The organism is Streptomyces sp. NBC_00258, from assembly GCF_036182465.1.
Classification (GTDB): Bacteria; Actinomycetota; Actinomycetes; order Streptomycetales; family Streptomycetaceae; genus Streptomyces.
The window spans coordinates 9,583,570-9,640,681 of sequence record NZ_CP108081.1 but is presented as its reverse complement, the minus strand read 5'-3'; the positions used below and the strand labels follow the sequence as shown (position 1 = coordinate 9,640,681).

The 57,112-nt window shown below is 70.1% G+C and carries 52 protein-coding genes and 1 tRNA gene (2 of these 53 running past the window's edge); 9 read left to right on the top strand and 44 right to left on the bottom strand.

What is annotated here, in order from left to right; translation table 11 throughout:
* A protein-coding gene (locus OG718_RS42940) for an aspartate carbamoyltransferase catalytic subunit (protein WP_143635379.1) crosses the window boundary here: on the bottom strand, nt 1-561 show its 5' portion. 417 nt of this gene lie to the left of the window's left edge; 561 of the gene's 978 nt are visible here — the first part of the coding sequence; its start codon is at nt 559-561; its stop codon lies off the left edge, out of view.
* Between the two features lie 135 nt (nt 562-696).
* Nucleotides 697-1,287, bottom strand: a complete 591-nt coding sequence (pyrR, locus tag OG718_RS42935) for a bifunctional pyr operon transcriptional regulator/uracil phosphoribosyltransferase PyrR (RefSeq protein ID WP_143635381.1) — start codon at nt 1,285-1,287, stop codon at nt 697-699.
* 243 nt (nt 1,288-1,530) lie between these two features.
* Here pyrR and bldD point away from each other — a divergent pair, with 243 nt between their 5' ends.
* Nucleotides 1,531-2,031 carry a transcriptional regulator BldD gene (gene bldD / locus OG718_RS42930; RefSeq protein ID WP_027751102.1) on the top strand — a complete coding sequence of 167 codons (501 nt, stop codon included), beginning with the start codon at nt 1,531-1,533 and terminating at the stop codon, nt 2,029-2,031.
* 229 nt (nt 2,032-2,260) lie between these two features.
* On the opposite strand, the gene nusB is transcribed toward bldD, so the two are convergent.
* The 14 genes from nusB to OG718_RS42860 form a co-directional block, all read right to left on the bottom strand.
* Nucleotides 2,261-2,695 carry a transcription antitermination factor NusB gene (gene nusB, locus OG718_RS42925; RefSeq protein ID WP_143635383.1) on the bottom strand — a complete coding sequence of 145 codons (435 nt, stop codon included), beginning with the start codon at nt 2,693-2,695 and terminating at the stop codon, nt 2,261-2,263.
* Between the two features lie 2 nt (nt 2,696-2,697).
* Nucleotides 2,698-3,264 carry an elongation factor P gene (gene efp, locus OG718_RS42920; RefSeq protein ID WP_055613844.1) on the bottom strand — a complete coding sequence of 189 codons (567 nt, stop codon included), beginning with the start codon at nt 3,262-3,264 and terminating at the stop codon, nt 2,698-2,700.
* 58 nt (nt 3,265-3,322) lie between these two features.
* A complete protein-coding gene (locus OG718_RS42915) occupies nt 3,323-4,429 on the bottom strand; it encodes an aminopeptidase P family protein (RefSeq protein WP_328846698.1) in 1,107 nt (368 codons plus the stop codon).
* A 188-nt stretch (nt 4,430-4,617) separates the two neighbouring features.
* Complete coding sequence (locus OG718_RS42910) at nt 4,618-5,532, bottom strand: Pro-rich N-terminal domain-containing protein (RefSeq protein ID WP_328846697.1); 915 nt, start codon at nt 5,530-5,532, stop codon at nt 4,618-4,620.
* Nucleotides 5,533-5,716: 184 nt separating this feature from the next.
* Nucleotides 5,717-6,808, bottom strand: a complete 1,092-nt coding sequence (gene aroB / locus OG718_RS42905) for a 3-dehydroquinate synthase (RefSeq protein ID WP_143635389.1) — start codon at nt 6,806-6,808, stop codon at nt 5,717-5,719.
* Nucleotides 6,805-7,287 carry a shikimate kinase gene (locus tag OG718_RS42900; RefSeq protein WP_143636023.1) on the bottom strand — a complete coding sequence of 161 codons (483 nt, stop codon included), beginning with the start codon at nt 7,285-7,287 and terminating at the stop codon, nt 6,805-6,807. The genes aroB and OG718_RS42900 overlap by 4 nt, the downstream gene beginning before the upstream one ends.
* A 29-nt stretch (nt 7,288-7,316) precedes the next feature.
* The gene (gene aroC / locus OG718_RS42895) at nt 7,317-8,501 is read right to left on the bottom strand and encodes a chorismate synthase (RefSeq protein ID WP_143635391.1); all 1,185 of its coding nucleotides are present in this window, start codon (nt 8,499-8,501) and stop codon (nt 7,317-7,319) included.
* Nucleotides 8,502-8,669: 168 nt separating this feature from the next.
* The gene (locus OG718_RS42890; protein ID WP_306940987.1) at nt 8,670-8,939 is read right to left on the bottom strand and encodes a hypothetical protein; all 270 of its coding nucleotides are present in this window, start codon (nt 8,937-8,939) and stop codon (nt 8,670-8,672) included.
* Nucleotides 8,940-9,008: 69 nt separating this feature from the next.
* A complete protein-coding gene (locus OG718_RS42885; protein ID WP_143635395.1) occupies nt 9,009-9,860 on the bottom strand; it encodes a shikimate dehydrogenase in 852 nt (283 codons plus the stop codon).
* Nucleotides 9,838-11,688, bottom strand: coding sequence for an endolytic transglycosylase MltG (mltG, locus tag OG718_RS42880; protein WP_328846696.1), 1,851 nt, complete (start codon nt 11,686-11,688; stop codon nt 9,838-9,840). The genes OG718_RS42885 and mltG overlap by 23 nt, the downstream gene beginning before the upstream one ends.
* A 121-nt stretch (nt 11,689-11,809) precedes the next feature.
* Nucleotides 11,810-12,274, bottom strand: a complete 465-nt coding sequence (gene ruvX, locus OG718_RS42875) for a Holliday junction resolvase RuvX (protein WP_306943765.1) — start codon at nt 12,272-12,274, stop codon at nt 11,810-11,812.
* A 17-nt stretch (nt 12,275-12,291) separates the two neighbouring features.
* Entirely contained in the window at nt 12,292-14,964 is a 2,673-nt protein-coding gene (gene alaS, locus OG718_RS42870) for an alanine--tRNA ligase (protein ID WP_328846695.1), read from the bottom strand.
* Nucleotides 14,964-15,314: a DUF6167 family protein gene (locus OG718_RS42865; RefSeq protein WP_143635400.1), complete on the bottom strand. Its 351-nt coding sequence runs from the start codon at nt 15,312-15,314 to the stop codon at nt 14,964-14,966. Before OG718_RS42865 ends, alaS begins: the two co-directional genes overlap by 1 nt.
* Nucleotides 15,315-15,321: 7 nt before the next feature.
* Nucleotides 15,322-15,789, bottom strand: coding sequence for a DUF948 domain-containing protein (locus tag OG718_RS42860; RefSeq protein ID WP_143635401.1), 468 nt, complete (start codon nt 15,787-15,789; stop codon nt 15,322-15,324).
* A gap of 135 nt (nt 15,790-15,924) precedes the next feature.
* Between OG718_RS42860 and OG718_RS42855 the strand changes: the two genes are divergently transcribed.
* Entirely contained in the window at nt 15,925-18,102 is a 2,178-nt protein-coding gene (locus OG718_RS42855; protein WP_328846694.1) for an ATP-binding protein, read from the top strand.
* Nucleotides 18,103-18,135: 33 nt separating this feature from the next.
* Here the strand turns inward: OG718_RS42855 and rpsD are convergent, their stop codons facing one another.
* The 5 genes from rpsD to OG718_RS42830 all read right to left on the bottom strand — a co-directional run bounded on the left by rpsD (nt 18,136) and on the right by OG718_RS42830 (nt 23,577).
* Nucleotides 18,136-18,750: a 30S ribosomal protein S4 gene (rpsD, locus tag OG718_RS42850; RefSeq protein WP_055614429.1), complete on the bottom strand. Its 615-nt coding sequence runs from the start codon at nt 18,748-18,750 to the stop codon at nt 18,136-18,138.
* Nucleotides 18,751-19,095: 345 nt separating this feature from the next.
* Entirely contained in the window at nt 19,096-20,448 is a 1,353-nt protein-coding gene (locus tag OG718_RS42845; RefSeq protein WP_143635403.1) for a replication-associated recombination protein A, read from the bottom strand.
* A 70-nt stretch (nt 20,449-20,518) separates the two neighbouring features.
* Nucleotides 20,519-21,166, bottom strand: coding sequence for a vitamin K epoxide reductase family protein (locus tag OG718_RS42840; RefSeq protein WP_186001105.1), 648 nt, complete (start codon nt 21,164-21,166; stop codon nt 20,519-20,521).
* Between the two features lie 420 nt (nt 21,167-21,586).
* Entirely contained in the window at nt 21,587-22,849 is a 1,263-nt protein-coding gene (gene hisS / locus OG718_RS42835) for a histidine--tRNA ligase (protein WP_143635406.1), read from the bottom strand.
* An 11-nt stretch (nt 22,850-22,860) separates the two neighbouring features.
* The gene (locus OG718_RS42830; RefSeq protein WP_143635408.1) at nt 22,861-23,577 is read right to left on the bottom strand and encodes an MBL fold metallo-hydrolase; all 717 of its coding nucleotides are present in this window, start codon (nt 23,575-23,577) and stop codon (nt 22,861-22,863) included.
* 169 nt (nt 23,578-23,746) lie between these two features.
* On the opposite strand from OG718_RS42830, the gene OG718_RS42825 reads away from it, so the two are divergent.
* Entirely contained in the window at nt 23,747-24,586 is an 840-nt protein-coding gene (locus OG718_RS42825; protein WP_328846693.1) for a peptidylprolyl isomerase, read from the top strand.
* Nucleotides 24,587-24,721: 135 nt separating this feature from the next.
* Nucleotides 24,722-25,951 carry a DUF349 domain-containing protein gene (locus tag OG718_RS42820; RefSeq protein ID WP_143635412.1) on the top strand — a complete coding sequence of 410 codons (1,230 nt, stop codon included), beginning with the start codon at nt 24,722-24,724 and terminating at the stop codon, nt 25,949-25,951.
* Nucleotides 25,952-26,069: 118 nt separating this feature from the next.
* Here OG718_RS42820 and OG718_RS42815 read toward each other — a convergent pair whose 3' ends face one another.
* The 16 genes from OG718_RS42815 to pgsA form a co-directional block, all read right to left on the bottom strand.
* A complete protein-coding gene (locus OG718_RS42815) occupies nt 26,070-28,598 on the bottom strand; it encodes a RelA/SpoT family protein (RefSeq protein WP_306940979.1) in 2,529 nt (842 codons plus the stop codon).
* 204 nt (nt 28,599-28,802) lie between these two features.
* On the bottom strand, nt 28,803-29,342 hold the full coding sequence (locus tag OG718_RS42810; RefSeq protein ID WP_143635415.1) for an adenine phosphoribosyltransferase: 540 nt from the start codon (nt 29,340-29,342) through the stop codon (nt 28,803-28,805).
* Nucleotides 29,339-30,469 carry a protein translocase subunit SecF gene (gene secF, locus OG718_RS42805; RefSeq protein WP_143635416.1) on the bottom strand — a complete coding sequence of 377 codons (1,131 nt, stop codon included), beginning with the start codon at nt 30,467-30,469 and terminating at the stop codon, nt 29,339-29,341. The genes OG718_RS42810 and secF overlap by 4 nt, the downstream gene beginning before the upstream one ends.
* 1 nt (nt 30,470) lies before the next feature.
* Entirely contained in the window at nt 30,471-32,240 is a 1,770-nt protein-coding gene (gene secD, locus OG718_RS42800) for a protein translocase subunit SecD (protein ID WP_143635418.1), read from the bottom strand.
* 141 nt (nt 32,241-32,381) lie between these two features.
* A complete protein-coding gene (gene yajC, locus OG718_RS42795) occupies nt 32,382-32,888 on the bottom strand; it encodes a preprotein translocase subunit YajC (RefSeq protein ID WP_143635420.1) in 507 nt (168 codons plus the stop codon).
* 163 nt (nt 32,889-33,051) lie between these two features.
* Entirely contained in the window at nt 33,052-34,122 is a 1,071-nt protein-coding gene (gene ruvB, locus OG718_RS42790; RefSeq protein ID WP_143635422.1) for a Holliday junction branch migration DNA helicase RuvB, read from the bottom strand.
* Nucleotides 34,123-34,258: 136 nt separating this feature from the next.
* Nucleotides 34,259-34,867, bottom strand: coding sequence for a Holliday junction branch migration protein RuvA (gene ruvA, locus OG718_RS42785; RefSeq protein WP_143635423.1), 609 nt, complete (start codon nt 34,865-34,867; stop codon nt 34,259-34,261).
* Nucleotides 34,864-35,469 carry a crossover junction endodeoxyribonuclease RuvC gene (gene ruvC, locus OG718_RS42780; RefSeq protein ID WP_143635425.1) on the bottom strand — a complete coding sequence of 202 codons (606 nt, stop codon included), beginning with the start codon at nt 35,467-35,469 and terminating at the stop codon, nt 34,864-34,866. Before ruvC ends, ruvA begins: the two co-directional genes overlap by 4 nt.
* Nucleotides 35,470-35,631: 162 nt before the next feature.
* Entirely contained in the window at nt 35,632-36,384 is a 753-nt protein-coding gene (locus tag OG718_RS42775; protein ID WP_055614442.1) for a YebC/PmpR family DNA-binding transcriptional regulator, read from the bottom strand.
* A gap of 51 nt (nt 36,385-36,435) precedes the next feature.
* Nucleotides 36,436-37,041 carry a pyridoxal 5'-phosphate synthase glutaminase subunit PdxT gene (gene pdxT, locus OG718_RS42770; RefSeq protein WP_143635428.1) on the bottom strand — a complete coding sequence of 202 codons (606 nt, stop codon included), beginning with the start codon at nt 37,039-37,041 and terminating at the stop codon, nt 36,436-36,438.
* Nucleotides 37,042-37,047: 6 nt separating this feature from the next.
* The gene (gene pdxS / locus OG718_RS42765) at nt 37,048-37,896 is read right to left on the bottom strand and encodes a pyridoxal 5'-phosphate synthase lyase subunit PdxS (RefSeq protein ID WP_246575212.1); all 849 of its coding nucleotides are present in this window, start codon (nt 37,894-37,896) and stop codon (nt 37,048-37,050) included.
* Nucleotides 37,897-38,201: 305 nt separating this feature from the next.
* Complete coding sequence (locus OG718_RS42760) at nt 38,202-38,747, bottom strand: hypothetical protein (protein WP_055614445.1); 546 nt, start codon at nt 38,745-38,747, stop codon at nt 38,202-38,204.
* Nucleotides 38,748-39,075: 328 nt separating this feature from the next.
* Nucleotides 39,076-39,414, bottom strand: coding sequence for a hypothetical protein (locus OG718_RS42755; RefSeq protein ID WP_328846692.1), 339 nt, complete (start codon nt 39,412-39,414; stop codon nt 39,076-39,078).
* Nucleotides 39,415-39,435: 21 nt separating this feature from the next.
* On the bottom strand, nt 39,436-40,605 hold the full coding sequence (locus tag OG718_RS42750) for a glycosyltransferase family 4 protein (RefSeq protein WP_328846691.1): 1,170 nt from the start codon (nt 40,603-40,605) through the stop codon (nt 39,436-39,438).
* The gene (locus OG718_RS42745; protein ID WP_143635435.1) at nt 40,602-41,528 is read right to left on the bottom strand and encodes a phosphatidylinositol mannoside acyltransferase; all 927 of its coding nucleotides are present in this window, start codon (nt 41,526-41,528) and stop codon (nt 40,602-40,604) included. Before OG718_RS42745 ends, OG718_RS42750 begins: the two co-directional genes overlap by 4 nt.
* Nucleotides 41,525-42,292, bottom strand: a complete 768-nt coding sequence (gene pgsA / locus OG718_RS42740; RefSeq protein WP_143636029.1) for a phosphatidylinositol phosphate synthase — start codon at nt 42,290-42,292, stop codon at nt 41,525-41,527. The genes OG718_RS42745 and pgsA overlap by 4 nt, the downstream gene beginning before the upstream one ends.
* 217 nt (nt 42,293-42,509) lie before the next feature.
* Between pgsA and OG718_RS42735 the strand changes: the two genes are divergently transcribed.
* Nucleotides 42,510-44,708, top strand: coding sequence for an elongation factor G-like protein EF-G2 (locus OG718_RS42735; RefSeq protein ID WP_143635437.1), 2,199 nt, complete (start codon nt 42,510-42,512; stop codon nt 44,706-44,708).
* A 168-nt stretch (nt 44,709-44,876) separates the two neighbouring features.
* A complete protein-coding gene (locus tag OG718_RS42730; RefSeq protein WP_143635439.1) occupies nt 44,877-46,544 on the top strand; it encodes a cytochrome d ubiquinol oxidase subunit II in 1,668 nt (555 codons plus the stop codon).
* 130 nt (nt 46,545-46,674) lie between these two features.
* On the opposite strand, the gene OG718_RS42725 is transcribed toward OG718_RS42730, so the two are convergent.
* Nucleotides 46,675-47,235: an HIT family protein gene (locus tag OG718_RS42725; RefSeq protein ID WP_143635441.1), complete on the bottom strand. Its 561-nt coding sequence runs from the start codon at nt 47,233-47,235 to the stop codon at nt 46,675-46,677.
* A 67-nt stretch (nt 47,236-47,302) separates the two neighbouring features.
* Between OG718_RS42725 and OG718_RS42720 the strand changes: the two genes are divergently transcribed.
* Nucleotides 47,303-48,016, top strand: coding sequence for a potassium channel family protein (locus tag OG718_RS42720; RefSeq protein WP_328846690.1), 714 nt, complete (start codon nt 47,303-47,305; stop codon nt 48,014-48,016).
* 138 nt (nt 48,017-48,154) lie between these two features.
* On the opposite strand, the gene thrS is transcribed toward OG718_RS42720, so the two are convergent.
* The 3 genes from thrS to OG718_RS42705 all read right to left on the bottom strand — a co-directional run bounded on the left by thrS (nt 48,155) and on the right by OG718_RS42705 (nt 52,051).
* The gene (gene thrS / locus OG718_RS42715) at nt 48,155-50,131 is read right to left on the bottom strand and encodes a threonine--tRNA ligase (RefSeq protein WP_143635445.1); all 1,977 of its coding nucleotides are present in this window, start codon (nt 50,129-50,131) and stop codon (nt 48,155-48,157) included.
* A 133-nt stretch (nt 50,132-50,264) separates the two neighbouring features.
* The gene (locus OG718_RS42710) at nt 50,265-51,488 is read right to left on the bottom strand and encodes a hypothetical protein (protein WP_143635447.1); all 1,224 of its coding nucleotides are present in this window, start codon (nt 51,486-51,488) and stop codon (nt 50,265-50,267) included.
* Nucleotides 51,485-52,051, bottom strand: a complete 567-nt coding sequence (locus tag OG718_RS42705) for a DUF4365 domain-containing protein (RefSeq protein WP_143635449.1) — start codon at nt 52,049-52,051, stop codon at nt 51,485-51,487. The genes OG718_RS42710 and OG718_RS42705 overlap by 4 nt, the downstream gene beginning before the upstream one ends.
* Before the next feature lie 168 nt (nt 52,052-52,219).
* Between OG718_RS42705 and OG718_RS42700 the strand changes: the two genes are divergently transcribed.
* Nucleotides 52,220-52,945 carry a 3'-5' exonuclease gene (locus OG718_RS42700; protein WP_143635451.1) on the top strand — a complete coding sequence of 242 codons (726 nt, stop codon included), beginning with the start codon at nt 52,220-52,222 and terminating at the stop codon, nt 52,943-52,945.
* Between the two features lie 63 nt (nt 52,946-53,008).
* Here OG718_RS42700 and OG718_RS42695 read toward each other — a convergent pair.
* Together OG718_RS42695 and OG718_RS42690 are read right to left on the bottom strand one after the other, a co-directional pair.
* Nucleotides 53,009-53,080 (bottom strand) — tRNA-Val (locus OG718_RS42695).
* A 49-nt stretch (nt 53,081-53,129) separates the two neighbouring features.
* Nucleotides 53,130-53,591 (bottom strand): SRPBCC family protein, encoded by a 462-nt coding sequence (locus tag OG718_RS42690; protein WP_328847925.1) that lies wholly within the window; start codon nt 53,589-53,591, stop codon nt 53,130-53,132.
* Nucleotides 53,592-53,733: 142 nt separating this feature from the next.
* On the opposite strand from OG718_RS42690, the gene OG718_RS42685 reads away from it, so the two are divergent.
* Nucleotides 53,734-56,193, top strand: coding sequence for an SCO7613 C-terminal domain-containing membrane protein (locus OG718_RS42685; protein ID WP_328846689.1), 2,460 nt, complete (start codon nt 53,734-53,736; stop codon nt 56,191-56,193).
* Nucleotides 56,194-56,291: 98 nt separating this feature from the next.
* On the opposite strand, the gene OG718_RS42680 is transcribed toward OG718_RS42685, so the two are convergent.
* Nucleotides 56,292-57,112, bottom strand: the 3' portion of a protein-coding gene (locus tag OG718_RS42680) for an exo-rhamnogalacturonan lyase family protein (protein WP_328846688.1). The gene runs 1,927 nt beyond the window's last position; the window shows 821 of its 2,748 coding nt (coding positions 1,928-2,748); the start codon falls outside the window, past its right edge — the gene reads right to left on this strand; the stop codon is at nt 56,292-56,294.

The window sequence follows — 57,112 nt, the reverse complement described above, 5'->3', positions numbered from 1 at the left end:
GGTGTGCAGCAGGTCGACGTTCGAGCGGGCGACCCGGCTGTGCAGGATGTCGCCGACGAGCGTGATGCGCTTGCCTGCCAGGTCCTGACCGAGGCCCGCGTCCCGGCCGACGAGCCGGCGGCGCATGGTGAAGGCGTCGAGCAGGGCCTGCGTGGGGTGCTGGTGGGTGCCGTCTCCCGCGTTGATGACGGCGGCGTCGATCCAGCCGGAGGTGGCGAGCCGGTACGGGGCTCCGGAGGCGCCGTGCCGGATGACGACGGCGTCGACGCCCATGGCTTCGAGGGTCTGCGCGGTGTCCTTCAGGGACTCGCCCTTGGAGACGCTTGATCCCTTGGCGGTGAAGTTGATCACGTCCGCGGAGAGACGCTTCTCCGCGGCCTCGAACGAGATCCTCGTCCGGGTGGAGTCCTCGAAGAAGAGGTTGACGACGGTCCGGCCGCGCAGGGTCGGCAGTTTCTTGATCGGCCGGTCGGCGACCCGGGCCATCTCCTCGGCGGTGTCGAGGATCAGGACGGCGTCGTCGCGGGTGAGGTCGGCGGCCGAGATGAGATGACGCTGCATCTGTCAGGCTCCGTAAGGCAGTTCAGGTCGGGAAGCGGGGGCCCGGGAGGTGTCCCTCGGAAGGGCACAGCCGGCCGGGCGCGGGCGCGCGGAGGCGCACTCGGGTCGTACGGGCGGACGTACGGCTGAGTGCAGCTACCGCTCGCCGGGCCGGGCGGTCTGCTTCACACCGAGCAGCACGGTGTCGCGACCGTCCTCCTCGGCGAGCTGGACCTTGACCGTCTCCCGCAACGACGTGGGGAGGTTCTTGCCGACGTAGTCGGCGCGGATCGGGAGTTCGCGGTGACCTCTGTCGACGAGGACCGCGAGCTGTACCGCACGGGGACGCCCTATGTCGTTCAGCGCGTCGAGGGCTGCCCGGATGGTGCGGCCGGAGAAGAGCACGTCGTCGACGAGGACGACCAGGCGGCCGTCGATGCCGTCACCGGGGATGTCCGTACGGGCCAGCGCCCGCGGCGGGTGCATGCGCAGGTCGTCGCGGTACATGGTGATGTCGAGGGAACCGACCGGGATCTTGCGGTCGGTGATCTCTTCGAGCTTGGCGGCCAGCCGCTGGGCGAGGAAGACGCCTCTGGTCGGGATGCCGAGAAGCACCACGTCGTCGGCGCCCTTGGCGCGTTCGACGATCTCGTGGGCGATGCGGGTCAGCACCCGCGCGATGTCGGGGGCTTCCAGAACGGGCCGTGCGTCGGCCTCGTACTGCTGCTTGTCCTGCTCTGAGTCCATACGAAACGGACCTCCTTCTCCGCCTCACGGGACGGATCATTAAAGGACGTCGGAATTGCGCCAACCACGGTACCAGCCCGGCAACGCCCCTGATCACCCCCTTGGCACCAGCCGTACCGGGCTCCCACGGAAGGGTCGGTCCGGACCATTCGGCTTGACGAGGCAGAGTCACGCTGCGTAACCTCACAGTGAGTCACCAGCCGCGCGGCCGAGCCGCACGTCGACACAGTGCCGGGGAGCTATATGTCCAGCGAATACGCCAAACAGCTCGGGGCCAAGCTCCGCGCCATCCGCACCCAGCAGGGCCTTTCCCTCCACGGCGTCGAGGAGAAGTCCCAGGGCCGCTGGAAGGCGGTCGTGGTCGGTTCCTATGAGCGCGGCGACCGCGCCGTGACCGTACAGCGTCTCGCCGAGCTGGCGGACTTCTACGGCGTGCCGGTGCAGGAGCTGCTGCCGGGCACCACTCCGGGCGGAGCCGCCGAGCCGCCGCCGAAGCTGGTCCTGGACCTGGAGCGGCTGGCCCACGTGCCGGCCGAGAAGGCGGGCCCCCTGCAGCGCTACGCGGCGACGATCCAGTCCCAGCGCGGCGACTACAACGGCAAGGTGCTGTCGATCCGCCAGGACGACCTGCGCACGCTCGCCGTCATCTACGACCAGTCCCCCTCGGTCCTCACCGAGCAGCTGATCAGCTGGGGCGTCCTGGACGCCGACGCGCGCCGCGCGGTCTCCCACGAGGACGCCTGACCCGTACGGGGACTGAGAAGAAACGTGCCGCCGGGGTGGCCGGAACCAGACGGTTCCGGCCACCCCGGCGGCTTTCTGCGGGCCTCGGGGACGCCGGAGGTACGGGAACGCCGGAGGGGCCCCAGCGAGATCGCTGGGGCCCCTCCGGCGTTCCTCAGGGGCGCGGGGAACTGCGCGACAAGCCCAGGACGGCCCGCACGCTACAACGAAACGCGCGGCCCCCTCACGTTCAGACCTCGTCGCGCCGAAGCGACGACTTGAGCTCCTTGAACCGGCCGAGCAGACCGTTCACAAAGGCGGGCGACTCGTCCGTGGAGAACTCCTTGGCGAGCTGCACGGCCTCGTCGAGCACCACGGCATCCGGGGTCTCGTCGACCCAGATCAGCTCATAGGCGCCCAGCCGCAGGATGTTGCGGTCGACGACCGGCATCCTGTCGAGCGTCCAGCTCACCGCGTACTGCGAGATCAGCTCGTCGATGCGCTTCGCGTACTTCGCGTAGCCCTCGACGAGCTGCATGGTGTACTCGCTCACCGGCGGCTGCCGGGTGTCGGTCCGGGAGTGCCGGATCCAGTCACCCAGGACCGTCTGGACGTCCACGCCACGCTGATCACCCTCGAAGAGGATCTGGAAGGCGCGCTTGCGGGCCGTATTGCGGGCAGCCACGGTTAGCTGTTCACCCGGCCGAGGTAGTCGCTCGAACGGGTGTCGACCTTGATCTTCTCACCGGTGGTGATGAAGAGCGGGACCTGGATCTGGTAACCGGTCTCCAGGGTGGCGGGCTTGGTGCCGCCGGTGGAGCGGTCGCCCTGGACGCCCGGCTCGGTCTCCTGGATGACCAGCTCGACGGCGGCCGGCAGCTCGACGAAGAGCACCTCGCCCTCGTGCTGGGCGACGGTGGCGGTGAAGCCCTCGATCAGGAAGTTCGCGGCGTCGCCGACGGCCTTGCGGTCGACCATGAGCTGGTCGTAGGTCTCCATGTCCATGAAGACGAAGTACTCGCCGTCCATGTACGAGAACTGCATGTCACGCTTGTCGACAGTGGCCGTCTCGACCTTGACGCCGGCGTTGAACGTCTTGTCGACGACCTTGCCGGAAAGCACGTTCTTCAGCTTGGTGCGCACGAAGGCCGGGCCCTTGCCGGGCTTGACGTGCTGGAACTCGACGACGGACCAGAGCTGGCCGCCTTCGAGCTTGAGCACCAGGCCGTTCTTGAGGTCGTTCGTGGAAGCCACGGTTGCGGAATCTCCTGGACTGACGTGGACGACCCCGGAACACGCGCACAGCGGGAAGCTAGAGCGCGAGCAGCTCCTTGGTCGTGATGGTGAGTAGCTCGGGTCCGCCGTCCGCCTCGGGGCGCACGACGAGCGTGTCATCGATCCGGACACCGCCCCGGCCCGGGATGTGGACCCCCGGTTCGACGGTGACCGGCACGCAAGCGTCCAGTTTACCCATGGCCGCGGGGGCCAGCTGCGGGTCCTCGTCGATTTCGAGCCCCACACCGTGTCCGGTCAGCGGAGGAAGGCCGTCCGTATACCCCGCGGAGTCGAGAACCTGGCGGGCCGCACGGTCCACGTCACGGTAGGCGGCGCCGGGCACGAGGGCCTCGCGGCCGGCCCGCTGGGATGCGAAGACGAGGTCGTACAGCTCGATCTGCCAGTCGGCGGGCGAGGTCCCGATGACGAAGGTACGGCCGATCTCGCAGCGGTATCCGCGGTAGGTCGCGCCGAGGCAGACGGAGAGGAAATCTCCTTCTTCGACCCGGCGGTCGGTGGGACGGTGGCCGCGGCGACCGGAGTTCGGGCCCGTACCGACCGAGGTCGTGAAGGCCGGGCCGTCGGCGCCGTGGTCGACCAGGCGGCGTTCGAGTTCCAGGGCGAGATGGCGTTCGGTGCGGCCGACGAGGATGGATTCCAGGAGCTCGCTCAGTGCCTGGTCGGCGATCTCCGCGCCGATGCGCAGACAGGAGATCTCCTCCTCGTCCTTGATCACACGCAGCTGCTCGACGGCTGCGCCGAGGTCGCCGAGGCGGAGCCGGGGAGCAACCGAGCCGATCGCCCGGTGCCGGGTCACGGTCAGGTGGTGTTCCTCGACGGCGAGGGAGTCGGCGCCCTGGGCCGCGGCGAGGTCCGCCGCGGCGACGGCGGGGTCGCCGCCGGGGCTCGCCAGCGTGTGCACCCGGAGAGCCTCGTCGGGCCTGCCCTCGTCGAGCGGGGTTTGGGGGGGACCGCCGTACACGAGCAGGTCCTCGGTCTTTCCCAGCAGGAGAACGGCGCCGTGAGGGGCCACGCCCGCGAGGTAGCGGACGTTGGCGGGGCGGGAGATCAGCGCGGTTGCGCTGCCGCTCGCCGTGCAGCGCTCTCTCAGCCGGTCGCGGCGGGCCGCGTACGCCTCTGACATGACCCGAGCGTATGAGCTCCGCGGGGTTGGCGCCGGTTGGGGGAGGCCGAGTGGGGGTTCCGGACGGGGGGCGGGGTGCGGCAGGAGGTTGTGTGCCGGGTGCGGGTGGGTGGGGGCTTGTCGCGCAGTTCCCCGCGCCCCTGAGGTGGGAGGGGCTCGGCCCCTCTCCAGAGTTCCCTATCAGTCCTCTACCACTGCGGCGGGCTTGCGATCGACCTTGCCAGTACGTCGTCCAGGACTCGGGCCGTCTGGGGGACGTCCAGTTGGGAGTTGTCGATGATCGGGAGGCCCGAGCCGTACCAGCCCGCCATGCGGCCGTGGATGCGGGCGACCTCCTCGTCGGTGAGGCGGCGGTTTCCGGAGCGCTCGGCGTTGCGCTCCAGGACTATCTCCAGGCCCGGCAGGAGGACGACCGGCAGCAGGCCGGGACCGACGTGCCGCTTCCAGCCGCCGAGGCCGACGACGGGCCGGTCGGGGAAGACCGCGTCGTCGAGGATGCAGGAGATGTTGTTGGCCAGGAAGTTGCGGGCCGCGAAGCCGCAGGTGCGGCGGGCGAGACGATACTGCGCCTCCGAGTGGTCGTTCCACCCCGACTGCGGGTCGGCGAAGCCCGAGCGCACCCATTCGCGTACGTCGTCCAGGCTGATGTGCGCCGTGGGCACCCTGCGGTGGTCCGCCCAGTACTTGGCGACGCTCGTCTTGCCCGCGCCGGCGGGTCCGATGAGCAGGACGGCGAGGGTGGTCGACGTCGGATCGGGCGTGCCGGCGGCGGGAGGCGGGCTCGGCATCGGGACGGGACCGCCCGGCGGCAGCTGTACGTGGCCCGTGGTGTCCGGCGTCGGCGGCGGTGGAGCGTGGTGCGGGACCGTGTGATGCGGGGCGGGTGCGTGGCCCGGTGGATGGGGGGCGGGGGGCCCGCTGGGCGCTCCGGCGAAGCCGGGCGGCGGGCCCACGGGCGCGGGCCCCTGGGGCGCAGGCGCGGGGCCCGGGTGCGCGCCCGGGTGGTGCGGTCCCGAGTGTTGTGCGGCCGGCGACCAGCCGGCGGCCGGTCCGTGCCCCGGCTGGTGGGGCGGCGGCAGCGGAGACCCCACTGCGTGCTGCATCCGGTGCCACTCCGTCTCGTGTCTTTGGCTCACTCGCCGCAGGCAATTTGGCGCTGGGAGCGGGGCACCCGCCCCACTCCCTACCGAACGGTACCGTCCCCGGCCGCCGTTTGGTGAACGGCGGGGGCCGGTCCGAAGTGCCCCTCCGCACAAGGCAAATCAGACCAAGTGTCGCCGGAGGGGGCTATTCGCCCACTTCGCCGTAGGCGGCGAGGAGCACCGCCGGGTCGGGCCCTTCCAGGACGGTGGGCTTGCCCAGGCCGTCGAGGACGATGAAGCGGAGGAGGTTGCCGCGGGACTTCTTGTCGACCTTCATGGTCTCCAGGAGCTTGGGCCACTGGTCGTAGCGGTAGCTCAGCGGCAGCCCGACCGACTCCAGGATCGTGCGGTGCCGGTCCGCGGTCGCGTCGTCGAGGCGCCCCGCCAGTCGGCCGAGCTCGGCCGCGAAGTGCATGCCCACCGCGACCGCCGCGCCGTGCCGCCACTCGTAGCGCTCGTTCTTCTCGATGGCGTGGGCGAGCGTGTGCCCGTAGTTGAGGATCTCGCGCAGCCCGGACTCCTTCAGATCGGACGAGACGACCTCGGCCTTGACCTTGATGGAGCGCTCGATGAGCTCGGCGGTGTGCGGTCCCGCGGGCGTGCGGGCGCCCTGCGGGTCGGCCTCGATGAGTTCGAGGATCGCCGGGTCGGCGATGAAGCCTGCCTTGATGATCTCGGCGAGCCCGGACACGAAGTCGTTGACCGGCAGCGATTCGAGGGCGGCCAGGTCGCACAGCACACCGGCGGGCGGGTGGAAGGCGCCGACGAGGTTCTTTCCCTCGGCGGTGTTGATGCCCGTCTTTCCGCCGACCGCCGCGTCCACCATGGCCAGCACGGTGGTGGGGATGGCGATCCAGCGCACTCCGCGCAGCCAGGTCGCCGCCACGAACCCGGCGAGGTCGGTGGTCGCCCCGCCGCCCACGCCGACGATCACGTCGGTGCGGGTGAAGCCGGACTGTCCGAGCGCCTTCCAGCAGTACGCGGCGACCTCGGCGGTCTTGGCCTCCTCCGCGTTGGGCACCTGGATGGCGACGGCCTCGAAGCCCTGCCCGGCCAGGTCGGCCCGCAGCGCCTCGCCGGTCTCGGCGAGCGCCTCGGGGTGGATCACAGCGACCCGCTTGGCCCGCTCCCCGACCAACGTGCCCAACTCACCGAGCAGTTGGCGGCCGACCAGCACCTCGTACGGCTCGCTGCCCGCCGTGCCGCCGACGTGGATCCGCGTCACTGCCTCGCTCATGCTTCCTTCAACTCCAGTGCGTCGAGGACCGCTTGGGCGACCTCTTCGGGGGTACGGCCGTCGGTGGCCACCACGGCGGTCGCGACCTCGGTGTAGAGGTGGCGGCGGGCCTCCATCAGCTCGCGCCACTGCCGGCGCGGGTTGACGGCGAGCAGCGGCCGTGCGGTGTTCAGACCCGTGCGCTTGACCGCTTCCTCGACATCCATCGAGAGGTACACGACGGGCTGTCCGGCCAGCAGTGCCCGGGTGTCGGCGTCGAGGATCGCGCCGCCGCCGAGTGCCAGCACGCCGTCGTACCCGGCCAGGGCCCGGTGCACCGCCTGCTTCTCGATCGCGCGGAAGGCGGGCTCGCCGTCGTCGACGAAGATGTCCGCGATGGTGCGGCCCTGCTCGGCCACGATGTCGCCGTCGGTGTCCCGGTACGCGCAGCCGAGCCGCTCCGCGACCAGCTCGCCCACCGTGGACTTGCCGACCCCCATCGGGCCGACCAGGATCACGCGCGGAGCGCTCACCGCACGACCAGGTTCTGGAGGTACGACTCGACGTTGCGCCGTGTCTCGGGCACGGAGTCCCCGCCGAACTTCTCCGCCACCGCGTCCGCGAGAACCAGCGCCACCATGGCTTCGGCGACGATGCCCGCGGCCGGGACCGCGCACACGTCCGAGCGCTGGTGGTGCGCCTTGGTCGCCTCACCGGTCGCCACGTCGATGGTGGCCAGCGCGCGCGGCACCGTCGCGATGGGCTTCATGGCGGCCCGTACGCGCAGGAGTTCGCCGGTCGTCAGGCCACCCTCGGTGCCGCCGGAGCGTCCCGAGGTCCGCCTGATGCCCTCGTCGGTCCGCACGATCTCGTCGTGCGCCTTGGAGCCCGGCACCCGTGCCAGATCGAAGCCGTCGCCGACCTCGACACCCTTGATGGCCTGGATGCCCATGAGCGCGGCCGCGAGCCGGGCGTCGAGCCGCCGGTCCCAGTGCACGTGCGAGCCGAGGCCCACCGGCACGTCGTACGCGAGGACCTCGACCACGCCGCCGAGCGTGTCGCCGTCCTTGTGGGCCTGGTCGATCTCCGCGACCATCGCCTTCGACGCGTCGGCGTCGAGGCAGCGCACGGGATCGGCGTCGAGCCTCTCCACATCGGCCGGGGTCGGGTAGACGCCGTACGGAGCCTTCGCGGCGGCCAGCTCGACGACGTGCGAGACGACCTCGATGCCCGCCGTCTCCTTCAGGTACGAACGCGCCACCGCGCCCAGCGCCACCCGGGCCGCCGTCTCACGCGCCGAGGCACGCTCCAGGATCGGCCGGGCCTCGTCGAAGCCGTACTTCTGCATACCGGCGAGATCGGCGTGACCGGGCCGGGGCCGGGTCAGCGGCGCGTTGCGGGCCAGTTCGGCGAGGATCTGCGGGTCGACGGGGTCGGCCGCCATGACCTGCTCCCACTTGGGCCACTCGGTGTTGCCCACCATGATCGCGACCGGAGAGCCCAGGGTGAGGCCGTGCCGTACGCCGCCCAGGAAGGTGATCTCGTCGCGCTCGAACTTCATGCGCGCGCCGCGTCCATACCCGAGGCGCCGCCTGGCCAGGTGGTCCGCCACCATCTCCGTGGTGATCGGCACGCCGGCGGGAAGTCCCTCCAGCGTCGCGACAAGTGCGGGACCGTGGGACTCCCCCGCGGTCAGCCAGCGCAACCTGCTCAACGGTGCTCCTCATGCTCGCGCCCTGGTACTGCGTACTGCCTTTGCGTACGCGCGTCCTCGCGTACGGCGACGGCGCGACCGGGTGCGCGGCCCTGGCCCGCCGGTAACGATCCTCCCACGTCCGCGCCGCCTGCCCCGCCGCAGGTCCATCAGGCGGACGCGGCCGGGTCACGCCGTGGCGTCGTCCTGGCGGGTCGGGGGCGCGTAGGAGCCCAGGTAGTCGGCGCCACGGCCCTGCCCGTACTGCGCCGCCGCGTGGACGGGCCGCCCCGCGCGCACCGCTCGCCGGTAAGCGAGCTTGTGCTTCAGCTTGTAGGCCCAGGTCGCGAGAACGACGGCCACCACGAGACAGAGCACGGCGATCTGCACCCAGTCCGGCAGAAAGCGCAGCACCACATCGAAGATCTCAGACTTCCACGACGCCAGCGTCACATGCATGGATCAGCCCCCCGGCTCCCCCGAGTTCCGCCCCCTGCGGAACCGAAGGCCGAATCGTATAGGCCGGTCCTACCTGCTCGCGAGCGCCTTCTCGCCTGCTGTCCGCATGGCGTCCAGCGGGGCCGGCACCCGCCCGGTCATCTGCTCGACCTGGAGCACCGCCTGGTGCACCAGCAGGTCGAGGCCGCTGACGACGGCTCCCCCGTACGCCGACCAGCGCGCCGCGAGCGCGGTGGGCCACGGGTCGTACAGCACGTCGAAGAGCGTGGCGGGCCGCTCGGGGACCACGAAGGAGAGGCCATCGGTCGTACCCGCCGGCGTGGTCGCGATGACGAGCGGCGCGCGCAGGGCATGCTCCGCGTCCGCCCAATCCTCCGTACGCACCTCTACGTCGAGCCGCTCGCCCCACTGCCGCATCTCGGCGGCGCGCGCCTGGCTGCGGACGTATGCGACGACCTCGCCGGTGCAGATCCGCGCAAGGGCGGCCAGCGCGGAGGAGGCGGTGGCTCCCGCGCCGAGGATCGCGGCGGAGTCCACCTGCTCGATCCCCCGCTCACGCAGGGCGGCGACCATCCCGGGGACGTCGGTGTTGTCGCCGAGGCGCCGCCCGTCCTCGGTGAACACCACCGTGTTCACGGCCTCGACGGCGGACGCGGTCTCACTGATCTCGTCGAGCAGTGGAATGACCGCCCGCTTCAGCGGCATGGTCAGCGACAGCCCGGCCCATTCGGGACCGAGTTTCCCGACGAATCCCGGAAGAGCCGCCTCGTCGACCTCGAAACGGTCGTACGACCAGTCGTCGAGGCCCAGTTCCTCGTACGCGGCACGGTGCAGCACCGGGGAGAGGGAATGAGCGATCGGGGAACCGAGTACGGCGGCTCGACGCTTCCGGTCTCCGTCAGTCCTTGTTGCGCCGTTCATTGAATTCCTTAACCAGTTTCTCGTGCTCGCTCAAGGTCTTGGTGAAGTCCGTCTTCTTCCCGTCGATGGAGATGAAGAACATCCACGCACCGCCGTCCGGACCCACCGACGCCTTCAGCGCGTCCTGACCCGGATTTCCGATCGGCCCGGGCGGAAGACCCTTGTAGAAGTACGTGTTGTACGGGTCGTCGTAGTTGCGGATCTCGCTCGTCGCAATGTCGATCTTGCTCTGACCCTTGAGGTAGTTGTACGTCGAGTCGAACTCGAGCTTCTGGTTGGTGACGTCGTTCGTCGACTTCAGTCGGTTGTAGACGACGGCGGCCATCTTCTTGAAGTCGTCGTGCGTGATTCCTTCGGCCTGGACGAGGCTCGCAACCGTGATGACCTGCAACGGGTCGTTCAGGTTGAGTTCCTTGGCCTTCTTCTCCAGGTCGTACTTGGCGTACTCCTGCTTGGCCTGCGACACCATTTCCTTCAGGACCGCCTCGGGCTTCATTCCCTTGGCGGCGGGGTAGGTCGCCGGATAGAGGAATCCTTCCAGCGGGTCCTTGATGTCGCTGTCGTTGTCCGCCCAGTCCGGAAGTCCGAGACTCTTGTACTTCTTCTCGGCGACATCCGCGGTGGTGCCCTTGGAAAGCCCCAGCTGTTTGTCGATCGCCGCGTAGACCGTGACGTTCCGCTGGCCTTCCCTGACGACCAGGTTGTTCTGGCTCTTGGGGTCGAGCATCAGCGCGACAGCGCTTTCTGCGGACATCTCCTTCTTGAGCAGATAGGAGCCCGCCTGGATCTTGCCCCCGTCCGGATTCTTCCCCTGGGCCGACACGAAGGCGTCGACACTCTTGACCACTCCCGCGGCCTTGAGCTTCTGGCCGATCACCGATCCGAAGGAGCCCTTGGGGATCACGACGGTCACCTGGTCGCTCGTGCCGTCACCCGCGTAGTCCGGCGCCGAGCCGAAACGATCCTGGTAGAACTGGTAGCCGAAATAGCCGACGCCGCCGACCAATCCGGTGAGGACGAGCGTCACGACCAGGCAGGCAGAGCCGCTCCGGCTCTTCTTCTCGCCTTTGCCCTTGCTTCCCTTGTCGCCTTTTCCGGCCTTGCCGCGCCGACGGCCTTTGGCGTCGTCCTCGAAGTCGTCGTCATCGTCGTCGTCATTGCCACCCGCGAAGAACGCGTGCTCACCCTGGTCGGGGCCCGGATCCCAGTCGGTCTGCGGCGGTTCCGGCTCGACTCCACGGCGGCTCGGCGGCTCCGGCGGCGGATACGCGTCGGGGGTCCCGTAGTAGTCGGGCTGCTGACCGCCGTACGCGGCGGCCTGGCCGCCGTAGGGATCGTTCGGATCGACGCCGTACGGGACCTGGGGCTGCTGCTGGTTCTGCTGGTGCTGTTGTGGGTGCTGCTGGCCCGTGTTGTTCCAGCCACCGTTGTACTGCTGGCCGTTGTCGTACTGCTGACCGTTGTACTGCCGGCCGTCGCCGTACTGCTGGCCGCCGTTGTACTGCTGACCGCCCTGGTCGTGGTACCCCTGGCCACCCTGGCCGTTGTTGTACTGCTGCGGAGCCTGACCGCCGTACTGCTGATCCTGGACGTACTGCTGCTGGTGACCCTGGGAGTAGTACTGCTGCTGGCCCTGGTCGTAGCCAGCCTGCTGGGCGGCTCCCCAGTCGCCGTACTGCTGCTGCGGCTCCTGCGGGTGGTGCTGCGGCTGGCCGCCGTAGGGGGACTGGGCCGCGTCGGCCTCCTGTCCTCCCCATCCGCCGTCCCCGTACAACGGGTCCTCCGGATGCCACGGTTCGGAGCCTGGGCCCCGGCCATACTCAGTCATCGATCCCCTAGAGCCGCGAGGCGGCGGTCGCGGTGGCTGTGGCTCGGCTCCCGTCCGCCTCTCTCCTGTGCGGAGGTTATTCGAACACCACCGCATCGCGCGGAACGTTACCGTACCGCGATCAGATGACCACTTCGACGCCCTCGCCCGGAGATGTACCTGACGCCCGTTCGGACTCCAGTGCCTGCTGGAGGATGATCACGGCCGCTGCCTGGTCAATGACCGATCTGCCCTTCTTGGACTTCACGCCCGAGGCGCGCAGTCCCTGACTGGCCGTCACTGTGGTCATCCTCTCGTCCACGAGCCGCACCGGAACGGGTGCGATCCCCCGGGCGAGCTCCTGTGCGAAGGCGCGGACCTTGACGGCCGCCGGGCCCTCGCCCCCCTTGAGGGAGCGAGGGAGTCCGACGACGACCTCGATCGGTTCGTACTCCTCGACGAGCTGCTTCAAGCGCCGGTGGGCGGCGGGGACATCGCGTCCCGGCACGGTCTCCACCGGAGTGGCGAGGATCCCGTCGGGGTCGCACGAGGCGACCCCGATCCGGGCGTCCCCGACGTCGATGGCGAGACGGCGGCCGCGGCGCATGACCCGCTCGCCCTCGCTCACTTGGCGGTCTCGGCCACGAGGCGCTCGACGGCGTCGACGGCGTCACCGATGGCGGCCGGGTTCTGGCCGCCGCCCTGGGCGACGTCCGGCTTGCCGCCACCGCCGCCACCGAGGGTCTTGGCGGCCGTACGCACCAGGTCACCGGCCTTGAGGCCGCGCTCGCGAGCGGCTTCGTTGGTGGCGATGACCGTCAGCGGCTTGCCGTTGACCGTCGTGAACAGGGCCACCACGGCGGCCCGACCGCCCTGGATGCGGCCACGGACGTCGAGGACCAGCCTGCGCAGGTCGTCGGCGCTCGTGCCGTCCGGTACCTGGCCGGTGACAAGTGCGATGCCCTGCACGTCCTTGGCGGATCCGGCGAGACCGGCGGCGGCCTGCAGCACCTTCTCGGCGCGGAACTTCTCGATCTCCTTCTCGGCGTCCTTCAGCTTGCCGAGCATGGCGGAGACCTTCTCCGGGAGCTCCTCCGGACGTCCCTTGATCAGCTCCTGGAGCTGGGCGACGACCGTGTGCTCGCGGGCGAGGAAGTTGTAGGCGTCGACGCCCACCAGGGCCTCGATACGGCGTACACCGGAACCGATCGACGACTCGCCGAGCAGCTTCACCAGGCCCAGCTGGGCGGTGTTGTGCACGTGCGTACCGCCGCACAGCTCCTTGGAGAAGTCGCCGATGGTCACGACCCGGACGCGCTCGCCGTACTTCTCGCCGAACTCGGCGATGGCGCCCTGCTTCTTGGCCTCGTCGATGCTCAGGATCTCGGCGTGGACGTCCAGGTCACGGGCGAGCACCTCGTTGATCTTCTGCTCGACGTCCGTCATCACGGCCGTGGGCACGGCGGCCGGGGAGCCGAAGTCGAAGCGGAAACGGCCGGGCTGGTTCTCGGAACCGGCCTGGGCGGCCGTCGGGCCGAGGGCGTCGCGCAGGGCCTGGTGCGTGAGGTGCGTGGCCGAGTGGGCGCGGGCGATGGCCGTGCGGCGGCGTACGTCGATGACGGCTTGGGCCTTGGCACCGACGGTCACCTCGCCGACCTGGACGACACCCTTGTGGACGTACACCCCCGGGACCGGCTTCTGGCAGTCACGGATCTCGACGATGGCACCGGTGTCGATCTTGATGCGGCCGGTGTCGCCGATCTGGCCGCCGCCCTCGGCGTAGAACGGGGTGCGGTCGAGGACGATCTCGACCTCGTCGCCCTCGGTGGCGGCCGGCGAGGAGACACCGTCGACGAGGATGCCGACGACGGTGGACTCGCCCTCGGTGTCCGAGTAGCCGATGAAGTCGGTCTCGCCGGCGGCGTCGGCGATCTCGCGGTAGGCGCCCATGTCGGCGTGGCCGGTCTTCTTGGACTTGGCGTCGGCCTTGGCGCGCTCCCGCTGCTCCTTCATCAGGCGCCGGAAGCCGTCCTCGTCCACGGAGAGGCCCTGTTCGGCGGCCATCTCCAGGGTGAGGTCGATCGGGAAGCCCCAGGTGTCGTGGAGCAGGAAGGCCTTGTCGCCGGCGAGGACCTGGCCGCCGGCGGCCTTGGTCTCCGTGACGGCGGTGTCGAGGATGTTCGTGCCGGCCTTCAGCGTCTTGACGAAGGCGTTCTCCTCGGCGACGGCCACGGTCTCGATGCGCTTGCGGTCGGTGACGAGTTCCGGGTACTGCTGGCCCATCATCTCGATGACGGTGTCGACGAGGTCCTTGACCACCGGACCCGTGGCGCCCAGCAGACGCATGTTGCGGATGGCGCGGCGCATGATGCGGCGCAGCACATAGCCGCGGCCCTCGTTGCCCGGGGTGACACCGTCACCGATGAGCATCACGGACGTCCGCATGTGGTCGGTGACCACGCGCAGGGAGACGTCGGAGTCCTTGCCGCTGCCGTACTCGACGCCGGTCAGCTCGGTGGCCTTCTTGATGACGGCCATGGAGGTGTCGATCTCGTACAGGTTCTGCACGTCCTGCAGAATCATGGCGAGGCGTTCCAGGCCGAGGCCGGTGTCGATGTTCTGGCTCGGCAGGTCGCCGAGGATCTCGAAGTCCTCCTTCGAGGTGCCCTCGCCGCGCTCGTACTGCATGAAGACCAGGTTCCAGATCTCCACGTACCGCTCGTCGTTGACGGCCGGGCCGCCCTCGACGCCGAACTCGGGGCCGCGGTCGTAGTTGATCTCGGAACACGGGCCGCAGGGGCCCGGGACGCCCATGGACCAGTAGTTGTCCTTCTTTCCGAGGCGCTGGATGCGCTCCTTGGGCACGCCGACGACCTCGTGCCAGATGCGCTCGGCCTCGTCGTCCTCCAGGTACACGGTGATCCAGAGCTTCTCCGGCTCCAGGCCGTAACCGCCCTTGTCCTGGGGGCTGGTGAGCAGCTCCCAGGCGTACTTGATGGCGCCTTCCTTGAAGTAGTCGCCGAAGGAGAAGTTGCCGCACATCTGGAAGAACGTGCCGTGCCGGGTGGTCTTGCCGACCTCTTCGATGTCCGGTGTACGGACGCACTTCTGGACGCTGGTGGCGCGGGCGAACGGCGGCTTGACCTCACCCAGGAAGTAGGGCTTGAAGGGCACCATGCCGGCCGGGACCAGGAGCAGAGTCGGGTCGTCCGCGATGAGCGACGCCGAAGGGACGACGGTGTGACCGCGCTCCTCGAAGAAGCTCAACCAGCGGCGACGAATCTCGGCCGACTCCATCAGTGGTCCTCATTCCGGTTGTACGAGTACGTCGACCTCTCGACATACGTCGGGTTCTTGCTGTACTTCGGGTCGTTGCTGTTCTCGATGGCGGCGACGCGACGCGGGGAGGGCAGTTCGGGATCCGCGTTCAGCCCGAGCACCTCGCCGAGTTCCGCCTCCCGCTGGACCATGCCGTCGCGGACGTCGAGTGCGAAGTCCTTGATGCGGTGGCCCGCTTCGACCGCCTTGTTGGCTGCCTGGGCCGCGAGGCTCTCGGGCGTCAGCTGCCTGAGCTTGCGGTTGACCTTGGTGGTGGCCCACACACCGGCGGCTGCGCCCGCGGTGAACCAGAACGTACGGCGGAACATCGCTGCGTCAGTCCTTCTTCCGCTTTCCCCGTCGCGCCGACGGGACGGTGCGGCCCACGATCACGGTGCGTCGCGCGGGCTTGGCGGGCGCGTCCTCGCGGCGGCCGCCGATGGCCCGGCGCACGCCGTAGCCGAACGCCGCGACCTTCACGAGCGGGCCGCCGAAGGTGGAGGCGACGGTCGTGGAGAGCGCCGACGCGTTCGACGTGACCTCCTGGACGTCCGACGCGATGGCGTCCACCCGGTCGATCTGGGTCTGTGCGGAGCGCACGGCCGAGGAGGCGTCTGCCAGCAGCGGGACGGCCTGGTCGGTCACGTCCGCGACGAGCTTGGTGGTCGCCCTGAGCGTCTGGGCCAGCCTCGCGAGTGCCACCGCGAGGAAGGAGACCAGGATCGCCCAGAAGACGGCCACCAGGATCCCGGCCACCTCTCCACCGGACACTGCGCACCCGCTCCCTGGATCGTGCCTCAACATCGAAAACATCGAAAAGTCGTCCCCCGAGCCTATCGCGCCGGGGCTGCCGCTCCGTACCGGATTACCGCCCGCCGGAGCCGGAGTTGCACGAAGCGATTGTACGGAGTGCTTACGGATGAGTACGCTCCGTTCCCCATGCGACGTTCTCAGCGTTCCGGTGCGGGGGCCGGCGGTCACCGGGCCGGGAATCTGCCCCTGGAGCTCAACGCGTTCGTGGGCCGCGCGGCCGAACTCACGCAATTGGGTGCGGCCCTCGGCGCGGCACGCCTGGTCACCGTGACGGGGCTCGGCGGGGTCGGCAAGTCACGGCTCGCGGCGCGCGCGGCGGCCAGAACCCGGCCGCGCGACGGGGTGTGGCGCGTGGAGCTGGCCGCGGTGCGGGAGGCGGAGCTCGTCGAGTACGCGGTCGTCGAGGCCCTCGGCCTGACGGATCACACGTCCCGGCCGCCGCGTCAGGTGCTGCTCGACCATCTGGCCAAGCGTCAACTCCTGCTCGTACTGGACGGGTTCGAGCATCTGGTGGACGCGTGTGCCTCGCTGGTCGGTGAATTGCTGCGGCGGGCGCCGGGGCTGCGGGTGCTCGCCGTGGGGCGCAGGCCGCTGGCGGTGGAGGGCGAGCAGCTGTTCCCGCTGGCGCCGCTGACCGAGCGGGAGGCGGCCGAGCTGTTCGCGGACCGGGCGGCCGGGAGCACACCGGGTTTCACCCTCCATGACGGCAACCGCGCGGACGTGCACGAACTGTGCCGACGGCTCGACGGCATCCCCCTCGCGGTCGAGCTGGCGGCGGGACGGCTGCGGACCCTCTCCCCCGCGCAGCTGCTGATGCGGCTCGACGACCGATTCCGGCTGCTGACGGGCGGCGGGCGCGACGCGCTCCCCCGCCATCAGACGCTGCGGACGGCGATCGGCTGGAGTCATGAGCTGTGCACGCCGGAGGAGCGGCTGCTGTGGTCGAGGCTCTCGGTGTTCGCCGGGCAGTTCGACCTGGAGGCCGTGGAGTACGTGTGCGGGGGCGACGGCCTGCATCCCGACAACATCCTCGACGTGCTGGGCGAGTTGCTCGCGCAGTCGGTGGTCACACGCGAGGAGAGCCCGGCGGGTGTGCGCTACCGCATGCTGGACACGGTCCGGGCGTACGGCGCCGACTGGCTGGCGGCGACGGGCGACACGGCTCGGCTGCGGCGGCGCCATCGCGACTGGTACATGGGGCTCGCCACCTGGTGCGAGCTGGACTGGTTCTCGCCCCGGCAGCGCGAGGTGGCCGCGCGCGTCGAGGCGGAGCTGCCGAATCTGCGCCGCGCGCTGGAGCAGTGTCTGTCCGAGCCGGGTGGCGGCCATCTCGGCCAGTACCTCGCGGGCACGCTCTGGTTCTACTGGGTCGGCTGCGGCCGCCTGTCGGAGGGTCGGCACTGGCTGGAGCGGACCGTTCTCCTCGACACCGAGCACGAGCGCTCGCGGCTGAAGGCGCTGTGGGTGCTCGGCTATGTGGCGATCCTCCAGGGCGACACGGTGTCGGCGCTCGCCGCGCTCGCCGAGTGCCGGGAGAAGGCGGAGCACAGCGGCAACCCCCTGGCGCTGGCCTACGCCGAGCACCGCACCGGCTGTCTTGCCCTGGTCACCGACGACATGGCGCGTGCGGAGACACTGCTGCGTTCGGCGCTCGACCGCTATCACGAGATCGGCGAGCTCAACAGCAACGTCCTGATGGGCCAGGTCGAGCTGGCGATGACGCTGGCCTTCCAGGGCGATCTGCCGGGCGCGGTCCGGCTGTGCGAGGACGTGCGCCGGGTCTGTGTGGACCACGGCGAGCGCTGGACCCTCGCGTACGCGCTGTACGTCCTGGCGTACGCGGCCTGGACCGGGGGCGATCTGCCGGGCGCCCGGCGGTTGCTGGTCGAGTGCCTGGACATCAACCACGTCTTCAACGACCTGCTCGGCACGGTCCTGGCGATGGAGCTGCTCGCGCTGATCACGGCGGCGGAGGGCGACGCCGCCGAGGCCGCGGTCCTCCAGGGCTCCGCGTCCCGGATGTGGCCGTCGGTGGGCCTGCCTCTGTTCGGCTCCGCCTACTACAACGCCCCGCACGAACAGTGCGAGGCGACGGCCCGGGAACGGCTGGGCGACGAGCGGTACGAGGAGTGCGTACGCGCCGGTGCGCGGCTCGGCCGGCAGGCGGCCGTGGGGCGGGCACTCGGGCACACCCGGCCTCAGCTGCTCGGTGCGCTGCCGCCGCCGCGCGGGCTGCCGGAGCCTTTGGACATGCGAAAGCCCGAAGCCTCACCCACCCGGAAGGGTGGGGAGACGACGGGCTGACGCACAGGTGGTGCTACATCCGGCTGAGGGTGATCAGCGGGCGTAGTACTCGACGACGAGCTGCTCGTCGCAGATCACCGGGATCTCCTTGCGGTTCGGCTCGCGGTCCAGGCGGAACGCCAGGGCGCCGAGGTTCACCTGGAGGTAGCGCGGGGTCTCACCGTCGGGGGCGAAGCCACCGGCACGGGCGACCTCGAACAGCGTCTTGCTGCGGCTGCGCTCGCGGACCATCACGACGTCGTCGGGCTTGACGCGGAAGGACGGCTTGTCGACCTTGCCACCGTTGACCTCGATGTGGCCGTGAACGACCATCTGGCGGGCCTGGTAGATCGTGCGGGCGATGCCCGAACGCAGAACCAGGGCGTCGAGACGACGCTCCAGCTCGATGACCAGGGCCTCACCGGTCTTGCCCTGCGTCTTGGCGGCACGCTCGTAGGCGCGGACGAGCTGGCGCTCGGACACGTCGTACTGCGCGCGCAGACGCTGCTTCTCGAGCAGACGGACCTTGTAGTCCGAGTTCTGCTTACGGCCACGGCCGTGCTCGCCCGGCGGGTAGGGGCGGGCCTCGAAGTACTTGACGGCCTTCGGGGTCAGCGCGATGCCGAGGGCACGCGACTTCTTGACCTTGGGGCGGGACTGGTTCGGCATGAACCAAACACCTCATGTTTCTGATGCGAATACGGCTTCACCAGGGTTAGGGGAGGTCGCAATCCGCAGCCAGGGAAACCCTGCGGGTCCGGTCGGTCGGACCTGCGGGGCAGCCGCTCCCTGTGCTGGGCACATACGTGCAGCACGCGAGTGGCCCACCGACCGGTTCCCGGGAATACGGGAGGGTGATGGGCTGCCCGCGACACCTTCGACGGTGCGCGACGCTCCTGGAATCCCCGCCTTGCGGTGAGGGCTCCGGCTGGATGTCCCGTTCTGGTGATGCCGACTTCCTCGTTAAAGGAGGCCGGACACGGGACGCAGCGCTTCGAGGAGTCTACAGGGTGGTCAGGACCGCCCTCGACCGAGGTGCTTCCTGGTCCACTCCACCGCGTCCGCGTAGCGCGCCTCTGCTCCGTGGCGGGTGGGGCTGTAGTACTCGCGGTCCTTGAGCTCCTCCGGCGCGTACTGCTGGGCGGCGATTCCCTCGGGCAGGTCGTGCGGATACACGTACCCCTGCGCGTGGCCGAGCTTGGCCGCGCCCTTGTAGTGCCCGTCGCGCAGATGCATCGGCACGGGGCCCGCGTGGCCCTTGCGTACGTCTTCCATGGCTGCGCCGATCGCCATCGTCGCCGCGTTCGACTTCGGGGCCAGGGCGAGGGCGATGGTGGCGTGGCTGAGGGTGAGCGCGGCCTCGGGGAAGCCGATCATGGCGACGGCCTGGGCGGCGGCGACGGCTGTCGGCAGCGCGTTCGGATCAGCAAGGCCGATGTCCTCGCTGGCGGAGATCATCAGGCGGCGGGCGATGAACCGTGGGTCCTCGCCGGCTTCGATCATCCGGGCGAGGTAGTGCAGCGCGGCGTCCACGTCCGAGCCGCGGATGGACTTGATCAGGGCGCTCGCCACGTCGTAGTGCTGGTCGCCGTCGCGGTCGTACTTCACGGCGGCCCGGTCGACCGTCTCCTCCAGGGTCTGGAGGGTGATCTCCGGCTCGCCCTTGTCGAGCGCGGACCCGGCCGCGGCCTCCAGCGCGGTCAGGGCGCGGCGGGCGTCTCCGCCGGCGATCCGGAGCAGGTGCTCCTCGGTGTCCTCGGGGAGGGTGACTGCCTCCTTGAGGCCGCGCTCGTCGGCGAGGGCCCGGCGGAGCAGTCCGCGCAGGTCGTCGTCCGTGAGCGGTTCGAGGGTCAGGAGCAGCGAGCGGGACAGCAGCGGGGAGATCACCGAGAAGTACGGGTTCTCGGTGGTCGCGGCGATCAGCGTCACCCAGCGGTTCTCGACGGCCGGGAGCAGGGTGTCCTGCTGGGCCTTGCTGAAGCGGTGGATCTCGTCGAGGAAGAGGACGGTCTCCTTGCCGAAGCCTCCGGTGGCGCGGCGGGCGCCCTCGATGACCGCGCGGACCTCCTTGACGCCCGCGGTGATCGCGGAGAGCTCCACGAAGCGCTTGTCAGTGGCCTTGGAGACTACGTACGCGAGAGTCGTCTTGCCGGTGCCGGGCGGTCCCCAGAGGATGACCGAGGACTGGCCCGCCGGGCCTCCGCCGTCGCCGACCAGTCTGCGCAGGGGTGAGCCCGGCTTCAGCAGATGCTGCTGGCCCACCACCTCGTCGAGGATGCGCGGGCGCATCCGTACGGCCAGGGGACTGCTGGACGGGTCCTTCTCCTGGCGTTCTTCGGCTGCGGCGGTGAACAGGTCGGGCTCCACGTCCAAAACCCTATGTCACGCCACTGACAACGCCGTCGGCCCCGTGGAATTCACCGGTTCCGCCGGTCCGTCAGCTGGTCCAGAAGTCCCACCAGCGCGTCAGGATCAGCATGCCGATGATCCCGATGTGCATGACCGGCAGCACCCAGGCGAACTCGCCGAGGAAGCCCTTCACCCAGCCCGGCGCGGGCAGGAAGCCGTTGCGGACGTTGTGCGAGGTCACGGCCCAGAACATGATGATCGTCGCGACCCAGGCGAGGGAGCACCACAGGCACAGCGAGTTGATGTTGTACAGCGACTGGTACTGCAGCCAGGTGCAGAAGCCGACGCCGAACAGCGTGCCTGCGTTGAAGGTCAGCCAGTACCAGCGCGGGAAGGTGGCGCGACCGAGCAGGCTCATGCCGACGCAGATCACGATGCCGTACGCGACGAGGCCCATCATCGGGTTGGGGAACCCGAAGGCGGAGGCCTGGTCGCTCTTCATGATGTTGCCGCAGGAGACGACCGGGTTCAGGCTGCAGCCCGGGGTGAAGTTCGGGTCCTCCAGCAGCTTGAACTTGTCGATGGTGATGACCCAGGAGGCCAGCAGTCCGGCCGCGCCCGTGATCACCAGCAGAACGGCGAGGAAACGACCGCCGCCCACGGACTGTGGGGCCTCGGCACGTTCCTGGTCGTGGGAGTCGGTGCTGATGCCTTCCCTGACTGTCGTCTTGCTCATCACGCCGTTTCCGTAGCTTGAGGGGGCCTTCCGGGCACGGTCATTGTGCCGCACACGCGCGCGTGTCCACCGTTCGATGGACATAAGGAAGTACGCGCGGTGGTCCCGGAACGTTCGCTTCGGCGGGACGCTCGACGGCATGACAGCACAGGCATAGCCGCTCCAGGACCACCCATCCGTGACCCCCGCGCATCGCCACCATCTGCCAGGACGAATCGACGCTCACCGAGTTGACGGTGTACCAGGGGCTCCGCCCCCGAACCCCCGCTCCTCAAACGCCGGAGAGGCTGAATTTCAGCCCGTCCGGCGTTTGAGGACGAGGCCGTTCAGGCCGATGAGCGGGGGTCTGGGGGCGCAGCCCCCAGGGACGGGACGGGTAGGGGCGGCGGGGGCGAGCAAAAACCGGCCCAGTCCGCCCGCTCAGCTCAGCCGGGACTCCAGTTCCGCCACGATCTCGTTCACGCCGACGGGCGCCTGCTCGCCGGACTCCATGTCCTTGAGCTGGACGACGCCTTCGGCGAGGTCACGCTCACCCGCGACGACGGTGTAGCGCGCACCACTCCGGTTGGCGTTCTTCATGGCCCCCTTGAGCCCCTTGCCCCCGTAGGAGAAGTCGGCCGCGACCCCGTTCCTGCGCAACTCGGTCACCACCCGGAAGAGCACCCGCCGAGCCTCGTCCCCGAGAGGCACCGCGAACACACTGGTGGAAGCGGGAAGTTCGAGGGACACCCCCTCGGCCTCCAGCGCGAGGACCGTACGGTCGACGCCGAGCGCCCACCCGACGGACGGCAGCGCGGGACCGCCGATCATCTCGGACAGGCCGTCGTAGCGACCGCCGCCACCGACCGCGGACTGCGAACCGAGACCGTCGTGCACGAACTCGAAGGTGGTGCGGGTGTAGTAGTCCAGTCCCCGGACCAGCTTCGGATCGTCCTCGAAGGAGACACCGGCGGCCGTGATCAGCTCGCGCACCTCCTCGTGGTACGCCTTGCACGCGTCGCAGAGATAGTCCCGCAGGAGCGGAGCGCCCACGAGCTGCTTCTGGACGTCGTCGCGCTTGTCGTCGAGGACACGGAGAGGGTTGATCTCGGCCCGCCGGAGCGTCTCCTCGTCCAGGTCCAGCCCCCGCAGGAAGTCCTGGAGTGCGGCACGGTAGACGGGACGGCACTCCTGGTCGCCCAGCGAGTTGAGGAGGATCCGGAAGTTCCGCAGCCCGAGCGAGCGGTACGCCTGGTCGGCCAGGATGATCAACTCGGCGTCCAGGGCCGGGTCCTCGGCTCCGATCGCCTCGGCGCCGACCTGCGAGAAGTGGCGGTAACGGCCCTTCTGGGGGCGCTCGTAGCGGTAGTACGAGCCCGAGTACCAGAGCTTGACGGGGAGGTTGCCCACCTTGTGCAGGTTGGCTTCGAGGGCGGCGCGCAGCACGGAGGCCGTGCCCTCGGGGCGCAGCGCCAGCTGGTCGCCGCCCTTGGTCTCGAAGGCGTACATCTCCTTGGTCACGATGTCGGTGGACTCACCGACCCCGCGCGCGAACAGTTCGACGTTCTCGAATCCGGGCGTCTCGATGTATCCGTAACCGGAGTTCCGCAGTGGCGCGGCGATCGCCTCGCGCACCGCGAGGAACGTCGCGCTGTCCGGCGGAGTCAGGTCGTACGTGCCCTTGGGGGCCTTGAAGGTGCTCACGGGAATTCTCGTCACATTCCTCGTCGAGGAGCGGAGGTCGGGTCCGCTCCCGGGCCGGCCGCCGCCACCTGCCGCAAGTACGGGTTGGTGGCGCGCTCCTGGCCGATGGTCGTCTGGGGGCCGTGGCCGGACAGCACCACGGTCGAGTCGTCGAGCGGCAGGCACACACGGGCCAGCGAGTCGAGAATCTCGGTGTGGGAGCCGCCGGGCAGGTCGGTGCGTCCGATGGAGCCGGCGAAGAGCAGATCCCCGGAGAAGAACACGGACGGGATCTCCGTGTTCTCGGGCATCCGGAACGTCACCGACCCCTTCGTATGGCCGGGCGCGTGCGCGACGGAGAAGTCGAGGCCGGCTAGTTTCAGCGCGGCGCCGTCCGTCAGTTCCTTCACGTCGTCCGGCTCCCCGACGGTCAGCTCGCCCATCAGCGGCATCCCGATGGAGCGGCCGAGCGCCCGCTCCGGGTCGCTCATCATGTACCGGTCCTCGGGGTGGATCCACGCGGGCACGTCGTGCGCGCCGCACACCGGGACGACCGAGGCGACATGGTCGATGTGGCCGTGCGTGAGGACGACCGCGACGGGCTTGAGCCGATGCTTCTTCAGCGTGTCCTCGACTCCCTGGGCGGCCTGATGGCCCGGGTCGATGATCACGCACTCCTCGCCTGCGGCGGGGGCGACCAGATAACAGTTGGTGCCCCAGGCCCCGGCGGGGAACCCGGCAATGAGCACGTTCGTCCTTCGGTATGTCTTACGGGGAATGGCCTGGCTGTGGATCAGAGCCTACCGGCGCTGCCGGAACCACAGCGAACCCATATACGGTACGGGTCACACGCAGGCGGTCGGCTCGACAGACGCACGCGTCCCACCTGACGTACGAGACGCATGAGGAGATAACCCGGTGGTCACCCAGGAACAGCGGCGGCGTCAGCTCGCCCGGGAGAAGTTCTTGCGGCAACAGCAGCGGCGCACGTCCGCTCGACGCAAGGCCCACGCTCGCAACGCGGTGATCGCGTCGGTCCTCGGCGTGGTCGTCGTGGGCAGCGTGGTGTCGTACGCGACCGGGGTCTTCAAGAACGACGACAACAAGTCGGACGCGGCCGCCGAGGCCAGCCCGAGCCCCTCCGCGCCCAGCAAGGCACCGGATCCCTGCGAGAAGGCCGCCGCGGGCAAGGTGAAGTCGCTGAGCTACAAGAAGGAGCCGGCGGTGACGATCGACAAGTCGGCGGACTACACGATGAAGCTGCAGACGACCTGCGGCACGATAGACATCGACATGCCGGCCTCGAAGGCCCCGCGCACCGTGAACTCGTTCAACTTCCTGGTGGGCAAGGGCTATCTGGACCACACCAAGTGCCACCGCCTCACCACGAACGGCATCTTCGTGCTCCAGTGCGGCGACCCGAAGGGCACCGGCATGGGCGGCCCCGGCTACACGATTCCTGACGAGAACCTCAAGGACAAGCGCCTCAAGGGCGACGTGTATCCGGCGGGCACGGTGGCGATGGCCAACCAGTACAACGCGCAGACGAAGGAAGGCCGCAACTCCGGCGGCAGCCAGTTCTTCCTCGTGTACCAGGACAGTCCGTTGCCGGCCAACTACACACCGTTCGGGACTATTTCCGAATCGGGCATGAAGGTCATGGAGAAAATCGCCAAGGCCGGCGAGAGCACTGGCCAGGGCGACGGCGCACCCAATGCGACCGTCGTGATCGACAAGGCGACCGTGACGAAATCCTGACCTCCAGCAGCGAAATTTCGGTCGCGCGGGATGCGGACAGCCGCCCCGCCGGTCGCCTATGTTGGCCGTGACGAAACTGTGGACGATGCCCGGGGGTAAAGCAGCCCCACGCAGGCATCATGTGGAGGAGGCGCTGTGAGCAGCGACCCGTGGGGCCGCGTCGACGAGACGGGGACCGTGTACGTGCGTACGGCCGACGGCGAGCAGGTCGTCGGTTCCTGGCAGGCCGGTTCTCCCGACGAGGCACTGGCCTACTTCGAGCGCAAGTACGAGGGCCTGGTCGTCGAGATCGGCCTCCTCGAGCGACGAGTGAAGACCACCGACCTGTCGGCGAAGGACGCCCAGATCGCCATCGACCACATTCGCGAGCAGGTGGACGCCCACCACGCGGTCGGGGATCTGGACGCGCTGAAGGTGCGGCTGGACAAGCTCGTAGAGACGGTCGAGGCACGCCGCGAGGAGCGCAAGGCGCAGCGGGCGAAGCAGTCCGACGAGGCCCGGCACTCCAAGGAGGCGCTGGTCGCCGAGGCGGAGGAGCTGGCCCAGTCCGACCAGTGGCGGGCCGCCGGTGAGCGGCTGCGGGCGCTCGTGGACACGTGGAAGGGTCTGCCCCGGCTCGACCGGAAGTCCGACGACGAGCTGTGGCACCGCTTCTCGCACGCGCGCTCGGCGTTCTCCAAGCGCCGCAAGGCGCACTTCGCGTCGCTGGACGCGCAGCGCGAGGAGGCCCGCAAGACCAAGGAGAAGCTGGTCGCGGAGGCCGAGTCGCTGTCCGGCTCGACGGACTGGGGTCCGACGGCCGCCCGCTACCGCGAGCTGATGGCGGACTGGAAGGCCGCGGGCCGCGCCCAGCGCGAGCACGAGGACGACCTGTGGAACCGCTTCCGCGGTGCCCAGGACGTGTTCTTCGCGGCGCGCAGCTCGGTCTTCGCCGAGCGGGACGCGGAGCAGACGGAGAACCTGAAGCTCAAGGAGGAGCTGGCCGAGGAGGCCGAGAAGCTCCTCCCGGTGCAGGACCTGAAGGCGGCGCGGGCCGCCTTCCGCTCGATCAACGAGCGGTGGGAGGCCATCGGCCATGTGCCGCGCGACGCCCGCCCGAAGGTCGAGGGCCGGATGCACACGGTGGAGCGGGCCCTCCAGGAGTCCGAGGAGACCGAGTGGCGCCGGACGAACCCGGAGGCACGCGCGCGTGCCGAGGGCCTGACCGGGCAGCTCCAGGCGGCCGTGGACAAGCTGCAGGGCCAGATCGAGTCGGCGCGGTCCTCCGGCAACAACGCACGGGCCGACAAGCTCCAGAAGGAGCTCGACGGCCGCCAGGCGCTCCTTGAGCAGGCGCTGAAGGGTCTGCAGGAGTTCGGCGGCTGAGACCACCGGGGCGGGGCCGCTGAGCCCCTCCATGGTTTTCCGCTTCTACGTAGAGGGGGCTTCCGTACGTTTCGTACGGAAGCCCCCTCTACGTAGTGGCCGATTGAGGCCGGACCGTCTACGGCCTGCGCGCCGATGTCACCCGGTACACGTCGTACACGCCCTCGACTCCCCTGACCGCCTTCAGGACGTGGCCCAGGTGCTTCGGATCGCCCATCTCGAAGGTGAAGCGGGAGGTGGCCACCCGGTCGCGGGACGTCTGGACGGCCGCCGACAGGATGTTGACGTGCTGGTCGGACAGGATCCTCGTGACGTCCGACAGGAGCCGTGAGCGGTCCAGGGCCTCGACCTGGATGGCGACGAGGAAGACCGACGACTGGGTGGGGGCCCACTCGACCTCGAGGATGCGCTCGGGCTCACGGGACAACGAGTCGACGTTGACGCAGTCGTTGCGGTGGACCGACACCCCGCTGCCGCGCGTCACGAAGCCCATGATGGGGTCGCCGGGAACAGGCGTACAACAGCGGGCCAGCTTGACCCACACGTCGTCGACGCCCTTGACGACGACACCCGGGTCGGCGTTCGACCGGCGTTTGCGACCGCGGCCGCGGGCCGGCGGGACGCTCTCGTCGATCTCCTCGGTGGCCGCCTCCTCGCCGCCGAGCGCCTGGACGAGCTTCTGTACGACACCCTGCGCGGCCACATGGCCCTCGCCGATCGCCGCGTACAGGGACGAGATGTCGGGGTAGCGCATCTCGTGCGCGAGCGTGACCAGGGAGTCGCCGGTGAGGATGCGCTGGATCGGCAGGTTCTGCTTGCGCATGGCGCGCGCGATGGCGTCCTTGCCCTGCTCGATCGCCTCGTCGCGGCGCTCCTTGGAGAACCAGGCGCGGATCTTGTTGCGGGCCCGCGGGGACTTGACGAAGCCCAGCCAGTCGCGTGACGGGCCCGCGCCGGCCGCCTTCGAGGTGAAGACCTCGACCAGGTCGCCGTTGTCCAGGGTGGATTCGAGCGGTACGAGGCGTCCGTTGACCCTCGCTCCTATAGTCCGGTGGCCGACCTCCGTGTGGACCGCGTACGCGAAGTCCACCGGCGTCGCCCCGGCCGGGAGCGCTATGACGTCGCCCTTCGGCGTGAAGACGAAGACCTCGTTGCGGGACAGGTCGAAGCGCAGGGACTCCAGGAACTCGCTGGGGTCCTCGGTCTCCTTCTGCCAGTCGAGCAACTGGCGCAGCCACGCCATGTCGTTGACGGCGTCCTTGTCCTTGCCGAGGCCCCTGGGCGCGTCCGTGCGCACCTTGGAGGCGCCGGCGGAGGGCTCCTGCTTGTACTTCCAGTGCGCGGCGATGCCGTACTCGGCGCGGCGGTGCATGTCGAACGTACGGATCTGGAGTTCGACCGGCTTGCCGTTCGGACCGATCACCGTCGTGTGCAGCGACTGGTACATGTTGAACTTGGGCATCGCGATGTAGTCCTTGAACCGCCCCGGAACCGGGTTCCAGCGGGCGTGGACGGTGCCCAGTGCCGCATAGCAGTCGCGGACCGTGTCGACGAGGACGCGGATGCCCACCAGGTCGTAGATCTCCGCGAAGTCACGGCCGCGGACGATCATCTTCTGGTAGACGCTGTAGTAGTGCTTCGGGCGGCCGGTTACGGTCGCCTTGATGCGGGCCGCGCGCAGGTCGGACTGGACCTCGTCGGTCACTATGGCGAGGTACTCGTCGCGCTTGGGGGCGCGCTCGGCGACCAGACGCACGATCTCGTCGTACATCTTGGGGTAGAGGATCGCGAAGGCGAGGTCCTCCAGCTCCCACTTGATGGTGTTCATGCCCAGGCGGTGCGCCAGCGGAGCGTAGATCTCCAGCGTCTCGCGGGCCTTCTTCTCCTGCTTCTCGCGCTTGAGGTAGCGCATGGTGCGCATGTTGTGCAGGCGGTCGGCGAGCTTGATGACCAGGACGCGGGGGTCCTTGGCCATGGCGACGACCATCTTGCGGACGGTCTCGGCCTGGGCGGCCTCGCCGAACTTGACCTTGTCGAGCTTGGTGACGCCGTCGACGAGCAGCGCGACCTGGTCGCCGAAGTCCCGCTTGAGGGTGTCCAGGCCGTACTCGGTGTCCTCGACGGTGTCGTGCAGCAGGCCCGCCATCAGCGTGGCCGGGTCCATGCCCAGCTCGGCGAGGATCGTCGTCACGGCGAGCGGGTGCGTGATGTACGGGTCGCCGCTCTTGCGCTTCTGGCCTCGGTGCCAGCGCTCGGCGACCTGGTAGGCGCGCTCGACCTGGCGGAGCGTGGACGTCTCGATCTTCGGGTCGTTGCTGCGCACTATCCGCAGCAGGGGCTCCAGGACCGGGTTGTACGGGTTGGACCGCTGGACGCCGAGACGGGCCAGCCGGGCGCGCACACGGTTGGAGGAGCCGCCGCCGGAGCGTGCGGGCTGACCGGCCGTGGGGCGGGCCGCCGACGCGGGTGCTGCCTGGCGCTCGGGGGCGGCCGGCTCGGGGCGTGGCTGCTCAGCCGCCTTGGCTCCGGCCGCGGGCTCGGCGGAGCCGTTCTTCGCGGGCGTGCTCGCGGTCGGTGCGGGCGTGCCTGCGGGCGCCGCGGACTTCTCGGTCTTGGCGGCGGTGAGTGGCTGGGCCTCGTCTGGCAAGAGGACTCCTCGTGCGCGATCCGGGTCCCCGGTCAGGCTCCGGAGACCCCATGGTAGCGATCCTGGGCTGCGGACTCGCCTTCGGCCGGTGAGACCGCCCTCTACGGGAGAAACGCGAGAGGCGGGCACCGGATTCCTCCGGGCCCGCCTCCGCGGTGTCCTACAGGTGCCTCAGGCGTGTCGTACGGGCGCCTCAGGGGTTGCTCAGACCTTGAGCAGCGCCTCCAGCGGGGCTCCGTCCAGGGCCGGCTCCAGCCGGGCGCGACCGCCCAGGAAACCGAGCTCCATGAGGACGGCGACGCCGGCGACCCGGGCGCCGGCCCGGCGGATCAGCTGGAGCGAGGCCTCGGCTGTGCCACCGGTGGCGAGGACGTCGTCGACGACCATGACGCGGTCGTCGGCACTCAGGTCCTCGGCGTGCACCTCGATCTCGGCCGAGCCGTACTCCAGGTCGTACGTCTGGCCGAGGGTCGCTCCGGGGAGCTTGCCCGCCTTGCGCACGGGGATGAAGCCGAGTCCGGCGCGGACCGCGACGGGCGCGCCCAGGATGAAGCCGCGGGCCTCCAGGCCGACGATCTTCGTGGCACCGCTGCGGACACTGATCTCGGCCAGCGCGTCGGTGAGCGCCGTGAACGCCGCCGGGTCGGCCAGGAGCGGGGTGATGTCCTTGAACGTCACTCCCGGCTCCGGATGGTCCGGGACGTCACGGATGCGGCTGAGCAGCAGCTCTTCGATACCGGTCATCGGCGCTTCCCCGACGGCCGGCCACGCCTGCCACGGGACGACGGCTGGGCACGCTGGGCTCGCGGTCCGACGACCGCGGGCGTCGCGTCGGCGTCCTCGGGCTCCTCGTCGTCGTACCGCTCGTCGACGACCGGGGTCTCCAGGGACTCGCCCTTCGCGGCAGCCGCGGCCCGCTTGGCGAGCACACGCTTCTTGAGGGCCTTCATCTGCGGCTCGCGCTCCTTGAGGTCGGCGACGAGCGGCGTGGCGATGAAGATCGAGGAGTACGCACCGGCCGCGAGGCCGACGAACAGCGACAGCGAGATGTCGTTGAGCATGCCAGCGCCGAGCACACCGCCACCGATGAACAGCAGGCCGCCGACCGGGAGCAGCGCGACCACCGTGGTGTTGATGGAACGCACCAGGGTGCCGTTGATCGAGCGGTCCGCGATCTCGCTGTAGGTCCAGCGCGTCTGTTTGGTGATGTCCTTCGTCTGCTCCTTGAGACTGTCGAAGACCACGACGGTGTCGTAGAGCGAATAACCGAGGATCGTGAGCAGACCGATCACCGTTCCGGGGGTGACCTCGAAGCCGACCAGGGCGTAGACGCCGACCGTGATGGTGATGTCGTGGATGAGCGCCACGAGCGCGGCCACGGCCATGCGCCACTCGAAGGCGATCGCCAGATAGATCACGACCAGGACCAGGAAGATCGCCAGACCCTGCCAGGCCTTGTTCGCGACCTGATCACCCCAACTGGGGCCGACCAGGTCGGCGTTGATCTTCTCGGCGTCGACCTTCAGGTCCTTGGAGAGCTCCTGCTTGATCTGGTCGGACTTGCCGGTGTCGATGCCGGCGATCTGGATGCGCAGTCCGCCGTTGCCGAGCTTCTGGACGATCGCGTCGTGGCCGGAGGCCTCTTCCGCGTACGTCTCGGCCTGGCTCACCGAGATGCTGGTCTTCTCGGTGGTGAAGACGGCGCCGCCCTGGAACTCGATGCCCATGTTCAGGCCGCGCACCGCCAGGCCGACGATGGCCGTGATGGTGATCAGGATGGAGATGCCGTACCAGAGCTTGCGCTTGCCGACGAAGTCGTAGCCGATCTCGCCGCGGTGGAGCCGGGCGCCGAGGGTGCCGAGTTTCGACATCTCAGGCCTCCTTCGTGTCGACGGGAGCGGACACGCGACGGGTACGGCGCAGCGGCGGCTGGACGCCCAGTCGCTTCGGGTCGAGGCCGGACCAGCTGTGGCCCTCCGCGAAGAACTTCTTGCGGGCGAGGATCGTCATCAGCGGCTTGGTGAAGAAGAAGACGACGACCACGTCGAGCAGGGTGGTCAGACCCAGCGTGAACGCGAAGCCCTGGACCTTGCCGACCGTGACGACGAAGAGCACGGCCGCGGCGAGGAACGACACGAAGTCGGAGACCAGGATGGTGCGCCGGGCGCGCGGCCAGCCGCGCTCGACCGCGGGACGCAGCGTGCGGCCTTCGCGGATCTCGTCACGGATGCGTTCGAAGAACACGATGAACGAGTCCGCTGTGATGCCGATGGCCACGATGGCGCCGCAGACCGCCGGCAGGTTCAGGGCGAAGCCGATGGTCGGGCCGAGCAGCGACATGATCACGTAGGTCATGACCGCGGAGACCAGCAGCGACGCGATGGCGATGAGCGACAGACCCCGGTAGTAGGCCACCAGGTAGATGATGACCAGCGCCAGACCGATGGCGCCGGCGATCAGACCGGCCTCCAGCTGCTCGCCGCCGAGCGCGGCGGTGACGGTGGTGACGCTCGCCTCCGTGAAGGTGAGCGGCAGCGCGCCGTACGACAGCATGTTGGCCAGGTCCTCGGCCTCCTGCTGCTTGAAGCTGCCGGAGATCTCCGCGCTGCCGCCGGTCAGCGCCTGGCTGACGTACGGGTCGGAGACGACCTCACCGTCGAGGACGATGGCGAACTGGTTCTGCGGGGACTGGTTCTGCGCCAGCTTGCCCGTGATGCTCGCGAACTTCTTGGCTCCCTTGGACGTGAAGTCCATGGTGACCTTCCAGCCCGCGGCACCCTGGGTGTCGAACAGGGCCGAGGCCTTGTCGACGTCGGTGCCCTCGACCTCGGCCGGGCCCAGGATGTACTTCTGCCACTGGCCCTGGGAGTTCTGACCGCAGGCCACGGTCGGGTCGGTGGCCTTGACGCCGTCACCGGCCTTGGCGCGGACCGTCTTCTTGGAGCAGTCGAGCGCGGTGTACTCCGCCTGGAGCTTGGCGGTCGCCGGGTCGGTGCTCGCGGACGGCGAGGCGGACGGGCTGGACGCGGCGGAACCGCTCCCCGACGGGGTGGGGTCGGCCTTCAGCGCGTCGGTGAGCGCACGGCCCTGCGTGCTGGAGGTGGCCGAGGGGGGCGCGGAGGGCGACGAGGACGAGGTGGCCTTGTCGGTGGCCTTGTCCTTGTCGCTTTCCTTGTCCGAACCCGTGGAGGCGCTGCTGGAGGCGCTCGGCGAGGGGCTGGCCGCCGGGTCCCCACCGGAGACCTCGGTGGTCAGGACGGGACGGAAGTAGAGCTTGGCGGTGGTGCCGACCTGTTCCCGGGCCTGCTCGGAGTTGGTGCCCTTGGGGATGTTGACGATGATGTTGCTCTCGCCCTGGGTCTGCACCTCCGCCTCGGTGACGCCCAGACCGTTGACACGGCGGTTCATGATGTCGACCGCGGTGTTCATGTTGGTCGGGTTGATCGCGTTCTTCTGGCCCGGCTCGTTCTTCGCCTGGAGCGTGATGCTCGTACCGCCGGCGAGGTCGATGCCGAGGCGCGGCGTCGAGTGTCCGGAGGCGAACATGCCGCCGGTGAGCGCCACGATGGCGATCAGGATCAGGGCCAAGGTGCGCCCCGGCCTGCCCTGGGTGCCCTGTCGGCCCTTCTTAGGTGCTGCCACCTTCTCGTTCTCCCTCTTCGTCCGCCCGGTGACCGAAGTACCTGCGCGGACGGGCATGAATGGTGTCGAGATTCCGTGCGAAGCCACACGTCCCGGGGACCGCGGCGCGCGAGCGGCGCACTCCGCGGTCCCCGGACATGACTACTTCGCGTCGGACTCGCCGTCGGACTTCTTCAGGTCAGCCTCGTCGGCCTTCTTCGGCTCCGCGTCGGCGGACTCGGCGGACTCGTCGGCGGGCGTGTCCGCCGCGTCCTTCTTGCCGAGGTCGATGGGCTTGTCGTCGGAAGCGTCGGCGGGCTCGTCGGTCTCGGTGAGGGAGGAGGCGTCGTCCGGGACGACCGCTTCGTCATCCTTCAGGTCGTGCTCGATGCCGTGAACGAGGCGGTTGTACTCGTCGTCGCTGAGGACCGCGCCGATCGCGTTCTTCGCGAAGAGCAGGTCGACGCCCGGGCCTGCGTCAAGGAGGACCGTGTCCTCGTTGACCTCCTTCACCGTTGCGTACATGCCACCGATCGTGCGGACGCCGGAGCCGGGCTGCATGTCGTTGCGCATCTGCGCAGCCGCATTCTGCTTCTTCTTGGCCGACCGGGTCATCAGGAACATGGCCCCGATGAGCACGATGAACGGGAGGAGGGTCACGAGACTCACGGGACGGAACTTCCTTCATTCGACCGCGATGGTGAGCGGCCTGATGGATGGGGTATGTGCGCCGCCGACAAAGGCGGCATCGGCGGAGTCTAAGCGAGTCCGCCGTCAAGGAACAACGCTCAGCATGGCACCGGGGTTCCTGACCCCGCGAGCCCCCTCGCCGTCACGCCCCGAACAGGTCCTGTTGTCCGTTTCCACCGGTTGACGGCCGGGGCGGGGTGAGGCCGAAATGGGCCCACGCCGCCGGTGTCGCCACCCGTCCGCGGGGTGTACGGGCCAGGAGTCCCTCACGGACGAGGAAGGGCTCGGCGACCTCCTCCACGGTCTCGCGCTCCTCCCCCACGGCGACGGCGAGCGTGGACAGACCGACCGGGCCGCCGCCGAAGAGCTTGATCAGGGCTTCGAGGACACCGCGGTCCAGGCGGTCGAGGCCTCGGCTGTCCACTTCGTACACGGCGAGGGCGGCGCCGGCGATCTCTTGCGTGACGTAGCCGTCGGCCTTGACCTGGGCGTAGTCGCGGACGCGGCGCAGGAGCCGGTTGGCGATACGGGGTGTGCCGCGTGAGCGGCCCGCGATCTCGGCGGCGCCCGCGGTGTCGATCTCGACATCCAGCAGGTTCGCCGAGCGGTGGATGACGCGCTCCAGCTCGGCGGGCTCGTAGAACTCCATGTGGGCGGTGAAGCCGAAGCGGTCCCGCAGCGGGGGCGGCAGCAGGCCCGCGCGCGTGGTGGCGCCGACGAGTGTGAAGGGCGGCAGTTCGAGCGGGATGGCGGTGGCGCCCGGCCCCTTGCCGACGATGACGTCGACGCGGAAGTCCTCCATCGCCATGTAGAGCATCTCCTCGGCGGGCCGCGACATGCGGTGGATCTCGTCGAGGAAGAGGACCTCGCCCTCCTGGAGGGAGGAGAGGATCGCGGCGAGGTCGCCCGCGTGCTGGATGGCGGGGCCGCTGGTGATGCGGATGGGGGCTTCCATCTCGGCGGCGATGATCATCGAGAGGGTGGTCTTGCCGAGGCCGGGGGCTCCGGAGAGGAGGACGTGGTCGGCGGTGGCGCCACGCGCGCGTGCGGCTCGCAGGACGAGGTCGAGCTGCTCGCGGACCTTCTCCTGGCCGATGAACTCGTCGAGGTCCTTGGGGCGCAGGGCGGCCTCGACGGCCTGCTCCTCATGGTCGGCGGACGCACCGACGAGCCGCTCGGCGGTGTCGTCGTCGGCCGTGTCGTCCCAGTTCATGTGCTGTGCCTCGCGAGGTAGTGGGTCCGGGTCGTACGGGCATGGGGCAGGCGGTGCCGCGCCCCACAGGGGCGCGGGCAACTGCGCGACCAGCCACAACGGACCCGCAGTTTCACTCCCGCACCTCCTGCGCAGCTCAACGCGCTCTGTTGAGCGTCTGCAGGGCGGCCTTCAACAGCTGGCCGATCTGCGGCGTCCCGGCCGCCTCGGCCTGCGGCGCCACCGCGGAGACCGCCTCGTCGGCCTCGCGGGTCGCGTACCCGAGGCCGATCAGCGCGGCGTGCAGCTGCTCGCGCCAGCCGGCCGTGACGGGTGTGCCGATGGCCCGGCCGCCGGGTCCGACGGGTTCGCCGAGGCGGTCCTTGTACTCCAGGAGGAGCTTCTGGGCACCCTTCTTGCCGATGCCGGGCACCGCGACGAGGGCCTTCTCGTCGCCGGTGGACACCGCGCGGCGCAGGGCGTCGGGGCTGTGCACCGCGAGCATGGCCTGGGCCAGGCGCGGCCCGACACCGCTCGCGGTCTGCAGCAGCTCGAAGGTCTGCCGCTCGTCGTCGTCCGCGAAGCCGTACAGCGTCAGCGAGTCCTCCCGTACGACGAGGGAGGTGGCGAGCTTGGCCGGCCGGCCCATGCGGAGTCCGGAGAGCGTGTTCGGCGTGCACTGGACCGCGATGCCGATGCCGCCCACCTCGACCACCGCGGAGTCGGGCGCGAGGGCGGCGACGGGGCCGCTGACGAAGGCGATCATGCGGTACGGCCTTTCGGTGCGTGGTTCTGTACGTGGTTCGGCGCGTTCTGCGATGCGGCTTTCGACGCGTGCAGGGCGGCGGCCTGCTGGAGCCGGTTCTGCGCGACGGCCTGCTGCAGGCGGTTCTGGGCGGGCGCACGCCAGATGTGACAGATCGCGAGGGCGAGGGCGTCGGCCGCGTCGGCGGGCTTCGGGGGTGCGTCCAGCCGGAGCAGCCGGGTGACCATGGCACCGACCTGGGCCTTGTCGGCGCGGCCGTTTCCGGTGACCGCGGCCTTGACCTCGCTGGGCGTGTGCAGGGCCACGGGAATCCCGCGCCGGGCTGCGCACAGCATGGCGACCGCGCTGGCCTGGGCCGTGCCCATCACCGTACGGACGTTGTGCTGGCTGAACACCCGCTCCACCGCGACGAATTCGGGCCGGTACTCGTCGAGCCACTGTTCGATGCCCTGCTCGATGGCGACGAGGCGCTGCCCCAACTCCGCGTCGGCGGGCGTCCGTACGACACCGACGCCGTGCATGGTCAGGGGCCGGCCCGCGACACCTTCGACCACACCGACACCGCACCGGGTCAGTCCGGGGTCAACGCCCAGTACCCGCACCCGCCCCCTCCTTCGATCTCCCCCAGCCACCGCTGGGAGGTGCCCCCAGTTCGTGCAGGCTATCGGGTGCCACCGACATCGACCGCCATCGACGCCCGGCAAAGCGACGGGCCGACGGGTGTGTCCCGTCGGCCCGTTGAGCAGGTGCGGCTCGCGGCGGCGCTACGCGTCCACCTTCTCCATGACCTCGTCGCTCACGTCGAAGTTGGCGAAGACGTTCTGCACGTCGTCGCTGTCCTCAAGGGCGTCGATGAGCTTGAAGATCTTCCTGGCGCCCTCCTCGTCCAGCTCGACCTGCATGGTCGGGACGAAGTTGGCGTCGGCGGAGTCGTAGTCGATCCCGGCGTCCTGGAGGGCGGTGCGCACCGCGACCAGGTCGGTGGCCTCGGAGATGACCTCGAAGGACTCGCCCAGGTCGTTGACCTCCTCGGCGCCCGCGTCGAGCACGGCACCCAGGACGTCGTCCTCGCCGAGCTCGCCCTTGGGGACGATGACGACACCCTTGCGGTTGAAGAGGTACGAGACGGAGCCCGGGTCGGCCATGTTGCCGCCGTTGCGGGTCATGGCGACGCGTACGTCCGAGGCGGCGCGGTTGCGGTTGTCGGTGAGGCACTCGATGAGCACCGCGACACCGTTCGGGCCGTAGCCCTCGTACATGATCGTCTCGTAGTCGGCGCCACCGGCCTCGAGACCGGCGCCGCGCTTGACCGCGGAGTCGATGTTCTTGTTCGGGACCGAACTCTTCTTGGCCTTCTGGATGGCGTCGAAGAGCGTCGGGTTACCGGCCGGGTCGGCACCGCCGGTACGGGCCGCGACCTCGATATTCTTGATCATCTTCGCGAAGAGCTTGCCGCGCTTGGCGTCGATCACGGCCTTCTTGTGCTTCGTCGTAGCCCATTTAGAGTGGCCGGACATCTGCCTGTCTCCTTCGCGTAACCCAACTCTTTACGAACCCCAGGAATCCTACTAGGACCCCGGAGCCAGGTTCGCGCGCACCATCTCGACGAACAGGCCGTGCACGCGGTGGTCGCCGGTCAGTTCCGGGTGGAACGACGTGGCGAGCGCGTTGCCCTGACGTACGGCGACGATGTGGCCGTCGTGCTCGGCCAGCACCTCTGCCTCCGCACCCACGGACTCGACCCAGGGGGCACGGATGAAGACGCCCTCCACAGCATCGCCCTCCACGCCCTTCACGTCGACCGTCGCTTCGAAGGATTCGTTCTGCCGTCCGAAGGCGTTGCGGCGCACGATCATGTCGATGCCGCCGATGGTCTCCTGGCCCGAGCGCGGGTCGAGGATCTTGTCGGCGAGCATGATCATGCCCGCGCAGGTGCCGTAGACGGGCATTCCGGCCCGCACGCGCGCGCGGAGAGGTTCCATCAGGCCGAAGAGGACGGCCAGTTTGGAGATGGTGGTGGATTCACCGCCGGGGATGACGAGTCCGTCGACCTCGGCGAGTTCCTCGGGGCGCCGCACCGCCCTGCCCACGGCGTCCGCCGAGGCCAGGGCGACCAGGTGCTCCCGTACGTCGCCCTGGAGAGCCAGGACGCCTACGACAGGTACGTCGGTCATGGGTGGTTACCAGCCGCGGTTCGCGTAGCGCTCGGCCTCGGGGAGGGTGTCGCAGTTGATGCCGACCATGGCCTCGCCGAGGTTGCGGGACGCCTCCGCGATGATCTTCGGGTCGTCGTAGAAGGTGGTGGCCTTCACGATCGCGGCGGCACGCTTGGCCGGGTCGCCGGACTTGAAGATGCCGGAGCCGACGAAGACGCCCTCGGCACCGAGCTGGCGCATCAGCGCGGCGTCGGCGGGAGTGGCCACACCACCGGCGGAGAACAGGACGACCGGGAGCTTGCCGAGCTCGGCGACCTCCTTGACGATCTCGTACGGGGCGCGCAGTTCCTTGGCGGCGGCGTACAGCTCGTTGTTGTCGTAGCCGCGCAGCCGGGCGATCTCGTTCTTGATCTGGCGCAGGTGACGGACGGCCTCGACGACGTTGCCGGTGCCGGCCTCGCCCTTGGAGCGGATCATGGCGGCGCCCTCGGCTATACGGCGCAGGGCCTCGCCCAGGTTGGTGGCGCCACAGACGAAGGGGGTCGTGAAGGCCCACTTGTCGGAGTGGTTGACCTCGTCGGCGGGGGTGAGGACCTCGGACTCGTCGATGTAGTCGACGCCGAGGGACTGCAGGACCTGGGCCTCCACGAAGTGGCCGATGCGCGACTTGGCCATCACCGGGATCGAGACGGCCTCGATGATGCCCTCGATCATGTCGGGGTCGGACATGCGCGCCACGCCGCCGTCCTTGCGGATGTCGGCGGGCACCCGCTCCAGGGCCATGACGGCCACGGCGCCCGCGTCCTCGGCGATCTTCGCCTGCTCCGGCGTGACGACGTCCATGATCACGCCGCCCTTGAGCTGCTCGGCCATGCCGCGCTTCACGCGCGCGGTGCCGGTGGCAGGGGTGTCGGTGGGCTGGGCGGGAGTGGAGAGCGTGCTGGACAAGGGTTGACCTCACTCGGTGGAAGAGGGCTTCTGCAGATACCGAGGAAACGCTTGAGGACCAGGCCACTGCAAGGGCCAATGGGGAGGCGGTGGCTCATTTTCCGGGCCTACGGGCGTGTTTCCCGTGGTCAGGCCGGGTGGGCGGGGCTGTGACCAGGGACGTCGTGTGCCGTGCCGACGGCGTCGGATCCTGTGCCGGGAGCCTTTCCCGGGGTCCACGCGCGCGTGGACTACGTTCCCGGGCGGTCCGCGAGGGCGACCGGAGCCTCGTCGTCCATCTCGAAGGCCAGTGGGAAGGGCGCGTGGCCTGCCAGCCGGAACCAGCGCACCTTGCGGTGGCGGCGCAGGGCACGGGCCGCCCGTACGGCGTCGTTGTGGAAGCGCCGGGCCATCGGAACCCGGCGGACCGCCTGGGCGAGTTCGCGCGCCGCGTCCTCGCCACCGGGGACCGCCTGCACCGCCTCGACCTGCTGGACCTCGCCGAAGACGGCCCGCAGTGCCTGGCTGAGGTCGCTCTCGGCGACCTCCCTGTTGTCCTCCTCGGCCTGGCGGGCCGCGTGCGCCGCTTCGTAGAGCACCATCGAGGCGGCCGGGTCGAGCACTCCGGAGGTGGCCAGTTCCTGTGCCACCGACGCCCTCCGGAGCAACTGCGCGTCGAGCGCGGCCCGCGCCGCGTCGATCCGCGAGTGCAGTCGGTCGAGACGGCCCGCGGTCCAGCTCAGGTAGAGGCCGATCGCCACGAGGGCGACCACGATCCAGATCAGTGTGGAGGTCACGGGCGCACAGGCTACCGGTGCGTTCCGGGCCGCCCGCCCCGGCGTCGACCCACACGACGATCAGCGACCGAGCCGCACGAAGGCGCCGCGGGCCGCCGCTGCGTCGCGGCCTGCTGCCACCACGGTGACCCGCCGTCAGTTCCGGAGGCTGCCGCAGCGGTCCCGCATCGGCCCGGACGCGGTCGCGGCACTCCGGATTCGGCCGGGTGGCCGCCGCACCCGGCCGCCACCCCGTCTCACTGGAACCCAGGGACACCGAAGGCCGGCCCGGCCAGGTCCCTCCGTCGCCCCGGCGGCGCCACCGCACCCGCGTGCGCCACCGCGGGCGTCAGTCGCTCAGCCGTCCTGATGCCCCGGCCGCCGGGCCGGCCTCGTGTGCGGCGCCCACCACCGTGAACCGCATGGAGCAGATGTCCTCCGGTACGGCCTCGACTCGGTGTCCGAGCCGCTGCTCGATGATCCGCGCCACCGCGAAGAGCCGGATGCGCTCCTCCGGCGTGTGCGCCGGGAAGACGGCCCACCCCTGGCGGGCCAGCTGCGCGCCGATCTCGGTGGCGAAGACCGAACGGCTGCGGAGCTCCTCCTCGGCCGTCAGAGGCGTCCTGGCGTCCGCCTGGGGCACCTCCCGGACGTCACGTACGTCCCCCGCACCATGTGCGTCCCACACCACGCGCGTTCCCTCCCGCTCTCAGTCCCGCACCAGGCCGAGCCGGGCCAGCAGCCCGCCCGGTTCGTCGGGCTCGTCGGCGGCGACCGCCGCGGCGCCGTCGGTGACCGTCTCGTAGACGGACAGGATGTCCGCGCCGACCGTCGACCAGTCGAAGCGCCGCACATGCGCGCTCCCCCGTTCGCGCAGTTCCGCGCGGCGCGCCGGGTCGCCGAGCAGCCGTACCGCCGAGGCGGCCAGCGCGTCGGCGTCCTCGTTGGCGAACAGCTCGCCCGCCGCGCCCTGGTCGAGGACCTGTGCGAACGCGTCGAGGTCGGAGGCGAGCACCGGCGCGCCCGCCGACATGGCCTCGACCAGGATGATGCCGAAGCTCTCGCCGCCGGTGTTGGGCGCGACGTACAGGTCGACGCTGCGCAGGAACCGGGCCTTGTCCTCGTCGCTCACCATGCCGAGGAACTCGACGCGCGACCGCAGCTCCGCGGGGAGCTTCTCGACGGCCTCCTCCTCGTCGCCGCGCCCGGCGACCAGGAGCCGGGTCCCCGGCCGCTCGGCGAGGATCTTCGGCAGCGCCTTCATGAGGACCGGCAGACCCTTGCGGGGCTCGTCGATACGCCCTATGAAGCCGATCGTGTCCCCCTGCCACTCGGGCTTGGGCTCCGCCTTCGCGAAGAAGTCCACGTCGACGCCGTTCGGGATGACGACGGCGTCACCGCCCAGGTGCTCGACGAGGGTGCGCCGCGCGTACTCGCTCACCGCGATGCGTGCCCTGATCTTCTCCAGTGCGGGCTGCAGGATCGGGTACGCGGCGATCATCGCCCGGGACCGCGGGTTCGACGTGTGGAAGGTGGCCACGATCGGCCCCCGCGCGGCCCAGCAGGCCAGCAGGCCCAGCGACGGCGAGGCCGGCTCGTGGATGTGGATCACGTCGAACGTGCCGTCGTGCAGCCAGCGCCGCACTCTCGCGGCCGACAGGAACCCGAAGTTGAGGCGCGCGACAGAGCCGTTGTACGGCACCGGGACGGCACGGCCCGCCGAGACGACGTACGGCGGAAGGGGGGTGTCGTCGTCGGCCGGGGCGAGGACGGACACGTCGTGCCCGAGGTCGATGAGGTGGTCCGCCAGGTCGCGGATGTGGAACTGGACTCCCCCGGGCACGTCCCAGGAGTACGGGCAGACGATGCCGATTTTCACGGCTGTTCCCCCTCGGCCGGCCCGGAGCGGGGCTCCAGGTCGGCGAGCCACAAGCGCTGCAGCATGTGCCAGTCCTCCGGATGGTCGGCGATACCCGTGGCGAAGGCGTCGGCCAGCGCCTGTGTCATGGCAGACGTCTTCTCGGCCCGGGTACCTGACTCGGGGACGTCGACGGGCGGATGGACCCGGCCCTGCATCACGGGCGAGTCGTCGTACCAGAGCGTCACCGGCAGCAGCAGTGCGCCGGTCTGCTGGGCGAGCAGGGCCGGACCGGCGGGCATCCGGGTCGTGTCCCCGAAGAACTCGACCTCGACTCCGGAGGCCGACAGATCGCGCTCGGCGACCAGGCACACCAGCCCGCCCTCCCGCAGCCGCCGGGCCAGCGTGCCGAACGCGGTGCCGCCGCTGTGCGGCAGGACCTCCATGCCGAGGCTCTCGCGGTAGGCGACGAACCGGTCGTACAGCTTCGCCGGCTCCAGCCGCTCGGCGACCGTCGTGAACGGAGTCTCCAGCTTGGTGGTGACCCAGGCGCCGGCCAGGTCCCAGTTGGCCAGGTGCGGCAGCGCGATGATGACGCCCTTGCCGGAGGCGAGCCCTTCGGTCAGGTAGTGGATGTCCTTCGCGACGAAGCCGCCCCTGATGCGCTCCCTGCTCCAGGCGGGCAGCCGGAAGGACTCCATCCAGTAGCGCAGATACGAGCGCATGCCGGCCCTGGAGAGTTCGGTGAGCCGCTCCGGGGTCGCGTCGGGCAGCACGCGCGCGTAGTTGGATTCGAGGCGTCGTACGCCCTTGCCGCGCCGCTTCCAGGCGATGTCGGCGATGGTCCGGCCCAGGCGTACGGCGACGGGCTCGGGGAGCTTCTTGACGGCTCCCCAGCCCGCTGCGTACGCCGCGTACGTCAGCTGGCCCTTCAGACCGCTCACGGAGTGGCCTCGCTGCTCTGCGAGGCGTTGTCCGGCGAGGCGGGGGCGGAGGGGTCGGGGGAGGCGTCGGCCGCGGCGTCGGCCTCGGCGGACTCCCGGCGAACCGTGACGACGCGCTGGATCAGCGTGACGACACTGCCGACGGCGACGATCCACAGCGCGATGGGCAGCAGGATCTCGACACCGGGCACGCCGAAGGTCTTGTGGAAGCCCGCGAGACCTGCCGCGACCAGTGAGATCACCAGGCGTTCGGCGCGCTCGACGAGGCCGTTGACGGCGACGGGCAGTCCGATCGACTCGCCGCGGGCCTTGGTGTACGACACCACCTGACCGCTGGCCAGGCAGAAGATCGAGACGGCGCACAGGACGTTGTCGTCGCCGCCACCCGCGTACCAGAGTGCGAATCCGCCGAAGATCGCGCTGTCGGCGACCCGGTCGAGCGTCGAGTCGAGGAAGGCGCCCCAGCGGCTGGAACGGCCCAGCTGGCGTGCCATGTTGCCGTCGACCATGTCCGAGAACACGAACAGTGTGATGACGATCGTGCCCCAGAACAGCTCTCCCCGGGGGAAGAAGACCAGCGCGCCCGCCATCACTCCGGCCGTGCCCAGGATGGTGACCGTGTCGGGGCTTACCCCCCGGCGGATGAGAAACGCGGCGAACGGTGTGAGGACACGCGTGAAGAATGCACGCGCGTACTTGTTCAGCATGGCCTTCCCGAGGGTCGGTGTGGCCGCGCGGCCCCTGCTGGCCACCGGCTGGCCCATCGTAGCCACGCGTGCGCTTGTGCGACGGTCGGGCACCCGCGCCCCGGGTCACGTCCTGATGACATCCGTGGGACGGCGCGATCGCGTCCGTTGTATGGACGCACCGTGACACGAGTGCAAAGCTCGAAGACACCGCGGGCGTCATCGGAGCCGCCACCGCACGCGGCGCCGCGCGTCCGCGCCCACAGTGACCTCACCGTGCACGGGAGGCAAGGCCATGGGCGACAAGGCGAATGCACACCCCGGAGCCGCCGGCAGGGCTACGGCGGCCGACCACCCCGCGTCCGTACGGAATGTGGTGCTGGTCGGCCACTCCGGATCGGGCAAGACGACGCTGGTGGAAGCTCTCGCGCTGACGGCGGGAGCGGTGAACAGGGCGGGCCGTGTGGAGGACGGCGGCACCGTCTCCGACTACGACGAGATCGAGCACCGGCAGCAACGCTCAGTACAGCTCTCCCTGGTACCCGTCGACTGGGACGGATACAAGATCAATATTCTCGACACACCCGGATACGCCGATTTCGTCGGCGAGTTGAGGGCCGGTCTGCGAGCGGCGGACGCGGCCCTTTTCGTCGTCTCGGCCTCGGACGGGGTGGACGGCTCGACGCGCATGGTGTGGGAGGAGTGCGCGGCGGTCGGCATGCCACGGGCCATCGTGATCACGCACCTGGAGTCTGCCAGGGCGGACTTCGACGAGATGACGCGGACGTGCGCGGCGGCCTTCGGGGCCGACGACCCCGACGCCGTACTGCCGCTCTACCTGCCGCTGCACGGGCCGCAGGGGCCCGACGGGCACGCGCCCGTGACGGGTCTGATCGGGCTGCTGTCGCAGCGGTTGTTCGACTACTCCTCCGGGGAGCGCAAGGAGTCCGAGCCGGGCCCCGAGCAGCTGCCGCTCATCGAGGAGGCCCGCAACCGGCTGATCGAGGGGATCATCGCCGAGAGCGAGGACGAGACCCTCATGGACCGCTACCTCGGCGGCGAGGAACTCGACTTCAAGACACTCGTGCAGGACCTGGAAAGGGCCGTCGCGCGCGGGATCTTCTTCCCGGTGCTGGCAGCCGCGCCCGCCGCCGAGGGTGCCAAGCAGGGGCTTGGCACGGTGGAGCTCCTCGAACTGGTCACCGGCGGTTTCCCGACCCCGCTGGAGCGCGAGGCCCCGACGGTCACCACCCCGGACGGCAGGGCCCGCCAGGTCAAGGCCTGCGACCCGGACGGACCGCTCGTCGCCGAGGTCGTGAAGACCGCGTCCGACCCGTACGTCGGCCGGGTGTCGATGGTCCGCGTGTTCTCCGGGACGCTGCGCCCCGACGCGACGGTGCACGTCTCCGGGCACGGGCTCGCCGACCGCGGCCACGAGGACCACGACGTCGACGAGCGCATCGGCGCCCTGTCCGCACCGTTCGGCAAGCAGCAGCGCGCCCTCACGCACGCCATCGCGGGCGACCTCGCCTGCGTGGCCAAACTGAGTCGCGCGGAGACCGGCGACACGCTCTCCTCCAAGGACGACCCGCTGCTCATGGAGCCGTGGGAGATGCCGGACCCGCTGCTGCCCCTCGCCATCCAGGCGCACAGCAAGGCGGACGAGGACAAGCTGTCGCAGGGCCTGGGCCGGCTGGTCGCCGAGGACCCGACGATGCGGCTCGAACAGAACCAGGACACCCACCAGGTCGTCCTGTGGTGTCTGGGCGAGGCTCACGCGGACGTCGCCCTGGAGCGGCTGCGCAGCCGCTACGGCGTCCAGGTCGATGTCGTACCGCACAAGGTCTCCCTTCGGGAGACGTTCGCCGACAGGTCGGCCGGGCGCGGCCGTCATGTGAAGCAGTCGGGCGGGCACGGGCAGTACGCGATCTGCGCGATCGAGGTGGAGCCGCTGCCCGGGGGCTCCGGCATCGAGTTCGTCGACAAGGTCGTCGGCGGGGCCGTGCCCCGGCAGTTCATCCCGTCCGTCGAGAAGGGCGTGCGCGCGCAGGCCGCCAGGGGCGTGGCCGCCGGCTACGCGCTGATCGACATCCGGATCACGCTGCTCGACGGCAAGGCGCACTCGGTGGACTCCTCGGACGCCGCGTTCCAGACCGCCGGCGCGCTCGCCCTGCGGGAGGCCGCGGTCGACGCCCGGATCCATCTCCTGGAACCGGTCGCCGAGGTGACGGTCCTGGTCGGCGACGAGTACGTGGGCGCCGTGATGAGCGACCTGTCCGGGCGGCGCGGCCGCGTCGTCGGCACCGAGCAGGCCGGCGGCAACCGCACTCTCGTACGGGCCGAGGTCCCCGAGATCGAGATCGGACGGTACGGGGTCGACCTGCGCTCCCTCTCGCACGGCACCGCTCGCTTCAACCGCACATACGCCCGACACGAGCCGATGCCTGCGCAGTTGGCGGAGAAGATCCGCGAACAGGCCCAGGGAAATCCCTAGTTGAAGCACGGTCGATCACCCCTACGGGTCGGCGGGCAGCTTCGGCTGTCCGCCGACGGATGTCGGCCCCGGCGGATACTCTGAGAACCTGATCAAGACGATGACCTGATCAACAGGTGTGCGGAGCACGGAAGTCGGGAAAAGCCGCAGCAGCGGAGCACGGCGGCGATGGGGGCGGCAGTGGCGGACGACGGATTCGATTTCAGGCCCGGAGCGCAGGTCCCGCTCTCTGGTGCCGCGGGCCAGACGGCGGCGACGTTCGCCCTGGCCTCGGCGGCATACCGGGACAACGAGGTCGGGGAGATCCTCAAAGCCAACAACGACCGGCACAAGTCGACGGTCAAGGCGGGCAAGCTCAAGCTCTTCGTGCCCAACCTCGGCGAGGCGTTCTCGCGGGCCGTGCACGACCGGATGCTGGGCAGCGGCCGCAACGCGCTCATCCAGTCGTTCGGCACCGAACCGCAGGTCGTCGTCGAGCACTGCCTGGCGGCGAACCGCATCCGCAGGGAGCGCGACAACTGGCTGACGGCGGTGACGGTGCTGTGCGGGCTGATCTTCCTGCCCGGGCTCATCGCCTGGCTGCTGATCTTCCAGATCCGCACGATGATCGCCAAGCGTGAGGACAAGCGCGCCTCCGCCCTCGCCACCACCCTCCTCATCGCCTTCGGCGCGCTCGCCGTGATCTTCCTGCTCCGGCTGCCGTTCGGCGGCTTCTGGGCCTGGTACGCACGCGCGGCGATCGTCATGCCGGTCGTCGGCTGGTTCTGGGCCCAGCAGATCTGTGAGCGCACGGCCAAGGACCTGCGCGCACGCTGGGAGGGCCTGCTGTCGGGCGGCGGCGTGGGGGCCAAGATCCCCGAGGCGGTGCCCGGCAGCCCCGGCGAGACGGCGGCGGAGTCGCTGCGCCAGAACCTGGCCAAGCTGAGCGCCGAGCAGCAGTCCAACTCCGTCTTCTACGCGGGCCCCAAGGGCATACTCGGCATGGGCACACGCTGGGGCAGCTGGCAGCTCGCCGAGGATCTGGTGCCGCTCGACGAGAGCAAGGAGATCCACCCCTTCCGCAGCTGGGACGTCATCCGGTCGATCCACGACCAGCTGCGCATGCTGGAGCGCGGCCCGCTCAACACCGGCGGCTTCCCGCGCCCCTCGATAAAGCACTGGGTGGTCACCCCGATCGGGGAGAACGCGGGCTCGGTGTCCCGGCCCGGCGGTACGGACGTGGACGCGTACCAGGTGAAGAACCACGCCATCCAGGACATCTGCAACAAGCAGCAGTTCGGCAGCGGCGACCGGCACTACCTCGGGATCCAGTGGACGCTCTGGGACGGCCAGTTGGTCATCACCATGCTGATCACGGTGACCGTGCTGCACGAGACCCTGCGCATCGAGGTCACAGGCCACGCTCTCGGACCCGTGCACTCGCTGTTCACGACCAAGCCCTCGGCGAAGACGAAGCAGATCGCGAAGTCCTTCAAGCCGTGGGAGACCCGCGCGAAGAAGCTGCCGCTCGTCGACACCGACGAGGTGGTGCGCCTCGCTGTGCGCGCCCCGATCACCTGGTACCCGCCGCTGCTCAACTGGCTCGGCGGCAGCCTGACGCTCCCGGAGCCGTTCGGCCTGCGGCACGCGTGGGCCGATCAGCCCTGGCGGCACCGCTTCATGGCCGACGACGCGCTGCGGGCCGCCACGCCCGTGCTGCGCGTGGTGCACGCGGCGTCCATCAAGATCCTCAAGGAGAACGGCGTCGACACCGAGAAGTTCGGCAACCGCTCGTCCTTCCTGAGCACGGCGATCCAGGACGCGTCACCGAGGAAGGCGGACGTGTACGACGCGTAGGCCGCCGGCGGTTCGGCGGTCGGGGGCGTGGATCGTACGGTCGTGAAGATCGTGCGGGTCATGGGGGCTGGTCGCGCCTCGCGGCGGAGCCGCAAATCGGCACAGCCCCGCGCCCCTTATGGGGCGGGGCTCAGGTTGTCGGCCAGGCCTCCGCGAGCATCTTCCTTGTGTCCGCGAGCAGTTGGGGCAGTACCCGCGTGTGGCCGACCACCGGCATGAAGTTGGTGTCGCCGCCCCAGCGGGGCACGAGGTGCTGATGCAGGTGCGCGGCGATACCGGCACCGGCGACCGTGCCCTGGTTCATCCCGATATTGAACCCGTGCGCGCCTGAGGCGGCCCGCAGCGCGGTCATCGCCTGCTTCGTCAGCTCGCCGAGCTCGGCGGTCTCCGGCACGGTCAGGTCGGTGTAGTCCGCGACGTGGCGGTAGGGCACCACCATCAGGTGCCCGCCGTTGTACGGGTACAGGTTGAGCACGGCGTAGACCTGCTCGCCACGCTTGATGACGAGCCCGTCCTCGTCGGACTTGGCCGGGATCGAGCAGAAGGGGCAGCCGTCGTCGGCCCCGGGACCGGTGGGCTTGTTCTCGCCCTGGATGTACGCCATCCGGTGGGGCGTCCACAGGCGCTGGAACGCGTCCTGTGTGCCGACTCCGATCTGCTGCTCCGGCTCACTCGTCATGTGGTGCAGCATATGGCTTCGCCCGTTCGCGGCGTGTCGCCGGGTACCACGTGAAAGGGCCCCCGGCCAAGCTGAGCCGATGGACGACGACAGCCGCACGACCAGCTGGGAACATCGCGCCGAGGTCCCGCTCGCCGTGGCCTCGATGCTGTTCCTCACCTCGTACGCGATCCACGTCCTCGCCCACGGCCTGCCCGAGGCATGGCGGGACCTGTGCCTCGCGGTGACCCTGGCGAGCTGGGCGACGTTCGCCGTCGACTACGCCGTGCGCTGGCGGCTGAGCGGCCAGGGACACCGCTTCGTGCGGACGCACTGGCTGGACACTCTCGTCCTGGCCCTGCCGCTGCTGCGTCCCGTACGCGTGGTCAGGGTGTACGAGGCCGTCCAGCGCCGGCAGGGGCGACCGCGGCTCGCCCTGCACGCGCGCGTGATCACGTACGCGGGCCTCTCGGTCGCCCTGCTCGGCTTCGCGGGCGCGCTCGCGGTGTACCAGCAGGAACACGCGGCGCCGGGAGCGACGATCCGCACCTTCGGTGACGCGGTGTGGTGGACCTGCTCCACGCTCGCGACCGTGGGATACGGCGACGTGACTCCCGTGACGGCCGCCGGACGCGTGATCGCGGTGGGCCTGATGGCCTGCGGGCTCGCGCTGCTCGGCGCGGTGACGGGGTCGTTCTCGGCATGGCTGCTGCAGGTGTTCTCGAGCGAGGACGAGCGCCGGGCAGCAGCCCCCGTGCCGGACGAGCGCCCGGCCGCAGCTCCCGCGCAGCACGAGAGGCCTCCGGAAAGCTGAGCTCTCCGGAGGCCGCCCGGCCGCAGCTCCCGCGCAGCACGAGAGGCCTCCGGAAAGCTGAGCTCTCCGGAGGCCTCCGGGCGCCTTCGTGACCGTACGGTCAAGCGCTCGCGTACGGGATCGGACCCGCGCCCGCGATCAGACCTGCACGCGCTCCTCGACCACCTTCGCGATCTTCGCGATGGCCTCGTCGAGCGGGATGCCGTTCTCCTGGGAGCCGTCGCGGTAGCGGAAGGAGACGGAGCCGCCCGCCATGTCCTCGTCGCCCGCGATGACCATGAAGGGGACCTTCTGCTTCTGGGCGTTGCGGATCTTCTTCTGCATACGGTCGGAGGACGAGTCGACCTCGACTCGCAGCCCCTTCTTCTTCGCCTCGGCGGCGAACTTCTGCAGGTAGTCCACGTGCGCGTCGCCGATCGGGATGCCGACCGCCTGGACGGGCGCCAGCCACGCCGGGAACGCGCCCGCGTAGTGCTCGAGGAGGACCGCGAAGAAGCGCTCGATCGACCCGAACAGCGCTCGGTGGATCATCACCGGCCGCTGCTTGGTGCCGTCGGGGCCCGTGTACTCCAGGTCGAACCGCTCGGGCAGGTTGAAGTCGAGCTGCACGGTCGACATCTGCCAGGTGCGGCCGATCGCGTCCTTGGTCTGGACGGAGATCTTCGGGCCGTAGAACGCGGCGCCGCCCGGGTCCGGGACCAGCGGGAGGCCCTGCTTCTCGGCGACCTGGCGCAGCGTCTCGGTGGCCTCCTCCCAGATCTCGTCGGAGCCGACGAACTTCTCCGGGTCCTTGGTGGAGAGCTCCAGGTAGAAGTCGGTCAGACCGTAGTCGCGCAGCAGCCCGAGGACGAAGGTGAGCGTCTTGTCGAGCTCCTCCGCCATCTGCTCCTTGGTGCAGTAGATGTGCGCGTCGTCCTGCGTGAAGCCCCGGGCACGGGTCAGACCGTGCACGACGCCCGACTTCTCGTACCGGTACACGGTCCCGAACTCGAAGAGGCGCAGCGGCAGTTCACGGTAGGAGCGGCCGCGCGCGTCGAAGATCAGGTTGTGCATCGGGCAGTTCATGGGCTTGAGGTAGTAGTCCACGCCCTCGTCGAGCTGCATGGGCGGGTACATGCCGTCGGCGTACCAGTCCAGGTGGCCCGAGGTCTCGAAGAGCTTCCCCTTCGTCGCGTGCGGGGTGTAGACGAACTCGTAGCCCTCTTCCTCGTGGCGGCGCCGCGAGTAGTCCTCCATGACCCGGCGGACGACGCCGCCCTTGGGGTGGAAGACGGCGAGGCCGGAGCCGATCTGCTCCGGGATGGAGAACAGGTCCAGCTCGCTGCCGAGCTTGCGGTGGTCGCGCTTCTCGGCCTCGGCGAGGAAGTCGAGGTGCGCCTTCAGCTCGTCCTTGGTCGGCCACGCGGTGCCGTAGATGCGCTGGAGCATGGGGTTCTTCTCGCTGCCGCGCCAGTAGGCGGCCGCGTTGCGCATCAGCTTGAACGCCGGAATGTTCCGGGTGGTCGGCAGGTGGGGACCGCGGCAGAGGTCCTTCCAGCACAGGTCGCCGGTCTTGGCGTCGAGGTTGTCGTAGATCGTCAGCTCGCCGCCGCCGACCTCGACGTCCGCGCCGTCGTCGCTCGAAGCGGAGCCCTTGATGCCGATCAGTTCCAGCTTGTACGGCTCCGACGCCAGCTCCTCGCGGGCGGCCTCGTCGGTGACGACACGACGGGAGAAACGCTGACCGCGCTTCTGGATCTCCTGCATCTTCTTCTCGACGGCCTTGAGATCCTCGGGCGTGAAGGGCTTCTCCACGTCGAAGTCGTAGTAGAAGCCGTCCTTGACCGGCGGGCCGATACCCAGCTTGGCCTCGGGGAACAGCTCCTGCACGGCCTGCGCCATGACGTGCGCGGTGGAGTGGCGCAGGATGTTGAGACCGTCCTCGGAGGAGATCTCCACGCTCTCGACGGTCTCGCCGTCCTTCACCTCGTACGCGAGGTCCTTGAGCTCGCCCGCCACGCGGGCCGCGACGATGGTGCGCTCACCGGCGAAGAGCTCGGCCGCCGTAGTGCCCGTCGTCACCACGCGCTCTTCCCGCTCGGAATCGCGTTGGATGACCACACGGACGTCTGACACCGGACTCTCCTGCCTGCAAGGGGCGCGCGCAACTTCTCTTACGCACGTAATGGATAAGGGCGATCGTACCGAGCCGGGGGCACCCCTCGCGAAACGGTCGCCCTTACTGCCCTGCCGGGCCTCGTGAAGCGGATCAGTCCCCGCTGCACGCCTCCTCGAAGAAGTCGAGGTTCTCCTGCAGCGACTTCATGAGCCTGTCCCGCTCCGCCTCGTCGACCTGCACGGGCGCGACGCCGGACGCCCCGGTCAGCCGCCTGAATCCGCCACGGCTCTCCAACCGCCCGTGCACCCGCACCGGCAGCCCGACCAGATGGGCGTGCCCCGCTATCCGGTAGGCCTCCTCGTCGAGCGTCATCCGTACGTGCGGGACCTCCGCCCCCGCGATGACCCGCAGCCGTACGTTCCCGTCGCCGCGCGGCCCCGACCTGCGCATCCGCACCACGGCTCCGGTGATGCGCACGGGCACGGAGGGTTCCTCGCGCAGATAGCGGGCGCCGGCCTCGCGGAGTGCGGGCAGGTCGCCGGGCGAGAACTCGACGGGTTCGGCGGGAGTCGCGCACCCTTCGGGCACCCCGGCGGCGGGCGCCCACTCGACGGCGATCCGGGCACCCTCGGTGCCACGCACCAGGGACGCCAGCGCCTCGGTGAGCTCATGGCTCACGCCCGCCTCGACGGCCCCGTCGAAGGCGTCCATGCCACCGGTCGCGCGCTTGTAGTCGATGGCCTCGCGGGCCGCGTACAACGCCTGGTGGAGGCGGACGGCGAGCGGCCGGCCGGTGGCGACCGGCACGAAGGCGGTGAGCTGCCGGCCGCCGGGGGCGGCTCCGACGAGCACGTTCTCCAGGGACGCGGCGGCGGGCCTGCGGTGGCGGGCGCCGTAGTAGCCCGCACGCGCGCGTGACGCCAGGGCACCCGCGAGGAGCATCTGCCGTGCCGCCGAACGCAACTGCTCCTCGACTGTCCACGGCGAGACGCCGACGGGACCCGTCGGTACATCGCGCCACCAGCGGATCTCGTCACTGGGCACGGCGAGGCCGACCAGGACGTCACGGGCGGAGGGCGAGGCGCTGCGCGACAGCGCGACGAGGGCTTCGGCGAGAAGGTCCTCGCTGTCGGGGAAGGCCCGGCTCTCCGGTACCAGCAGGCTGGTACCGGAGCCGCCGGGCCCTGGTGGGGTCCAGCGGCCGTACCGTCCGGGGGCTCCGCCGCGGCGCTGCCAGCCGTGCCGGTGCAGGAGCGCACCGAGGACGGCCGGGTCGACCTGGTCGGTCCGGGGTGACTGGTCCCAGAGCCCGGGTGTCTCGGCGGGGTGGGGCCTGACGGGGCGTAGGGGCTCGTCGGTGGGGCGGTGCGTCACGGTCTGCCTCCCGTTCCGACCCGCGTCATGATCTCGCAGAGCGCGCGGTCGTCGAAGACGCGAGAGGTCGGAATCCGCACGGTGGTCCTGCGCCGGCCGGTGATCCGGTGTCCGGCGAGGTTGATCCAGTAGCAGCAGTGCCGCAGATCGAGGCGGTCGTGGCCGGCGCGCAGCCAGTCGTCCTGTGATCTGGGCACGAGCATCACGACCAGTATTTTGTGCACCGAGACCGGGGTGCGGGCCAGCTTCTCCAGGTGGGCGTTGTCGAGCGTGAAGGAGAAGGCGGGGCCCGGCGGGTTCGGCGGGATCTGGTACGTGCACTTGAGCTGCACCTTGATGGTGACTTCGTCGTCGACCGTGTGCCCGGGGGCGCTGTGGCTGACGTGCCAGTCGATGCCGTTGTCCGGAAAGGGCTGGGACAGGGAACAGCCCGCGGCCGCCGCGACCGCGTGCAGATAACCGACCTGCAGTGTCTCCATGCACGCCGTGGTGGCCAGTGAGCCTCGATGCGGTGCCGTCCTCTGGGGCAGCAGCCCGCCCTGCTCGGGCTGCGCGAGCGCCATGTCCAACAGCCTTCCGAATCAGGTGGATCCACGTTGCGGGCCGCTGAACTGCAAAGACCCGTACCTCTGTTGTCTCCTTCCGGCGTACGGCGCAAACAGCCCGGGTATCACAAAAAGGGCAGGGGACGGCGCGTCAACTGCCGAAGGTGAACGAGGAGTTGTGTGCGTATGACGTGCTGGTACGAGGGCCCCTTGACCGCGTTCGACACCGAGACGACGGGTGTGGACGTGGAGACCGACCGGATCGTGTCGGCCGCCGTCGTCGTCCAGGACGCTCCCGGAAGCCGCCCGCGCGTGCGCCGCTGGCTGGTCAATCCGGGGGTGCGGGTGCCCGAGGGGGCCACGGCGATTCATGGGCTGACGGATGAGCATCTCCGGCTCAACGGCCGCTGGCCGTCGCCGGTGATGGACGAGATAGTCAGGGAACTGGCCGAACAGAGCGCGGCGGGACGCCCGCTCGTGGTGATGAACGCGCCCTTCGATCTGACGCTCCTGGACCGGGAGTTGCGCAGGCACCGGGCGTCCTCCCTGGACCACTGGTTCGAGACCGTGCCGTTGCGCGTGCTCGATCCGCGGGTCCTCGACAAACACCTGGACCGCTACCGCAAGGGCCGCCGCACGCTCACGGACCTCTGCGCGCACTACGGCGTGGAGCTGACGGGAGCGCATGACGCGGCGGCCGACGCACTGGCCTCGCTGGAGGTCGTACGGGCGGTCGGGCGCCGTTTCGCGACGCGTCTCGAGCGACTCTCGGCGGCCGAGCTGCACACGCTGCAGGCCGTCTGGCACGCGGCCCAGGCGCGCGGTCTCCAGGCGTGGTTCGCGCGCAGCGGCACGGAGGAGGCGGTCGATCCGGCGTGGCCGCTGCGCCCCGAACTGTCGGCGGCGGCCTGAGCCGTATCCCGTCGGCAGCGAACAAAAAAGCCGGTCCGTCTGTGACGGACCGGCCTTTCCCGGTGGGCGATACTGGGTTCGAACCAGTGACCTCTTCGGTGTGAACGAAGCGCTCTCCCACTGAGCTAATCGCCCGGGAACGCACTGAACAATACAGGTCTCCTCGCGTTTCCTTCAAACCGCTTCACGGTTCGCGCGAAGGGGTGCCGCGAAGGTAGGCGACCAGCCCCTTCCGCCCGGCCCGCATCATCAGCGCGTGGTTGGCGCGGAACGCGGGCCGTCCGGGCACGGCGAGCCGCCTCAGCAGCGGCTTGGTCACATGGACCTCCTGGTCGTAGCGGGCGCGGGTGCCGGTCCCGTCGGTGGCGAGGGTCCACCGCGCCCAGCCGTCCACGTCGCCGGTCATCGCGATCTCCAGGACCCCGTCCGCCGGATCGCGGCGCACCTCGCGCCCGGTGAAGAACAGGTCGTACGGCAGCACCGAGCGGATGCGGACGACGCCGCTGCTCGCGTCGAGGGGTGTCACCTCGCGCACCTGCGGCCACCAGCGCGGATAGCGTTCGGCGTCGGCCAGCGCGTCGAAGACCTCGCCGAGCGGGGCGGCGACCGACCACAGGCTGCGGAAGCGGTAATGCGTCCAGTCCATGCGCTTCATGGTCCGAGTCTGCCGGTACGCGGCCCGGCCCGGGCAGAACCGGCGCGTCCGCACCTCGGGATGTCCTGATCTGAGTACGTCCTGAGTACGTGCGCTCATGCCGTGCGGCGTGACCCGGACCACACTCCGAGTCATGACGAACATTCCGCCACCGGCCGAGGAGTTGCGGATCCTCGATCACGAGCTGCGGCAACTGGACGCGCGCAGGGCCCAACTGCTGGCCCGCCGGTCCTGGCTGCTCGGTGTGCTCCGGTCGGCCGAGGCCCAGGCTCCGGCCTGGGGCCCGGCCCAGACGCCGGCCATCTGGTCGGCGCCCGCGCCCCGCCCCCGGCCCGAGGCCACGGCTCCCAGCGTGCAGAACGTGCTGCTCGTGCTCGGCGGCGTCCTGCTGACCGTCGCGGCGATCGCGTTCACGCTGGTCAGCTGGGGGCACTTGGGCATCGCAGGCCGGGCAGCGGTCCTCGGCGCGGTCACCTTCGCCGCGCTCGCCGCTCCCGTGCCGCTGCTGAAGCGCGGGCTCCGCTCGACTGCCGAGTCGGTGGCGGGCCTCGGCCTGGTGCTGACGGTGCTCGACGCCTACGCCCTGCACGAGGCCGCCCTCCCGGAGGTGGACGGCACCGGATACGCGGCCGCCGCGACCGCGCTCCTGGCCGTGCTGTGGACGGCGTACGGGCGGTCGCTCGGCGCCCTGCGCCTGCCGTTCCCGGCGGCGATGGCGACGGCCCAACTCCCGCTGCTGCTCTGGGTGGTGGCGGCCGGTGCGGGCCATCACACGATCACGGCGGCGCTGCTGGTGACGGCCGCGTTCGACACGGTCGTGGCCCTCTCGGTGTCCGTGCGGTCCGTACGTGTCGTCGCCTCCGTCGGCGCGTACGGGACGGGCGCCTGGGGCGTTCTGGCGGCCGGCTGGCTCTCGTGGGAGGCCACCGGTCCGGGCGCCGCCGCCCGTGCGGCGGCGCTCCTCGCCCTCGCCGCGGCGATCGCGCTGGGGGCCGCGTGGCGTGCCCCCGCCGCGCAGGCCGCCCCCGGTCTCTCGTTGACCGGCGGCCTGATCACCGTCGCCGCGGCGGGCGGCGTGCTCCGCTCGGTACTGCCCGACGCGTGGACGGTTCCGGGCCATCTGGTGTGCGGCGTCGCGTTGTTGGCCGTGCGCGGCACCCGGCTGCCGGAGTCCGTACGCCGTGGCCTGCGGTGGTCCTCCGCGAGTGTGCAGGCCCTGGCCGTGGCATGGGCTCTGCCCCTCGTCACCGTGGTCCTCGTGGGCCCCGTCGGCTGGGTGGACCGTGTGTGGTCCGGTGCGCCTTCGGACGCCCGGGACGCGGTGACGGTCTCCACGCCCTGGCCGTCGAACATGGAGACGGCTCCGCTGGTGCCGGCCGCGGTCGCGGCGGTGCTGTTCCTGGCATTGCGAGGCGGGCCGCACCGGTCCCTCGCCCTGAGCGGTGCGCTCGGTCTGGCCTGGGCCGCGGTCCTCGTCCTGCCCGCCACTCTCGAACTCCCTTACGCAGCAGGCCTACTGACGCTGGGCGTGACCACGGCTGCCGCCCTGACGGCCGCGGCGTACAGTCGTCGCGCGGACCTGACCGGCGACGGAGCCGAACGTCCAACAGGACCCCCGGCGCGTCCCCGCCTCTCCCCCATCACGCTGACCACCCTCGGCCTCGCGCTCCTCACCTCGCTCCACCTCGTCGCGCTCTCCCTGGCCGCCGAAACGGCCACACTGGCCGTACTCGGAAGCCTGACCGCCCTGTTCGCGGCGGTCGCCGCGTGGCAGAAGCACGAGATCCGGGCCGTCTCGGCCGCCGTGTCCCTCGCGTACGCCACCGCGCTGGCCTGCGCCACGGGCGCGTCCCTGGGCTGGCAGCCGCACCACATCGCGCTGCTCGTGCTGCTGGTGCCTGCCACGGCCGCGCTGCTTGCGGCCCGGTTCAAGGACGCGACGCCGACGCTGTCCGTCGAGATCACGGGAGCCGTCGCCGCACTGGTGGCGATCGGCCTCGCGGTCATGGAACCGCCCGTGCTCGCCCTCGTCCTGGCCCTGTGCGGCGTGATCGCCGCGGGCACGGCGGTCCGGCCGGACCGCCGGCAGGTCGGCTACGCGGCGGCGGCCCTGTTCGTGCTGGCCACCTGGGTCCGGCTGGCGTCCTGGGAGGTCGGCTCCCCCGAGGCGTACACCCTGCCGGTGACCGTGCCCGCGCTGGTCGTCGGGTTCGTCCGCAGGCGGCGGGACCAGCGGACCTCGTCCTGGACGGCCTACGGGCCCGGCCTGTCGGTGACCCTGCTGCCGAGCCTTCTCGCGGCATGGGGCGACCTCGACTGGCCGCGCCCGCTGCTGCTCGGCGCGGCGGCACTCCTGGTCACCCTCGTCGGCGCCCGGCAACGCCTGCAGGCCCTGCTCGTCCTCGGCGGCGGCACCCTCGCCCTGGTCGCCCTCCACGAACTGGCCCCGTACATCGCCCAGGCGATGGGCGCGGTACCCCGCTGGGTACCTCCGGCACTGGCCGGCCTCCTGCTCCTCGCCCTGGGCGCCACATACGAGCAGCGCCTACGCGACGCCCGCCGAGTCCGAGAGGTCCTGGGAAGGATGCGCTGACGAGCGCGCCCCGTCAGGGGCGCGCCCTCAGGGGCGCGGGGAACTGCGCGCCCAGCCACAACGGACCCGCAGACAACCCCGCGCCCCCCAGCGGAGCGTCACGGCATCTTGTCGCCCACCAACGCCAGATTCTGAATCGCCGCCAACCCGTACAACGCCGTCGTGTTCGTCGAAACCCACGACGCCTCGCTGCCCGGGACCAAGCCGGTCGGCCCGTCGACCTTCTTCGTGGACCAGTCCGTCGACTCCTTGTAGTCCCACGCGTCGGCACTGTTGTAGAACTGCCGCCACGCCCGCGCGGCCAGCGCGTCGTCGCCCAACTGCACGGCTGCGTACGCGTCCTGCCGTGCGTGGCCCTGGAAGAGCAGCAGGGAGCCGAAGTCGGAGCCGTAGCGGGCCTTCTGCTCGGCCTTCGTGGCGTTGAAGTAGCGGCAGTAGTCGAGCCACGCCTCCTTGAACTTCGGCATGTCGATCTGGTCGAGCAGCTCGGCGTTCAGCTCGACCAGGCCGAACATGGCCGAGAGGTGCGAGACGCCGACCACGGCCTTGTCCGCGACGGCGAACTTCCCGGTGTCCAGGTCGTACAGGGCACTGCCCTGGACGAACCCGTTGGGCTGGGCGGCGATGGTCTCCATCGTCGACAGGACCCGCGCCTTCGCCTTCTCCCACTTGGGCCCGCGCCGCTCCCACTCGGTGAGCCACGCGGAGACCAGACCGCTCCAGTCGGTGCCGAAGCCGATCGAGAGCGCGTTACGGTCCGGCTCGTACGGCTCGGTGCGGATCTTGCGGATGGGGTCGAGGACGAGGAACGTCTCGTCGGAGTCGACGTTGGCGTGCATGAGGTCGCCGACGCGTTCGTCCGCGGTGAGGAAGTAGTAGTAGCGCCGGTAGGTGGTGTTGGCGATGCGCTGCTGCTTGG

Bases quoted from the DNA above. Each gene is read 5' to 3' on its own strand.
- pyrR (WP_143635381.1), bottom strand. From the start codon at position 1,287: ATGGACTCAGAGCAGGACAAGCAGCAGTACGAGGCCGACGCACGGCCC.
- bldD (WP_027751102.1), top strand. From the start codon at position 1,531: ATGTCCAGCGAATACGCCAAACAGCTCGGGGCCAAGCTCCGCGCCATC.
- OG718_RS42915 (WP_328846698.1), bottom strand. From the start codon at position 4,429: ATGTCAGAGGCGTACGCGGCCCGCCGCGACCGGCTGAGAGAGCGCTGC.
- OG718_RS42910 (WP_328846697.1), bottom strand. From the start codon at position 5,532: ATGCAGCACGCAGTGGGGTCTCCGCTGCCGCCGCCCCACCAGCCGGGG.
- aroB (WP_143635389.1), bottom strand. From the start codon at position 6,808: ATGAGCGAGGCAGTGACGCGGATCCACGTCGGCGGCACGGCGGGCAGC.
- OG718_RS42900 (WP_143636023.1), bottom strand. From the start codon at position 7,287: ATGGGGGTCGGCAAGTCCACGGTGGGCGAGCTGGTCGCGGAGCGGCTC.
- OG718_RS42890 (WP_306940987.1), bottom strand. From the start codon at position 8,939: ATGCATGTGACGCTGGCGTCGTGGAAGTCTGAGATCTTCGATGTGGTG.
- OG718_RS42885 (WP_143635395.1), bottom strand. From the start codon at position 9,860: ATGAACGGCGCAACAAGGACTGACGGAGACCGGAAGCGTCGAGCCGCC.
- mltG (WP_328846696.1), bottom strand. From the start codon at position 11,688: ATGACTGAGTATGGCCGGGGCCCAGGCTCCGAACCGTGGCATCCGGAG.
- ruvX (WP_306943765.1), bottom strand. From the start codon at position 12,274: ATGCGCCGCGGCCGCCGTCTCGCCATCGACGTCGGGGACGCCCGGATC.
- alaS (WP_328846695.1), bottom strand. From the start codon at position 14,964: ATGGAGTCGGCCGAGATTCGTCGCCGCTGGTTGAGCTTCTTCGAGGAG.
- OG718_RS42865 (WP_143635400.1), bottom strand. From the start codon at position 15,314: ATGTTCCGCCGTACGTTCTGGTTCACCGCGGGCGCAGCCGCCGGTGTG.
- OG718_RS42860 (WP_143635401.1), bottom strand. From the start codon at position 15,789: ATGTTGAGGCACGATCCAGGGAGCGGGTGCGCAGTGTCCGGTGGAGAG.
- OG718_RS42855 (WP_328846694.1), top strand. From the start codon at position 15,925: ATGCGACGTTCTCAGCGTTCCGGTGCGGGGGCCGGCGGTCACCGGGCC.
- rpsD (WP_055614429.1), bottom strand. From the start codon at position 18,750: ATGCCGAACCAGTCCCGCCCCAAGGTCAAGAAGTCGCGTGCCCTCGGC.
- OG718_RS42840 (WP_186001105.1), bottom strand. From the start codon at position 21,166: ATGAGCAAGACGACAGTCAGGGAAGGCATCAGCACCGACTCCCACGAC.
- OG718_RS42810 (WP_143635415.1), bottom strand. From the start codon at position 29,342: ATGACCGGTATCGAAGAGCTGCTGCTCAGCCGCATCCGTGACGTCCCG.
- secF (WP_143635416.1), bottom strand. From the start codon at position 30,469: ATGTCGAAACTCGGCACCCTCGGCGCCCGGCTCCACCGCGGCGAGATC.
- ruvB (WP_143635422.1), bottom strand. From the start codon at position 34,122: ATGAACTGGGACGACACGGCCGACGACGACACCGCCGAGCGGCTCGTC.
- ruvA (WP_143635423.1), bottom strand. From the start codon at position 34,867: ATGATCGCCTTCGTCAGCGGCCCCGTCGCCGCCCTCGCGCCCGACTCC.
- OG718_RS42775 (WP_055614442.1), bottom strand. From the start codon at position 36,384: ATGTCCGGCCACTCTAAATGGGCTACGACGAAGCACAAGAAGGCCGTG.
- pdxT (WP_143635428.1), bottom strand. From the start codon at position 37,041: ATGACCGACGTACCTGTCGTAGGCGTCCTGGCTCTCCAGGGCGACGTA.
- pdxS (WP_246575212.1), bottom strand. From the start codon at position 37,896: ATGGCCGAGCAGCTCAAGGGCGGCGTGATCATGGACGTCGTCACGCCG.
- pgsA (WP_143636029.1), bottom strand. From the start codon at position 42,292: ATGGGCCAGCCGGTGGCCAGCAGGGGCCGCGCGGCCACACCGACCCTC.
- OG718_RS42735 (WP_143635437.1), top strand. From the start codon at position 42,510: ATGGGCGACAAGGCGAATGCACACCCCGGAGCCGCCGGCAGGGCTACG.
- OG718_RS42730 (WP_143635439.1), top strand. From the start codon at position 44,877: ATGGGGGCGGCAGTGGCGGACGACGGATTCGATTTCAGGCCCGGAGCG.
- OG718_RS42725 (WP_143635441.1), bottom strand. From the start codon at position 47,235: ATGCTGCACCACATGACGAGTGAGCCGGAGCAGCAGATCGGAGTCGGC.
- OG718_RS42720 (WP_328846690.1), top strand. From the start codon at position 47,303: ATGGACGACGACAGCCGCACGACCAGCTGGGAACATCGCGCCGAGGTC.
- OG718_RS42705 (WP_143635449.1), bottom strand. From the start codon at position 52,051: ATGGCGCTCGCGCAGCCCGAGCAGGGCGGGCTGCTGCCCCAGAGGACG.
- OG718_RS42700 (WP_143635451.1), top strand. From the start codon at position 52,220: ATGACGTGCTGGTACGAGGGCCCCTTGACCGCGTTCGACACCGAGACG.
- OG718_RS42690 (WP_328847925.1), bottom strand. From the start codon at position 53,591: ATGGACTGGACGCATTACCGCTTCCGCAGCCTGTGGTCGGTCGCCGCC.
- OG718_RS42685 (WP_328846689.1), top strand. From the start codon at position 53,734: ATGACGAACATTCCGCCACCGGCCGAGGAGTTGCGGATCCTCGATCAC.